At 36.9% G+C, this 50,000-nt stretch carries 50 protein-coding genes, 2 tRNA genes and 3 rRNA genes (2 of these 55 running past the window's edge); 1 reads left to right on the top strand and 54 read right to left on the bottom strand.

Translation table 11 applies throughout. The annotated features are described in order from the left end of the window. From ACHZK0_RS00435 to metG, 43 genes are all read right to left on the bottom strand, one after another. Positions 1–423, bottom strand: a 16S ribosomal RNA gene (locus ACHZK0_RS00435) (it extends 1,129 nt beyond the left edge of the window). A gap of 373 nt (positions 424–796) precedes the next feature. Next, positions 797–2,296, bottom strand: a complete 1,500-nt coding sequence (lysS, locus tag ACHZK0_RS00430) for a lysine--tRNA ligase (RefSeq protein WP_000369672.1) — start codon at positions 2,294–2,296, stop codon at positions 797–799. A 159-nt stretch (positions 2,297–2,455) separates the two neighbouring features. Beyond that, positions 2,456–3,454 carry a tRNA dihydrouridine synthase DusB gene (dusB, locus tag ACHZK0_RS00425; RefSeq protein ID WP_000912237.1) on the bottom strand — a complete coding sequence of 333 codons (999 nt, stop codon included), beginning with the start codon at positions 3,452–3,454 and terminating at the stop codon, positions 2,456–2,458. A 23-nt stretch (positions 3,455–3,477) separates the two neighbouring features. Next, positions 3,478–3,681: a helix-turn-helix domain-containing protein gene (locus ACHZK0_RS00420; RefSeq protein WP_000387029.1), complete on the bottom strand. Its 204-nt coding sequence runs from the start codon at positions 3,679–3,681 to the stop codon at positions 3,478–3,480. Continuing rightward, positions 3,633–4,148, bottom strand: coding sequence for a 2-amino-4-hydroxy-6-hydroxymethyldihydropteridine diphosphokinase (gene folK / locus ACHZK0_RS00415; protein ID WP_063262637.1), 516 nt, complete (start codon positions 4,146–4,148; stop codon positions 3,633–3,635). The genes ACHZK0_RS00420 and folK overlap by 49 nt, the downstream gene beginning before the upstream one ends. Continuing rightward, positions 4,145–4,507: a dihydroneopterin aldolase gene (gene folB / locus ACHZK0_RS00410; RefSeq protein WP_262742126.1), complete on the bottom strand. Its 363-nt coding sequence runs from the start codon at positions 4,505–4,507 to the stop codon at positions 4,145–4,147. Before folB ends, folK begins: the two co-directional genes overlap by 4 nt. Then, on the bottom strand, positions 4,508–5,368 hold the full coding sequence (folP, locus tag ACHZK0_RS00405; RefSeq protein WP_270343685.1) for a dihydropteroate synthase: 861 nt from the start codon (positions 5,366–5,368) through the stop codon (positions 4,508–4,510). Continuing rightward, a complete protein-coding gene (pabC, locus tag ACHZK0_RS00400; RefSeq protein ID WP_395761066.1) occupies positions 5,358–6,215 on the bottom strand; it encodes an aminodeoxychorismate lyase in 858 nt (285 codons plus the stop codon). Before pabC ends, folP begins: the two co-directional genes overlap by 11 nt. Next, on the bottom strand, positions 6,209–6,796 hold the full coding sequence (gene pabA / locus ACHZK0_RS00395; protein WP_262742129.1) for an aminodeoxychorismate/anthranilate synthase component II: 588 nt from the start codon (positions 6,794–6,796) through the stop codon (positions 6,209–6,211). Before pabA ends, pabC begins: the two co-directional genes overlap by 7 nt. 5 nt (positions 6,797–6,801) lie before the next feature. Next, a complete protein-coding gene (pabB, locus tag ACHZK0_RS00390; protein WP_262742130.1) occupies positions 6,802–8,199 on the bottom strand; it encodes an aminodeoxychorismate synthase component I in 1,398 nt (465 codons plus the stop codon). 220 nt (positions 8,200–8,419) lie between these two features. Continuing rightward, positions 8,420–9,343: a cysteine synthase A gene (gene cysK / locus ACHZK0_RS00385; RefSeq protein ID WP_001261702.1), complete on the bottom strand. Its 924-nt coding sequence runs from the start codon at positions 9,341–9,343 to the stop codon at positions 8,420–8,422. A 113-nt stretch (positions 9,344–9,456) separates the two neighbouring features. After that, positions 9,457–10,332 carry a redox-regulated molecular chaperone HslO gene (hslO, locus tag ACHZK0_RS00380; protein WP_262742131.1) on the bottom strand — a complete coding sequence of 292 codons (876 nt, stop codon included), beginning with the start codon at positions 10,330–10,332 and terminating at the stop codon, positions 9,457–9,459. Positions 10,333–10,338: 6 nt separating this feature from the next. Further along, entirely contained in the window at positions 10,339–11,127 is a 789-nt protein-coding gene (locus tag ACHZK0_RS00375; RefSeq protein ID WP_000578367.1) for a type III pantothenate kinase, read from the bottom strand. A 224-nt stretch (positions 11,128–11,351) separates the two neighbouring features. After that, complete coding sequence (gene ftsH / locus ACHZK0_RS00370; protein WP_001079662.1) at positions 11,352–13,253, bottom strand: ATP-dependent zinc metalloprotease FtsH; 1,902 nt, start codon at positions 13,251–13,253, stop codon at positions 11,352–11,354. Between the two features lie 85 nt (positions 13,254–13,338). Further along, positions 13,339–13,881, bottom strand: coding sequence for a hypoxanthine phosphoribosyltransferase (gene hpt, locus ACHZK0_RS00365; RefSeq protein WP_000981838.1), 543 nt, complete (start codon positions 13,879–13,881; stop codon positions 13,339–13,341). Then, a complete protein-coding gene (gene tilS, locus ACHZK0_RS00360) occupies positions 13,878–15,308 on the bottom strand; it encodes a tRNA lysidine(34) synthetase TilS (protein ID WP_000655439.1) in 1,431 nt (476 codons plus the stop codon). Before tilS ends, hpt begins: the two co-directional genes overlap by 4 nt. Before the next feature lie 225 nt (positions 15,309–15,533). Continuing rightward, complete coding sequence (gene spoIIE / locus ACHZK0_RS00355; RefSeq protein WP_270343689.1) at positions 15,534–18,005, bottom strand: stage II sporulation protein E; 2,472 nt, start codon at positions 18,003–18,005, stop codon at positions 15,534–15,536. 260 nt (positions 18,006–18,265) lie between these two features. Continuing rightward, a tRNA-Glu gene (locus ACHZK0_RS00350) sits at positions 18,266–18,337 on the bottom strand. A gap of 13 nt (positions 18,338–18,350) precedes the next feature. Beyond that, positions 18,351–18,424 (bottom strand) — tRNA-Met (locus tag ACHZK0_RS00345). A gap of 160 nt (positions 18,425–18,584) precedes the next feature. Further along, positions 18,585–19,073 carry a S1 domain-containing RNA-binding protein gene (locus ACHZK0_RS00340; protein ID WP_061678909.1) on the bottom strand — a complete coding sequence of 163 codons (489 nt, stop codon included), beginning with the start codon at positions 19,071–19,073 and terminating at the stop codon, positions 18,585–18,587. Between the two features lie 87 nt (positions 19,074–19,160). After that, positions 19,161–19,520 (bottom strand): cell division protein DivIC, encoded by a 360-nt coding sequence (gene divIC, locus ACHZK0_RS00335; protein ID WP_001208737.1) that lies wholly within the window; start codon positions 19,518–19,520, stop codon positions 19,161–19,163. Beyond that, entirely contained in the window at positions 19,517–20,170 is a 654-nt protein-coding gene (gene yabQ, locus ACHZK0_RS00330; RefSeq protein WP_395761065.1) for a spore cortex biosynthesis protein YabQ, read from the bottom strand. The genes divIC and yabQ overlap by 4 nt, the downstream gene beginning before the upstream one ends. After that, positions 20,167–20,475, bottom strand: coding sequence for a sporulation protein YabP (gene yabP, locus ACHZK0_RS00325; protein ID WP_163072745.1), 309 nt, complete (start codon positions 20,473–20,475; stop codon positions 20,167–20,169). Before yabP ends, yabQ begins: the two co-directional genes overlap by 4 nt. Before the next feature lie 58 nt (positions 20,476–20,533). Beyond that, positions 20,534–20,809 carry an RNA-binding S4 domain-containing protein gene (locus ACHZK0_RS00320; protein ID WP_001234875.1) on the bottom strand — a complete coding sequence of 92 codons (276 nt, stop codon included), beginning with the start codon at positions 20,807–20,809 and terminating at the stop codon, positions 20,534–20,536. Between the two features lie 14 nt (positions 20,810–20,823). Further along, positions 20,824–22,284, bottom strand: coding sequence for a nucleoside triphosphate pyrophosphohydrolase (gene mazG, locus ACHZK0_RS00315; protein ID WP_395761064.1), 1,461 nt, complete (start codon positions 22,282–22,284; stop codon positions 20,824–20,826). Positions 22,285–22,296: 12 nt separating this feature from the next. Beyond that, on the bottom strand, positions 22,297–23,898 hold the full coding sequence (locus ACHZK0_RS00310) for a putative polysaccharide biosynthesis protein (protein WP_262742138.1): 1,602 nt from the start codon (positions 23,896–23,898) through the stop codon (positions 22,297–22,299). Positions 23,899–24,130: 232 nt separating this feature from the next. After that, positions 24,131–24,667, bottom strand: coding sequence for a stage V sporulation protein T (gene spoVT / locus ACHZK0_RS00305; protein ID WP_000648309.1), 537 nt, complete (start codon positions 24,665–24,667; stop codon positions 24,131–24,133). Between the two features lie 136 nt (positions 24,668–24,803). Next, positions 24,804–28,334, bottom strand: a complete 3,531-nt coding sequence (gene mfd, locus ACHZK0_RS00300) for a transcription-repair coupling factor (RefSeq protein WP_262742139.1) — start codon at positions 28,332–28,334, stop codon at positions 24,804–24,806. 105 nt (positions 28,335–28,439) lie between these two features. Continuing rightward, a complete protein-coding gene (locus tag ACHZK0_RS00295; protein ID WP_262742140.1) occupies positions 28,440–28,664 on the bottom strand; it encodes an anti-sigma-F factor Fin family protein in 225 nt (74 codons plus the stop codon). Between the two features lie 70 nt (positions 28,665–28,734). After that, on the bottom strand, positions 28,735–29,295 hold the full coding sequence (pth, locus tag ACHZK0_RS00290) for an aminoacyl-tRNA hydrolase (protein WP_080000234.1): 561 nt from the start codon (positions 29,293–29,295) through the stop codon (positions 28,735–28,737). 72 nt (positions 29,296–29,367) lie between these two features. Then, entirely contained in the window at positions 29,368–30,321 is a 954-nt protein-coding gene (locus tag ACHZK0_RS00285) for a ribose-phosphate diphosphokinase (RefSeq protein WP_002174555.1), read from the bottom strand. Between the two features lie 18 nt (positions 30,322–30,339). Further along, entirely contained in the window at positions 30,340–31,719 is a 1,380-nt protein-coding gene (glmU, locus tag ACHZK0_RS00280) for a bifunctional UDP-N-acetylglucosamine diphosphorylase/glucosamine-1-phosphate N-acetyltransferase GlmU (RefSeq protein WP_061678915.1), read from the bottom strand. Positions 31,720–32,043: 324 nt separating this feature from the next. Continuing rightward, on the bottom strand, positions 32,044–32,337 hold the full coding sequence (gene spoVG, locus ACHZK0_RS00275; protein ID WP_000454041.1) for a septation regulator SpoVG: 294 nt from the start codon (positions 32,335–32,337) through the stop codon (positions 32,044–32,046). A 152-nt stretch (positions 32,338–32,489) separates the two neighbouring features. Continuing rightward, positions 32,490–32,864: a RidA family protein gene (locus ACHZK0_RS00270; protein WP_048542187.1), complete on the bottom strand. Its 375-nt coding sequence runs from the start codon at positions 32,862–32,864 to the stop codon at positions 32,490–32,492. Between the two features lie 124 nt (positions 32,865–32,988). Further along, a complete protein-coding gene (gene purR / locus ACHZK0_RS00265) occupies positions 32,989–33,837 on the bottom strand; it encodes a pur operon repressor (RefSeq protein WP_061678916.1) in 849 nt (282 codons plus the stop codon). Between the two features lie 54 nt (positions 33,838–33,891). Then, positions 33,892–34,761: a 4-(cytidine 5'-diphospho)-2-C-methyl-D-erythritol kinase gene (gene ispE / locus ACHZK0_RS00260; protein WP_000772099.1), complete on the bottom strand. Its 870-nt coding sequence runs from the start codon at positions 34,759–34,761 to the stop codon at positions 33,892–33,894. 196 nt (positions 34,762–34,957) lie between these two features. Then, positions 34,958–35,137 carry an acid-soluble spore protein SspF gene (gene sspF / locus ACHZK0_RS00255; RefSeq protein WP_001985066.1) on the bottom strand — a complete coding sequence of 60 codons (180 nt, stop codon included), beginning with the start codon at positions 35,135–35,137 and terminating at the stop codon, positions 34,958–34,960. A 91-nt stretch (positions 35,138–35,228) separates the two neighbouring features. After that, positions 35,229–35,489 carry a biofilm formation stimulator Veg gene (gene veg / locus ACHZK0_RS00250; protein ID WP_061678917.1) on the bottom strand — a complete coding sequence of 87 codons (261 nt, stop codon included), beginning with the start codon at positions 35,487–35,489 and terminating at the stop codon, positions 35,229–35,231. Positions 35,490–35,727: 238 nt separating this feature from the next. Then, positions 35,728–36,591, bottom strand: coding sequence for a sporulation peptidase YabG (yabG, locus tag ACHZK0_RS00245; protein ID WP_061678918.1), 864 nt, complete (start codon positions 36,589–36,591; stop codon positions 35,728–35,730). A gap of 110 nt (positions 36,592–36,701) precedes the next feature. Then, positions 36,702–37,580: a 16S rRNA (adenine(1518)-N(6)/adenine(1519)-N(6))-dimethyltransferase RsmA gene (gene rsmA, locus ACHZK0_RS00240; protein ID WP_000651555.1), complete on the bottom strand. Its 879-nt coding sequence runs from the start codon at positions 37,578–37,580 to the stop codon at positions 36,702–36,704. Further along, positions 37,577–38,134, bottom strand: coding sequence for a ribonuclease M5 (rnmV, locus tag ACHZK0_RS00235; protein ID WP_048562636.1), 558 nt, complete (start codon positions 38,132–38,134; stop codon positions 37,577–37,579). Before rnmV ends, rsmA begins: the two co-directional genes overlap by 4 nt. A 195-nt stretch (positions 38,135–38,329) precedes the next feature. Next, positions 38,330–39,097, bottom strand: a complete 768-nt coding sequence (locus ACHZK0_RS00230; protein WP_262742148.1) for a TatD family hydrolase — start codon at positions 39,095–39,097, stop codon at positions 38,330–38,332. A 166-nt stretch (positions 39,098–39,263) separates the two neighbouring features. Beyond that, positions 39,264–41,246, bottom strand: a complete 1,983-nt coding sequence (gene metG, locus ACHZK0_RS00225; RefSeq protein WP_000134145.1) for a methionine--tRNA ligase — start codon at positions 41,244–41,246, stop codon at positions 39,264–39,266. 518 nt (positions 41,247–41,764) lie between these two features. Here metG and ACHZK0_RS00220 point away from each other — a divergent pair. After that, a complete protein-coding gene (locus ACHZK0_RS00220) occupies positions 41,765–42,049 on the top strand; it encodes an AbrB/MazE/SpoVT family DNA-binding domain-containing protein (protein WP_000843036.1) in 285 nt (94 codons plus the stop codon). Between the two features lie 20 nt (positions 42,050–42,069). Here the strand turns inward: ACHZK0_RS00220 and rsmI are convergent, their stop codons facing one another. From rsmI to ACHZK0_RS00165, 11 genes are all read right to left on the bottom strand, one after another. Continuing rightward, positions 42,070–42,945: a 16S rRNA (cytidine(1402)-2'-O)-methyltransferase gene (gene rsmI / locus ACHZK0_RS00215; protein ID WP_262742142.1), complete on the bottom strand. Its 876-nt coding sequence runs from the start codon at positions 42,943–42,945 to the stop codon at positions 42,070–42,072. Further along, on the bottom strand, positions 42,914–43,204 hold the full coding sequence (locus ACHZK0_RS00210) for a GIY-YIG nuclease family protein (protein ID WP_000414343.1): 291 nt from the start codon (positions 43,202–43,204) through the stop codon (positions 42,914–42,916). Before ACHZK0_RS00210 ends, rsmI begins: the two co-directional genes overlap by 32 nt. Further along, entirely contained in the window at positions 43,191–43,931 is a 741-nt protein-coding gene (locus ACHZK0_RS00205; RefSeq protein WP_262742143.1) for a tRNA1(Val) (adenine(37)-N6)-methyltransferase, read from the bottom strand. The genes ACHZK0_RS00210 and ACHZK0_RS00205 overlap by 14 nt, the downstream gene beginning before the upstream one ends. A 120-nt stretch (positions 43,932–44,051) precedes the next feature. Beyond that, on the bottom strand, positions 44,052–44,405 hold the full coding sequence (gene yabA / locus ACHZK0_RS00200) for a DNA replication initiation control protein YabA (protein ID WP_262742144.1): 354 nt from the start codon (positions 44,403–44,405) through the stop codon (positions 44,052–44,054). 14 nt (positions 44,406–44,419) lie between these two features. Further along, on the bottom strand, positions 44,420–45,247 hold the full coding sequence (locus ACHZK0_RS00195) for a PSP1 domain-containing protein (RefSeq protein ID WP_000272429.1): 828 nt from the start codon (positions 45,245–45,247) through the stop codon (positions 44,420–44,422). A 5-nt stretch (positions 45,248–45,252) separates the two neighbouring features. Next, positions 45,253–46,236: a DNA polymerase III subunit delta' gene (gene holB, locus ACHZK0_RS00190; protein WP_262742145.1), complete on the bottom strand. Its 984-nt coding sequence runs from the start codon at positions 46,234–46,236 to the stop codon at positions 45,253–45,255. Positions 46,237–46,271: 35 nt separating this feature from the next. Continuing rightward, entirely contained in the window at positions 46,272–46,898 is a 627-nt protein-coding gene (gene tmk / locus ACHZK0_RS00185; RefSeq protein ID WP_097819353.1) for a dTMP kinase, read from the bottom strand. Position 46,899: 1 nt separating this feature from the next. Beyond that, positions 46,900–48,321 (bottom strand): aminotransferase class I/II-fold pyridoxal phosphate-dependent enzyme, encoded by a 1,422-nt coding sequence (locus tag ACHZK0_RS00180; protein ID WP_395761063.1) that lies wholly within the window; start codon positions 48,319–48,321, stop codon positions 46,900–46,902. A 72-nt stretch (positions 48,322–48,393) separates the two neighbouring features. Then, positions 48,394–48,573, bottom strand: coding sequence for a sigma factor G inhibitor Gin (locus tag ACHZK0_RS00175; RefSeq protein ID WP_061678926.1), 180 nt, complete (start codon positions 48,571–48,573; stop codon positions 48,394–48,396). 190 nt (positions 48,574–48,763) lie between these two features. Further along, a 5S ribosomal RNA gene (gene rrf / locus ACHZK0_RS00170) occupies positions 48,764–48,879 on the bottom strand. A 48-nt stretch (positions 48,880–48,927) separates the two neighbouring features. Further along, positions 48,928–50,000 (bottom strand): 23S ribosomal RNA (locus ACHZK0_RS00165) (it continues 1,849 nt past the right edge of the window).

Below are 50,000 nucleotides of genomic sequence, written 5' to 3'. Positions count from 1 at the left end.
TTCATCACTCACGCGGCGTTGCTCCGTCAGACTTTCGTCCATTGCGGAAGATTCCCTACTGCTGCCTCCCGTAGGAGTCTGGGCCGTGTCTCAGTCCCAGTGTGGCCGATCACCCTCTCAGGTCGGCTACGCATCGTTGCCTTGGTGAGCCGTTACCTCACCAACTAGCTAATGCGACGCGGGTCCATCCATAAGTGACAGCCGAAGCCGCCTTTCAATTCCGAACCATGCAGTTCAAAATGTTATCCGGTATTAGCCCCGGTTTCCCGGAGTTATCCCAGTCTTATGGGCAGGTTACCCACGTGTTACTCACCCGTCCGCCGCTAACTTCTTGAGAGCAAGCTCTCAATCCATTCGCTCGACTTGCATGTATTAGGCACGCCGCCAGCGTTCATCCTGAGCCAGGATCAAACTCTCCAATAAAGTTAGTTTGTCTAGCATCTAAAAATAAAAATTGACGTTTCACGTTGTTTGTTTCGTTCAGTTTTCAAAGAACTTGTCTGCCGCTCAGAAGCGACTTTATTAATATAACATTTTGTTATATTTTCGTCAACAACTTTTTTCAATAAGTTGTTTTTCGTTTGTTTTGCTTGTTACCTTTCGTGGCAACGAATATAAATATACCAGTTTGATTATTAAAATGCAATAGTTTTTCTAATAAAATTTTTAACTTAGTAAAAAAGTATAAAAACAGCACATTTCTTCTATATAAATATAATTTCTTGCACCCTCAAGAACTACTATCCCCACGTAACTCTTACTCCAATAAAAAAAGCTTTGGAGAAATCTCCAAAGCTTAGTCTTGTTTATGACGCATAGCAGGGAATAGTAATACATCACGAATAGATGGTGCATTCGTTAATAGCATAACAAGACGATCAATACCAATTCCTAGTCCACCTGTAGGAGGCATACCGTACTCAAGAGCTTCAATATAATCATCATCCATCATGTGAGCTTCATCATTACCTTGCTCGCGCTCTTTTAGTTGCGCTTCAAAACGTTCTTTTTGATCAATCGGATCATTTAGCTCAGTGAATGCATTTGCATGTTCACGTGCAACGATAAATAATTCGAAACGATCTGTGAATCGTGGATCTTCGTCATTCTTTTTCGCAAGTGGCGAAATTTCTACCGGATGACCGTAAATAAACGTTGGTTGGATTAATTTATCTTCTACTTTTTGTTCGAAGAATTCATTTATAATATGACCAACTTCCATCGTATCCTTAATACCTACATTATGTTCTTTTGCAAGTTCACGCGCTTCTTCTACACTCATCGGATTCCAGAAATCCGCTCCAGAGTGTTCTTTAATCGCATCTACCATATGAAGACGTGTCCATTCTGGCTCTAGATTAATTTCATAATCACCATATTGGATTGTTGTTGTACCTAGTACTTGCTTCGCAATATGAGCAACCATATTTTCTGTTAGTTTCATAATATCTTTATAATCAGCATACGCCTCATATAATTCAATCATTGTAAACTCTGGGTTATGGCGAGTTGACACACCCTCATTACGGAATACACGACCGATTTCATAAACTTTTTCTAATCCACCCACAATAAGGCGTTTTAAATGAAGTTCAATTGCGATACGCATGTATAATTCCATATCTAACGCATTATGGTGCGTAATGAAAGGACGCGCAGAAGCTCCACCTGCAATTGCATGCATCATAGGTGTTTCCACTTCAAGGTAACCATTGTCATCTAAGTATCTTCTCATTTCACGAATGATCTTACTACGAGTAACGAATGTTTCACGGCTTTCCATACTTGTAATTAAATCTAAGTAACGTTGACGATAGCGTTGTTCAACATCTTTTAACCCATGATATTTATCCGGTAATGGACGAAGAGATTTCGTTAATAGCGTAAAGCCCGTTGCTTTCACTGAAAGTTCTCCAACGTTTGTTTTGAATACTTTACCTTCAATACCTACTAAGTCACCTAAATCTGCTGTTTTAAATAATTCGTACTCTTCATCTCCAACAGCATCTTTACGAACATAAATTTGAACTTGTCCATGTAAATCTTGAATATGCGCAAATCCAGCTTTTCCTTTACCGCGTTTTGTCATAATACGACCAGCGATAGAAACAGAGATTTCTTTCTCTTCTAATTCTTCTTTAGAGAACTCTCCATATAAGCTTAATAAGTCATTTGTTGCATTTGTACGTTCAAATCGTTTACCGAACGGATCGATTCCTTGCTCACGTAAGTTATGTAACTTTTCACGACGAACAAGCAATTGGTCGTTTAATTCTTCGTGGTTCATGTTATCCATGGTATTGATATCACTCCAGCTCTATTAATTTTTACAATATATACAGTATAGCATTTTCTACTCAACTAGAAAAACTGCCAGCAACCAGCTGGCAGTTCTTCTTTCTTTCACGTAATTATAGGAAGTGTATAGAAGAATGTCAATCTTCCCTATCTATTATTAACCAACGTGAATTGTTTGTTGTTTCGCTTCTACTTCTTCTACAAATGCACCTAATACATTCGCAAGGTCTTCACGCGTATTACAAGCATTGATTCCATTACGTACAGTTGCATTACCACGAACACCCTTTAAATACCAAGCTGCATGCTTTCTCATCTCTCTTACAGCGACATTTTCATTCTTTAAATCGATAAGACGATCTAGATGCAACATACATACGTCAATTTTCTCGCGCACTGTTGGCTCCGGCATTAATTCACCCGTTTCCAAATACTTTACCGTACGATAAATCATCCACGGGTCCCCAAGGGCAGCGCGACCAATCATAACACCATCTACACCAATTTCATCAAGCATACGCTTTGCATCTTGTGGTGTTTCGACATCACCATTTCCGATAACCGGGATATTTACAGCTTGCTTTACTTGTTTAATAATATCCCAATCTGCTTTCCCTTCATACATTTGTACTCGTGTACGCCCATGAACCGCTACCGCTTGTCCGCCAGCACGCTCAACAGCTTTCGCATTCTCAATTGCAAAAATATGATCTGCATCCCAACCAATACGCATCTTAACTGTAACCGGCTTTTCAACAGCATCTACAACTGCCGCTACCATTTCATATATTTTATTCGGGTCTAAAAGCCACTTCGCTCCCGCATCACACTTTATGATTTTCGGTACTGGGCACCCCATATTAATATCAATAATGTCTGCTGTCGTATATTTATCTACATATTTCGCAGCATCTACAAGAGTTTCTTTCTCTCCGCCGAAAATTTGTAAACTTAATGGTTTTTCTCTTTCATCAATATATAACATATCTAATGTTCTTTTGTTATTAAGCAATATCGCTTTATCACTTACCATTTCAGCACAAACTAGGCCTGCACCAAATTCTTTTACTGTCAAACGGAATGCAGAATTACACACTCCCGCCATCGGTGCTAATACAACCGGGTTTTTCATCTCAATATTTGCGATCTTTAACACTCGACTTACTCCTTCCTTCATAGTCACTTAGGCATTAATTCCTCCACCGAAACCTTCAGTGCCTTAGCAACTTCCACTACAAAATCTTGGGAAGGCGATCGATTCCCTCTCTCAACTTCACCTAAAACAGATACAGATACCCCTAACTCTTTCGCAAAACCTTCTTGCGTGTAGCCTTTTAGCTTTCGAAAAGCACGAATGCGTCTTCCCCATTTTTCTGCTTCCATACCGTTACTCCCTCTCGCCTTTTCATTTCTTCTACTTGTGAACGTGAAATGTTTTGTTTAATATCTTGATTAATCTCTAACAACGGAACGATAACAAAAGCTCTTTCGAACATCCGCGGATGCGGAACAATAAGATTCTCTGCTTCAATATTTTCTTGATTATATAGCAAAATGTCAAGGTCGATGGTCCTCGGACCCCACCTAATTTCCCTTTTTCTTCCTAAATCATTCTCTACTCTTTGCGTAACTTTCAATAACTCTTGCGGTGATAAATTGGTAGAAATTTTTACAACTAAATTTAAAAAGCAACTTTGGTCAGTATAGCCAACTGGTTCTGTTTCATATACAGATGAAACATCGTTAACTTGGATATACGGGTTTTTATTTAAAAACTGAATCGCTTCAGTTAAATACGTGTGACGTTCTCCGATATTTGAGCCTAATGCAATGTAAGCTATATTATTCATGGACGTTCTCTCGTAATTTCCACTGCTACAGCACGATAATGCCCAGGTATCGGCGGATCTGGTTTAATTACTTTAATTGTACAACGGCAAATACTCTCATATTGTTTCAATATATCTGCAGCAATATTTTCAGCGATACTCTCCACAAGCTTATACGTTCTATCTTCAACAACTTTTCTACATACTTCGAAAAGTTCTCCATAATTGACAGAATGCTCTAAGTCATCACTTTCTCCCGCCTGCTTCAAATCCAATTCCACCGTTAAGTCCACTTTAAATCTCTGGCCCAATTTATTTTCCTCTGGGAATACACCATGATAACCGTAAAACTCCATATCATGAACATAGATTTTATCCAATTACTTTACCCCCTTACCAATCATCGCATCCATCATCTTAGCCATACGTGACATTTCCTTCACATCATGAACACGAACAAACTCACAGCCTTTTTCAATACCGAGACAAACGGTAGCTCCCGTTCCCTCAAGACGTTCCTCTACCGGTAAATCTAGCACATGCCCAATAAAGGACTTTCTTGAAGTACCTAACAGCACTGGGTAACCTAGTACGTTTAACTGTTCTAAATTACGCATCGCTTCTAAATTTTGTTCAGGCGTTTTAGCAAAACCGATGCCTGGGTCTAAAATGATATTCTCATCTCGCACACCAGCATCTTTAGCAATTTTAATACTGTCATATAAATCAGCAACCATATCAGCCATTAAATTTCGGTAATTCATGTTATCGCGATTATGCATTAAAATAATAGGTACATCGTAATGAGCTGCAACTTCAGCGATTTTTGGTTCCGCCTTCGCTCCCCAAATATCATTAATAATATGAGCACCCGCCTCTATTGCCTGTTTTGCAACTTCTGCTTTATACGTGTCGATAGAGATAGGCAATTTCACTTCTTTTGAAACAGCTTGAATCATCGGAACGACTCGCTTGATTTCTTCTTCCACTGATACTTTAGCAAAACCCGGGCGAGTAGATTCACCGCCGATATCAATAATATGAGCACCTTCATCCCGCATTTCTTTCGCATGGCGAACCGCAGCCTCTATCTCGTTGTAACTCCCACCATCAGAAAACGAATCTGGTGTTACATTTAAAATCCCCATAATTAAGGTTTTTTCATTTAAGTTCAATGTATATTCGCCGCAGCGCAAATCATAATCCCACTTCAAACTACACATCTCCTCTTCACAATTCATTTCTGCTCCACAATTTCTCTCTCTGCATTTCATAAAGACTCATAAACCTTTTTGTAACCATACCTACTTTACCCGGGAAATCTCGTCCCTCTATATGATAAAGTGGAACAATTTCTTGAATCGAGTTTGTTATGAAAACTTCATCAGCTGAAAGTAATTCATCTTTTGTAAAGAAACCTTCCTTTACTTCTACCCCTAACTCTTCAGCAACCTTTATAATAAACGCACGAGTGATACCATTTAAAATCCCCGTTTTTAACGAAGGTGTATATAAAATACTACCTTTTACGAAAAAGAGATTCGAAACAATACCCTCTGCAACATAACCTGTTTCAGTAAGGAAAATACCTTCCTTATTCACAACGTTTCCAAGTTCACGTTTCCCTAAAATATTATTTAAATAATGATGAGACTTCAAGCGGGATGCACCTTCTGGTGTATTTCGCACTTGCTTTAAAACAACCCCTTCTTTTTCCACTACATCTCCCGGGGCTGCTAAAGGTTTTATAAAAACAATAACAGACGGCTCTTCATACATTTCCGTTTGCAATCCAATTTCATCTATACCCGCCGAGACATTAAAACGGACATACGCATGCTCTAATTCATTCTTAACGAGTAGGTTCTTCAAAATAAGCAACACTTCATCTTTCGTCATTGTCCATTTAATTTGCAATGTATTCAACGCATCTATTAAACGATCATAATGATCATCCAATAAGAAAGAATGACCATTATAAATACGAAATGTCTCAAAAACTCCAAGGCCATATAAATAACCATGGTCATAAGGAGAAATTCTTGCTTCATTCGCTTCTACATACTCACCATTTACGTAAATTAACATGATGTCACACTTGGACTGTATTTACGAATGAAATTCTGTAACAACTCTTTCCCGTGGGAAGTCATAATCGATTCCGGATGGAACTGTACACCTTCAATCGGTAACGTTTTATGACGGAGCGCCATAATTTCCCCTTCTTCCGTCCAAGATGTTACCTCTAAGCAATCAGGTAACGTCTCTTTCTTAACGATAAGGGAATGATAGCGCGTCGCAGTAAACGGATTAGGAATATCCGAAAAAATCGTCTTTCCGTCATGATGCATAAGCGACGTTTTCCCATGCATTAAGCGCTCAGCACGAACAACCTCTCCACCAAACACTTGTGCAATGGATTGGTGCCCAAGACAAACTCCAAAAATCGGAATCTTTCCAGCAAAGTATTGAATAACCTCCATACTAATACCTGCTTCATTCGGACTACACGGACCTGGTGAAATCATTAAAAAGTCTGGTTTCATATTCTCAATATCTGAAATGGTCACTTCATCGTTACGTTTAACAACAAGCTCTTGTCCAAGTTCTCCTAGAAACTGCACTAAATTAAATGTAAAAGAATCATAATTATCAATCATTAATATCATTTCTCTCACCTAACCGTTTCTTCACTACGTTCTTTTGCACGCCATAAAGCAATCGCCTTTTTTAACGACTCTTTATATTCATTTTCCGGATTTGAATCAATTACAATTCCTGCTCCCGCTTGTACATGAGCCTTTCCATCTTTAGCAAGAAGTGTTCTAATTACAATATTCAATTCTGTATCTCCAGAATAACCGATCCAACCGATTGAACCTGTATAAATCCCTCTGCGAACAGGTTCTAATTCTTCAATAATTTCCATCGTACGTATTTTCGGGGCACCAGTAATTGTTCCCCCAGGGAATACAGCCTTCACTAAATCAAAAGCATCTTTATCTTCATCTACCTCACCACGAACATTAGAAACAATATGCATTACATGTGAGTATTTCTCGATTACCATAAACTCATCTACTTCTACAGTGCCATATTTACAAACACGCCCTAAATCATTTCGTTCTAAATCCACAAGCATGACGTGCTCTGCTCTTTCTTTTTCGTTCTCAATTAATTCTCTGGCTAATGCTTCATCCTCTTGTTCATTCGCCCCTCTAGATCTCGTTCCAGCAATTGGCCTTGTACTCACTTCGGTTCCTTGTTTCTTAATTAACAACTCTGGCGATCCACTAACAATTTGAAAATCTCCAAGCTCCAAGTAACCCATATATGGAGATGGATTAATTTCACGAAGACTTGTATAAATTTCTAGCGGGTGTGTTTGTAACGTTCTTTCTTGTCTCGTCGACAAGTTTACTTGGAACACATCACCAGCACCAATATATTCTTGAATACATTCAACCGCCTTCATAAAGCTTTCTTCTGTAAAAGCAACTGCTTCACTTTTCTTTTCAGGGCATGCAAATGGTATAGTCACTTCCGGCGCTTCTGTCACCCAAAGAACCTTCCACTCATTTAATCGCTCTTTTGCCTCTTCATGCTTATCTACATAATGTGTAATAATCCATAATACTTTCTCTTCTTGATCATACACAAACACATCATCAAATAATAAAAAGAATATATCAGGTATATTAATGTCATCCTCCGCAAGAGAAGGAAGTTTTTCAATATAACGGATGCAATCATAACTAAAGTAACCAATCGCACCACCTTGAAATGGCGGGTATTCCGGATTATAGTCCGTTTCCCATCGCTCCATATATTCCTGCATTAAATCTAATGGGTTTCCTTGCTTTATTGTTTCCTTACCACTTTCGCTTATATGTAACGTCTCGCCCTTCCCTCGGATTACCGCTACTGGGTTCAACCCCACAATGTTATAACGACCGCCACGTCCACTTTCTAACAAAATATGTTGCGGTTTATCCTTAGAAAGAAATTTATATTGCTTAAAGAAATCTAACTGATATGGAATAGAAAGCGCTAAAGATTTTCTTCGTTGCATATCAACACCCCGTCTTCTTTTATCCCACCCTCTTAAAGTAACCACCAGAAACTACATTCATTATGTATATAGAACGGTTATACTCGAAGGCTAGTGAAAATAAATTAATTATACTACCTCTTATTTTACATGAAGTTTTCTAGTCATTCACTCTTTTCCTATTTCCAATCCAAAAAGAAAAAGCATCCTTTTTCAAGGATGCTTTTTCAATCACATATAATTAAGACTCAAATTGATAAAGTGGTGTACTTAAATAACGTTCACCGTTACTTGGGATAATAACAAGTACCTTTTTCCCTTTACCTAACTTTTTCGCAATTTCTGTTGCCGCATAAATAACCGCTCCAGAAGAGATACCAACTAAAATACCTTCCTCTTTAGCCACTCTTCTTGCATATTCAAATGCTTGCTCCGTTTTCACTTGAACAATTTCATCATATACTTCTACATCCAATGTCTCCGGGATGAATCCCGCTCCAATTCCTTGGATTTTATGTGGACCTGGTTTCCCACCAGATAATACTGGTGAATCCGCAGGTTCTACTGCATAAATTTTAATATCTTTATACGCTTCCTTCAGTACTTCACCAGCACCAGTAATCGTTCCACCTGTACCAATACCTGCAATAAACGCATCTAATTGATCGCCCATCTGTTCAACAATTTCTGGCCCTGTTGTTAAACGATGAATTTCTGGATTCGATTGATTTTTGAATTGTTGCGGTATAAAGTAACCATGCTCTTTTGCTAATTCAGTCGCTTGACGAATTGCTCCACCCATTCCTTCAGGCCCTGGAGTCAATACTAATTCCGCACCGTAAGCACGTAATAAATTACGACGCTCAATACTCATTGTTTCTGGCATTACTAAAATTGCCTTATATCCTTTAGCGGCCGCTACCATCGCTAAACCAATTCCTGTGTTACCACTTGTCGGTTCAATGATTGTATCGCCTTCTTTTAATAATCCTTTTTTCTCAGCATCTTCAATCATAGCTAATGCAATACGATCTTTAACGCTGCTCCCCGGATTCATAAATTCTAATTTTAAGTATATATCTGCGCTGTCTGATTCTACGATGCGGTTCAACTTAACGATCGGCGTTTTCCCGATTAATTCTGAAACTGATTGTGCCACTCGCATTCCTGTCACTCCTAACACCGAGTATTTTTATTGGTTTTATCTATATTTAGATTTTGTCAGAAAATTCCCTGTTTGTCAATCTATTTAGGGGGTGAATCCCCTTAATTCCCTTATTACAAACTCTCAATTAAATTTGTAATATCTTCTTTAGAGAACTTGTATCGCTCATTACAGAAATGACAATGAACTTCTGTCTCTTCTTCTTCTGCACGAACTTGCTCTAACTCTGATTTACCTAAACTAATTAATACACTCTCAATACGTTCGCGTGAGCATGTGCAATTAAATTGAACATCCATCGTTTCTAATACTTTTACTTTATCTTCTCCAAGAACTGCATACAGTAACTCTTCTGGAGAAAGCCCTTGTTCGATTAACGTTGATACAGGAGGGATATTCTGTAAACGATCTTCAATGAATGAAATTGTTTCTTCCTGTGCACCTGGCATAATTTGAAGGATAAATCCACCTGCCGCTAATACGCTGTCATCTCCATTTACAAGAACGCCAACTCCTACAGAAGAAGGTGTTTGCTCAGAAACTGCAAAATAATACGTGAAGTCTTCCCCTAATTCTCCTGAAACAATTGGAGATTGACCAATAAACGGCTCACGCATACCAATATCTTTAATTACTGTTACAAATCCTTCAGTGCCTACCGCTTGATATACACGTAATTTCCCTTGTTCCGTTCCTTCAAAATCAACATGTGGATTCGTCACATAACCACGTACATCCCCATTTGCATGAGCATCTACTAAGATGGGACCAATCGGACCATTACCTTCTACCTTAATCGTTAACTTTTGGTCACCTTTTAACATTGCGCCCATCATTGTACCTGCAGTTAAAGAACGACCAAGTGCCGCCGAAGCTGTTCTCCATGTATCATGACGTCTTTGCGCCTCACTTACTGTGTTTGTAGTACGTACACTATATGCACGGACTTCTCCATCAAACGCTAACGCTTTTACTAAATAATCTTTCATACTCATTTATTCACCTTTCTCATGCTGTAAATTTGCATTACGCTCGTATAACATATACAAACCTTTTAATGTTAAAAATGGATCTACAACATCAATTACATTCGATTCTTCTGAAATTAATTTCGCCAATCCACCTGTTGCAATAACTTTCGGTTCTTGTTTAGCTTCCTCTTTCATACGCTTAACAATACCTTCCACTTGTCCAACATAACCATAAAGAATACCCGATTGCATCGCACTTACCGTATTCTTTCCAACAACACTGCTTGGTTTTGTAATTTCAATACGAGGAAGTTTTGCCGCTCTACTATATAAAGCCTCTGCTGAAATCATAATTCCCGGCGTAATAACTCCACCCATATAATGCTTTTCTTCGTTAATATAACAATATGTAGTAGCCGTACCGAAATCGACAATAATAAGCGGACTTCCATATAAGTGGATTCCTGCTACCGCATTTACAATTCGGTCCGCGCCTACTTCACGTGGATTTTCATATTTAATATTTAGCCCTGTTTTTATTCCAGGACCTACTACAAGCGGTTTAATTTTAAAATATTTTTCACACATGCGCTCTAAAGCAAACATAATTGGTGGTACGACTGAAGACACGATAATACCTTTCACATCTTCAAACGAAAGACCTTCATGCTCAAGCAACTGCTTTACAAGCATTCCATATTCATCTTCTGTCTTATGACGATCTGTTTCCATGCGCCAATGTTGACGAAGTTCCCCCTCTTCAAACACGCCTAGCACAGCATTTGTGTTCCCTACATCCAATACAAAAATCATATTCTCACCACTTATCTTATTTAATCTATATTTGTTCAGTATGTATAAAACTTATAAAAACATCATATCACACATACTTATATAATCAGCTTTTCTATCCTCATCATTTTACAAAAAGATTACGCTCTATTTCAATTTTTAATACCAAATTTATTTAAATTCTTTTTCTACTTCATTTCGTTTCACAAATAAAAAAGGAGTGACTATCGTCACTCCTTCATCTCTTACTTATCTTCTGATTCTTCATCGTCCTTCTTCATGTTGATGTTTACTTTCACATCAGCTGAAGACGTTGGACGTTCTGGCAATCTGCCGTAATCACATAAATGATTGATTTGCTCTGCATCTAACGTTTCTACTTCAAGTAGCGTTTTCGCAATAAGATCTAGTTTATCACGATTTTCAGTAAGAATTTCTTTCGCACGAGCATAACAGTCTTTCATAATCGTTTGCATTTCCACATCGATTTCATGTGCAATTGCATCACTGTAGTTTTGTTCTGAATGGAAGTCTCTTCCTAAGAACACTTGACCACCTTGTGAGCTACCAAATTGCATCGGTCCAAGCTTATCACTCATACCGAATTCCGTAACCATACGTCTTGCAATGCCAGTCGCACGTTGGAAGTCGTTGTGAGCACCTGTACTCACTTCACCAAATACAATCTCCTCAGCTACTCGACCACCAAGTAAACCAGTGATTTTATCAAGTAACTCTGGCTTTGTCATGAAGTAACGATCTTCTTTCGGAAGCATTACTGCATATCCACCAGCTTGACCACGAGGGACAATTGTTACTTTATGAACGACATCAGCTTCATCAAGAACAACACCAATTACAGTGTGGCCCGCTTCATGGAAAGCAACGATATTACGTTCTTTTTCAGAGATAACACGACTCTTCTTAGCCGGACCTGCAATAACACGATCCGTTGCTTCATCAATGTCACTCATATCAATTTTCTTCTTATCTTGACGCGCAGCCACTAAAGCAGCTTCGTTTAATAAGTTTTCAAGATCGGCACCAGAGAATCCTGGTGTACGAGTTGCAATTGCTCTTAAGTTGATATTCTCATCAAGCGGTTTATTACGAGCATGTACTTTCAGTACAGCTTCACGGCCATTTACATCTGGACGATCTACTGTAATTTGACGGTCAAAACGACCTGGACGTAATAACGCTGGGTCAAGAATATCAGGACGGTTTGTCGCAGCGATGATAATAATACCTTCGTTTGCACCGAATCCATCCATTTCAACAAGTAATTGGTTCAACGTTTGCTCACGCTCATCATGGCCACCACCAAGACCTGCGCCACGTTGACGTCCTACCGCATCAATTTCATCAATGAAAATGATACAAGGAGCATTTTTCTTTGCGTTTTCGAATAAATCACGTACACGTGATGCACCGACACCGACGAACATCTCTACGAAATCAGAACCACTGATAGAGAAGAATGGAACGCCTGCCTCACCTGCAACGGCACGTGCTAGTAAAGTTTTACCTGTACCTGGAGGTCCTACTAATAGAACACCCTTCGGAATACGGGCACCAACTTCAGCGAACTTACGAGGGTCTTTCAAGAATTCAACTACCTCAACAAGCTCTTGTTTCTCTTCATCCGCTCCAGCAACATCTCTGAAACGAACTTTTTTCTTTTCGTCATTATATAACTTCGCCTTACTTTTCCCGAAGTTCATAACACGGCTACCGCCGCCCTGAGCTTGGTTTAATAAGAAGAAGAATAAAATGAAGATAATAACAAACGGAATGATAGAAGTAAAGAATGTTACCCAAGCACTTGTTTCTTCTGCTGGTTGATACTTAACTTCAGCACCTTGCGCTTTGTCATTAATTTTCTTTTGTAATTCCTCAGTATTTGGTGCATAAGTAACAAATTGTTCTCCTTGGCTAGAGTTGTTAAATTGTCCCTTTACCTCAAATACACCATTTTTCGGTTGAAGTTGCACATTACGCACTTCACCTTTTTCTAGTTTAGTAATGAATTTATCGTAGCTAACTGATGTCGTTTTTTGTGTCGAACCATTAAAATAGCTCACGATCCCAATTACTACTAGGAATATCAGTAAATAAAAGATGGTATTACGGAAGATACGATTCATTCCTAACCTCCTCTCACGGCATAAACACTATAGTAAATCGTAACATAGAAAAAATTTCCTATACAATTGTGACGCCTGTATTTAATTAATTTGAGTAAACGCTTGGTTTTAATACTCCTACATAAGGAAGATTACGGTACTGCTCTTTATAATCTAATCCATACCCTACAACAAATTCATGCGGTACAGTAAATCCAACATAATCCGCTTTCAAATCTACTTTGCGGCCTGTTGGCTTATCTAATAACGTAACAATTTTTACAGATTTCGCTTTACGATATTTAAATAGGTCTACTAAGTAGCTTAGCGTAAGACCGCTATCAATAATATCTTCAACGATTAAAATATCGCGACCTTCTACAGAAGTATCAAGGTCTTTTAAAATTTTCACTTCGCCTGTTGAAACAGTAGAGTGACCATAACTAGATACAGCCATAAAGTCCATTTCAAGATATGTATCTGTTCTCTTTAATAAATCTGCCATGAATGGCATTGCACCCTTTAATACACCGATTGCAAGAGGTACTGTGTTTTTATAATCCTCTGCAATAATTGCGCCTAATTCGAGCACCTTTTCTTGTATTTGTTCTTCAGAAATTAATACTTTTTCGATATCTTGATTCATCATTTCATTATCCTCCCGGAAGACTCCTTGCTTTTGTAGTGAATAATCATATATTTATCCTTCTTTGCCGTCTCTTTCGAGATAGCAAATGCAGATCGCTTCAACAAGGGTATCCAAATAATATTCCCACTTGCATCACAAACGACCGGCCATTCTTCTCTTTTTTCTCTTGGTACTTTTGCTTCGATAAAAATAGTTTTTATCTTTTTTGTGCCATTCATACCTTGTATTGACATACGATCTCCATTTTCTCTAGAACGAATACGGAGTGGATATGATATATCATTATACTTAGCAACAAATACTGTTTCATTCATGTTACTTGGTATATCTTCGCTCACCTCTGCTACAAGCTTATCCCCGTTCGATAGCGTAATTGTCCCGGGCACTGATAAATCTTGTAAAAAAGGAGAAACGATTTCTTGTTTAAATCCAAAGCTGCACTCCTCGTATGCGCGAACAATTTTTAAATCACCTGGGAAATCAAGTGAACCCGAAGGTTGTGTCCGCTTAAAAAACTCAATCACTTTGTCAATATGTATAGAGGAAAGAGAAGATGGAATCTTATATTCATAAAGATAGTTTAATATTAGTTGAATCCCTCTTCTTTGTAAAGGCATAGACATGGATTCAAAGGCAGGAATTGATAAGCTAATTTGTTTATCACTTTTTTTTGTAATTACTTTATTCATTTTCTCAAAAGCTAATTCCTGCAAATACGCCTCATCCTCTTGCATCTGCATGCTAAATTTTTGGAATTTCTCATGCACTTGTGAATTTTCTTCTTTCAAATGCGGAAGGACATATTTACGTAATCGATTCCTTGTATATACTTCCTTTTTATTACTTGGATCTATACGAGGAATTATTTTTAGCTTATTACAGTAATCAACAATTTCTTCCTTCGTTACTCCAAGTAACGGCCTAATTAAATATCCATTATGAAAAGGACGCTTCACTGCAATGCCTGCATATCCTTTCGGAGTACTCCCTCGCACAAGGCGCATTAAAATAGTCTCTACTTGGTCATCACCATGATGTCCAAGAGCTACATATCTCGCATCATATTTCTTCATTATTCTTTCCAAAAATGCATATCTGCATTCTCTAGCAGCAACTTGTGCATTCATCCCGTATTGCTGTTGATATTGCGACACATTAATCCTTATCGTTTCGCAAATAACTCCCAGTCCCTTACAAAGGTCCTGCACAAACTGTAGGTCCTCATGAGATTCATCACCTCTAAACATATGATCCACATGTGCCACTACAATTTCAAACTGTTTTGCTGCTCTTTTTTCTAACAAATAATATAGAAGAGCCAAAGAGTCAGGACCACCAGAAACCCCTACAACAATTGTTGAATGTTCCTTTAATACATCATGCTGCTTTACAAAGTCATCTACCTTTTCAACAAATGTATCTTTCAACCTCGTAATCACCTTTCATTAAACAAGAACAGCAACGTTAGTTACCTTGTTTATAATGGTACAACTTTTACAAACATTGTGCAAAAAAAAGATATACAAAAATTACATTTTTATCTTACATCATCCGTACATATTCACAAAAATAATACCATTATCTTTTAAAGCAAAAAAACCTAGGCATTCACCTAGGTTTTTAGAACGAAACATCATACTTAAAGTTTCACTTTATTGTGCCTGCATTCCTACAATTGGAATCGTAGCCCACTTCGGCATATTTTTCTTCACTTTCGCCACAACAATAGTCATATCGTCATTTATATAACCATCACCAGAGCGAATCACCTCTTCCATAATGATATCAGCAATTTCTTGTGGATCTTCGGTTTGTAATTCTTTAATTTTTCGTTTCATCCATAGTTCATGATTCTCCACATGTTGCGCTCCCTCAAAAATCCCATCACTCATCATAATAAGAATATCTCCCGTTTTTAATTGTTCACCTACTACATCAACTTCAACATCCTCAATAATCCCCATCGGCAAATTACTTGCCTCAATTTTCAAAATATTATTTGCGCGTTTAACAAAACTCGGTGTCGATCCAATCTTTAAAAACTTCGCACTCGCATCTCGCAAATCTACCATAGCTAAATCTAACGTCGTAAACATCTCTTCTGTTGTTCTTAAAGAAAGAATAGAATTGATAGACTTAATCGCTATTTCCTCATCAATGCCTGATTGAAGTATTTTTTGTAATAACTTCACTGTTTCTTTACTCTCCATATGAGCTCTTTGCCCATTTCCCATACCATCACTAATTGCAAGCGCATATTTACCGACGCTTAGATCCATCATCGCGTAAGAATCACCTGAAACAAACCCACCGCCTTTTGCAGCTGTGGCCAATCCAGTATCAAGAGAATACGTCTTTGCTGAACCAAATGATATTAAGCTATGACCATTTGGATAAGAAGACTTTTCTTCATGTTTAACAACTATATTTTCCTTTAGAATATCAGAAAGCATCGGCGCAACTAATTTTTCACACTCTCCATGTTCATTAGATACAACCGGAATCAGCATTTCAATATCAATACTTCCTCTATCTAAACAATAAATATCAACGTGCTCTATTTCTACGCCAAAATCACGAAACGCTTGCAAAATCTGTTCTTCTTGTACTTGATGATTTTCTCGTTCTCTTTGTATCTCCTTAGCAAAATCCTCCATAACTTTTGATACACCTAATAGTTGCTCCGCTACTATTCTACGATTTTCTTTCATTTGTTTTCGTAATTTCTGCCCCTCATAGAAATGATCTAATTCACCAGCTACTAAATCCGTCACTTTCTTCCCTCTCACACAATGCTTGTCCCATTCACGAACTAACTTCCGATTATGCTGCAACGTCCCTTCTTCCGTTTCACTCATTATTTGTTTCATATAATCGTACGTTTTATCGAAATTAACTACCCAGCATTGGTCCTTTTTAAAACATGTTTGACATGTTTTTGCAGTAATTGTACTTAAGAATAAATCTGCCTCTGTCTCTTTATCTTCCTCCTCCACATATCCATATACAGAAAAGCTATTAGATAAAGCAGCAAATACATTGGCAAATTGATTAATTTTATTCGCTGTAACATCACGCATCCTTCTTAAATACTGTTGTTGATCTTGCGAATGTTCCTGTGTGCCTGGCATGAATTTAGCAATACGATCCATAACAAGTTTCGGTGTTAATAAGAAGAACGCAATCGCCACACCCGATTCAATTAAAGTTGTCACTATGTTTGTTTGCTTGTCTACATATAGCGTAATCAAGCTCGTCCCAATTAATAAACCTAAACTAACACCTAAACGCTTCCCTTCTTTTAACAAACCACCAAGCAACCCAGAAAAAGCAAGCAGACTAAGTTGAGACAAACTGGAGACATTCGCTAAACTTAATATTAATCCAGTGACGACCCCCACTGTAGATCCTGTAGCCGCCCCCGCAATAAATGCAAACACGAGCACTAAATACCTAGTAAAAATATGTTGAATAGAAGCGTCATATACAAACCAATCTGTTGTACCTGTTAAAACAGATGCTAGTAATATAATTAAACAAACAATTTCTTCTGTCTCTAGCGCTTGTTGTTTACCTTTTCGTTCCACTAAGAGCGGAACACTTTGTAAAAATATCATAGTTAATACGAAGCTAAGCCCTGCCTCAATCGTACTAACGAGTAAATCGTACATGGTAACAGTTTGTTGCGCAAAATATACGACAACCAAATGTGCGGTTAATGCGGAGATAAATACTTGGAATGGAACAAGTCCGACAGTTTTACGTGTAAACCGACTAAAGAAGATATTATAAATGAAGAAAGTAAAAATAGATGCAAAGGTAAAGAATAAATTATCTATCGAAACTGAAAGTGCGCCCCCCATTAGGGCCAAGAACGCGAGCGGCATTTTATCCCGCTTCATAACATAAACAGCAGCAAAAAATGGCAGTGCAAACGGTAAAATGTTTGTTAATATATATGCTCTTCCCAAAAGAAAACCAATAACAACAATAATAAATCCCCATCTAAAGAAAACTTGTTCAAACTTCATTCGCAACTTACTTGTCCACTTTCCTGCTCCAAGCTGACTCTCATTCATTGCCAATGCACTTGTATTCATAGTATTCCTTCCTGCTTTAGGCATATTTTTAACACCACCTGCATAGTTTAATTACTGTCATTATAAAAGATGATTATTGGGATTTTTGTCAAAACAACAGTTTTCACTTTTATAATCGTTCGACTTTTTATTCGAAATAACTCTACATATATACACGGTATGTAATGTATTCCCAATATTTTAATCGAACATTCAGAAAATATAGGGTAATTTTGTAGAAGTGTTGTACGTCTTAATTTATTTAACAAAAAAAGATCATGCAAATTTGCATGATCTTTTTAGGATGACCCGTACGGGATTCGAACCCGTGTTACCGCCGTGAAAGGGCGGTGTCTTAACCACTTGACCAACGGGCCGTTAAATTAAATATAGCGGCGGAGGGGATCGAACCCCCGACCTCACGGGTATGAACCGTACGCTCTAGCCAGCTGAGCTACACCGCCATGTCGTCTTATTTAACGGACAATTAGTATCTTACCTCAGATATGATTTAAAGTCAACACATCTCAAAAACTTTTTTAAAAATATATTTTCACATATAAAAAAGCACCCTGAGCAATCGCCCCGGGTACCTCTCTATATGCTAAGAATTAAACGTTCTTATTATCCGCGACGTGCGCCACGGCCACCACGTTTAGATTCTGTGTTACGCTTTAAAGAAGTTAAACGATCTTCACTATCCTTTAAGAAACGTGCCATCTTTTGCTCGAATGTTTCTTTTGGAGCTCGTTCGTTACCGCCGCCACGGTTATCTCTGTTGAAAGAACGATTATTACGTTGTGGACGTCCAGAACGTTGTTGATCGCCGCCACCGCGTTGGTATTCACCACGTGGACGATCTCCTTCTGTTTTTTCACGCTCTTTCGCTTTTTTAATAGATAGACCGATCTTGCCATCTTTTTCAACGTTAATAACTTTTACTTCTACTTGGTCGCCCACTTTTAAGTGATCGTTAATATCTTTCACATAATTATCAGCAACTTCACTAATATGAACAAGACCCGTTAAGCCTTCTGGCAGCTCCACAAAAGCCCCAAAATTTGTAATACCTGTTACTTTACCCTGTAACTTGCTGCCTACCTCGATTGACATAAAAAAAATGCTCCTCCTTAGTGGTTAAAAAGTCAAATTTTACTTTATTATATATAATCCTAAAATATAGTGTCAATAAGACATACTCTACTTAGAAACAGGAAAAATTATCTCCCCTTTTCCAGAGAAGAAATAATCCCTTCTAGCAATCTTTAATACGTACTCTTCATCATTTAACTTTTGAACTTCGTCTTTTAGACTTTTTTCTTTATTCGTTAATGAATCCAGTTCTTTTTTCATGTCCTTAACTTTTGCTTCTTTTGCTCTAATGGAACTGTTTTGTTGATAAAACGTTACACTAATACTCGCAATAATTGTAAAAGCAAAGACAAGAAAAACCGCTAAACGGCGATAAAGTCGCTTCCTGTTCTCATCCGTTTGTATTATATGCTCTTTAACAGGATTTGGACTCTGTTTTTCGATTGTTCTTTGTCTCAGTTCCCTCATTTCCGAGGTCCCCCTAACTTCTTTTTTATACGCTCCCATAATTGGAAGATATGTCCCTTTAATTTTGCTATATATTGCAGGAACCCTACATGTTTCATTATAAAAAGTTTAACACGATTAGGGAGAAGTTTCCATATGAGCGAAGCAATAAATCGAACAGGCCAGAAAAAAACTTTCCATATGAAAAGTAATATCCAAATCACCATTTTCCATAACACATGTCCAATTGAAAGCAGTATACGAAATAAGAATAATATAAATGCAATAAATAGCTGCGCTATAATAATAACAGGTTTTATCATGAGTAGCTTTATAATTTGAACAAAAAAGTGTGTTGTTTGCATAAAAATATAGATGAGAAAATTTAACAATCTCATGTATATTACTTTCAATAAGCTTTGATACGCCGCAAAACCACATAATAATGCCAAAAATACATATATACGTAGTTCAGCTTCATTTACAAGAAGCAATACGTAAAAAACGAATAACGCTTGGACAATCCAAAATAGTATATCATATATAAATACAAGCCAACGTTTACGTTCCTGACGATTTAAAAATCGTTGGTATGTATCTAAAGATGCCCCAACCCAAGCACCCATTCCGATCATTGAGAGCATCGTATACAACTGAATTGTTAGGCTCATTTAAACAACTTACTAAAGAATCCTTTAGTTTTCTCCCCTTGATTCTCATCAATATACAGCATCTCATGAACTTTCCCTTTAATCGATACAACACCTTTTTCCACATCTAAATTTTTCATTTGCAAATTTTGACCACGAATTGTTAAAAAGCCCATTACAGTCTCAAGCAAAAACTCTTCGCTATCAAAACTCTCTACCTGCTTTACACCGGTAATATCAATTATACGCCTGCCACGCATAATAATATCATGCTCTACAGAAACATTTTGTTGATTAGAAGACATAGGTGAGTAACCATTATTCACGTAAATCCCCCCATACATTTATACTAGCTAATAGTAATGTATGAAGGGATAATTAATTTTAGAACAAGCCTTCTTCAGCCTTTACTTTTTCTTCGCGAACTAGGCTATACATATTTGCTGCATCTTCTTTTTTAGTCGTTTCTTTCAATTCGTTTATTTTTACAGTTACTATTTTTTGACCAAAACGAATTGTTAATTCATCAGCTACCTTCACATCCGAACTCGCTTTTGCCACTTGACCATTAATTGCTATTCTTCCTTGATCAGCTACTTCTTTCGCTAATGTTCTTCTTTTAATTAAACGTGATACTTTTAAAAACTTATCTAGACGCATATCAAATCCCCCTATTAACGCTCTGTTTGTTTTGCCTCTTCCCATAAAACATCTAACTGCTCTAATGATAAATCTTGCATCTCTTTATTCATTTCAGCTACTTTTGCTTCCATGTATAAGAAACGACCGACGAATTTCTCATTCGTTGCATGTAACGCTTCTTCGGGATCTATTTTATAATGACGAGCAATATTTACGAATGCAAATAGTAAATCGCCGAATTCACCTAACATCTTCGCCTCATCCATGTTTGTAACTTCTTGTTGGAACTCTTGCCATTCTTCTAAAGCTTTTTCTATCATCGGTTGTACATCAACCCAATCAAAACCAACCTTGCCAGCTTTTTTCTGAATTTCATAAGCGCGTAGTAACTGTGGCAAACTTTTTGGAACTCCATTTAAAACAGATTCTTTCACGAATCCTTTTTCTTGTTTTTTAATTTCTTCCCAATTAGCAAGTACTTCATCGGCACTATTTACATCTGTATTCCCAAATACATGCGGATGACGACGAACCATTTTCTCAGATAAAGTTCGAATAATATCATCTATAGAGAACCAACCTTCGTCCTCTCCGATTTGGGCATGTAGCATAACTTGTAATAATACATCACCCAGTTCTTCTACTAAGTGGTCATCATCCTCTTCATCAATTGCTTCTAACACTTCATAAGCTTCCTCAATTAAATACTTCTTTAAAGATTGATGTGTTTGCTTTTTATCCCACGGACAACCATTTGGTCCACGAAGGTCTGCAATAATTTCTCTAAGCACATCAAACTGTTGATACAAGGACGCACGTTCCTGAACTGGTGGTACATATACACTCGTTAAATTATTTAATTCCGTTTCATGATCTAACATGTACAACGGCACCTTTTTAACTTGTTCAAATGAAGTCCCTGCAGCTGTTACGATATACACTTCATAATCATCTGGCAGCATCTCCATTAATGTTAATTTCACATCAGATGCAACGAATGCGTCATATACTTGGCAAAAGATTAAATGTTGACGTAATTCTAATTGCCCTCTTTCAAATGATGTAGCATCAATTAATTGGAATCCTTCAATCGGATCAATCTTTAGACTTGCAAACATAGGATCAAGGAAACTTTGTCCACCTTCAATGCGCACTTCAACATTCGCTACTTCGCCTTTTTCCAATAGTAGCTGAACTGTCCTTTCCGCTACAAGCGGATGCCCTGGCACGGCATAGATGATTTCTGTGCCTTCAGCTTGTTCTAACAATGTATTCGCAATTGTTTCATATACAATTTCAAATGTATCATGTGCTTCATATACACTGTCAAAGGCTGTATATTGTATACCTTCTTTCTCCAACTCTTCTATAACGGGATGTTCCTTCGTTCTAACAAACATATGATCTGCTTCTTTTATTTTTCGATATACACCCATCGTTAACTGATCTAACTCACCAGCACCTAATCCTAAAATAGTAATGATTCCACTCACAACCTGCCACCTCTATCCACTCTTCTTCAATGAACCTTCTTTTTTCTCTTTTTTCATCACGGTTCCTATTTCCGCTTTTGTAAATACACGTAATTTTAAAATTAAAAACATATATGCCAATCCACCGATAGCTACACCTAACAATGCCTCAATTGTCGCGATTCCTCTATGTTCCGTATCAATTACTAATCCAGACATTTGCATCACACGCATAAACATTATTAATACAAATCCCATACCGATACCACTAATAACTACACCTAACATATTACGTTTATCGATGAGCGATTCAGACACGGCTTGCATAAGTAATGCACTATTTAACACAGAAATTACAATTAACGCAACTAGCGTTGCGATTGCAGCTCCCTTCACACCAAAATACGGCATTAATATATAATTTAAAGCTAACTTTAAACAACCCCCAAATATAACGAATATTGCTGGTTTTAATGTTTGTCCTAGCCCTTGCAAAATAGAAGCAGTTGTAATCGACAATGAACTAAATAAAATAGATAAAGATAAAATGGATAAAACATCTGACCCATCACTATTTTCAAACAGCATAATATTCGTAGGCTGAATAATACAAGTTAATCCAATGGCCGCTGCAAATCCAATAACAAATGTTATTTTCATTGCTAACTTTACCTTTTCTCGAATAAAGGAAAGATCTCCTCTTTCCTTCGCCGCTGTAATGATTGGAATAAGCGACAACGAGAAAGAAGTTGTCACGACAGTCCCTAATTGCATAAGCGGGATACTTCTGTCATACACACCTTTTAATACCTTTGCACTTTCAGCTGGCTCTCCTGCCCCAATAAGTAAGGAATAGAAGGAAACAGAATCAGCCATTTGTATAAAAATAAGTACTAAGTTACTAACACAAATCGCCAATCCCTGCCAAAACAGAATTTTAATGATCCTCTTTTTGCCCTTAATCCTCTTTATACTTTTAAAGAATATAGAACGAAAGTCATGACGCATATAAAGTACAAGTACGATAATCCCAATCAGTCCGCCTGCGATTGAACCTAACATAGCACCTGCACCGACTGTATATAAATCAAATCCGTGAGCAATTAGGAATAGAGATAAAAATACAATAATAGAAACACGAATCGTTTGTTCTATCACTTGCGAAACAGCTGTTGGCATCATATTATTGAACCCCTGAAAATATCCTCTTGCTACAGATAGAAACGGCATCAATATGAATGAAAATGAAATAACACGTAATAACTTATCTAAGTGTATATCGCCCATAGCTGTTGCAATTGCTTCGGCACCAAAAAACAATGTAAAAAAGCCTATGAAACCAATTCCTAATAAAAACCAAAAAGATACACAAATAATTTCTTCTGCTTCTTTTTGTTTCCCTCGCTCTAATCGTTCCGCAACCATTTTTGAAATTATAATGGGGAATCCATAAGTAGCTAAAATTAAACAAAATCCATAAAACGGATAAATTTGTTGGTAAATATAAAAACCAATATCACCCGCTATATTTTGATATGGAATACGGTAAAAAGCGCTTAATACTTTTGTAACAAAACTTGCGATTGTTAATATAATAGCCCCACGCCAAAAGGCTTGATACTTCTTCGATTCCATACAAGAAAACTCCTTTTTCTATTCTCACCCCTCGTATTATATCATAAAGAAAAGGACAAGCTTCCTTACCTACACGAGTAATAATACATTCGTGCAACGCTAGAAATGTTCAACGAAAAAAGGTAGCAAAGCGCTACCTTTTTTCAATATACATATATCTCCAAATAATTGATTTCTCCAGAAGAAATATCATAATTAGGAAAGATTGCTACTTCTAAAATTCGATATGGCCTTACTGCTCCATTTGTTTCGCTAAAAAGCTCGCAGCTGTATTTACTGACTTATGCTCTACTTCACTTATAATGGCCTCTTTAGAGAAGATAATAACAGCTCCAATTGGATCCCCATTCGCAACAATCGGGCCAATTGTATAGGAACTAACTTTTTCTGTTACTCCATCAATAATTGAAATTTCGCTTTCATCCGTCATAATTACAGACTTACGATCTTCCATTGTCTTCTCAATTAAATCGCCAACGCTTTTATTTAAGTATTCTTTTTTAGATATGCCTGCTACCGCGATAATAGAATCACGATCGCATACAAGCACATTATGTCCTAAGCTATCGTATAAAGCTTCCGTATATTCTTTTGCAAAATCACCTAGTTCACTAATCGGAGAATATTTCTTCAAAATCACTTCTCCATCGCGATCAACAAATATTTCTAATGGGTCTCCTTCTCGAATACGTAAAGTTCTACGAATTTCCTTCGGGATTACTACCCTACCTAAATCATCAATTCGACGTACGATTCCAGTTGCTTTCATTCTAATGCTGCCTCACTTTCTACTGATGATGAAAGTGGTGAATTTACCTGTTCATGTAAAAATCACCAACTGTTAGACATAGTATTTTACACATTAGTTCTTCTATGCACGCCGAATTGTATTTTTTTATCTAATATTAGGCATTTATGACTTCTTTTTTTACATCTGGTAGGCCTTTTAATAAATTTTCAGCAATTGTTAACCACTTCGATGTCTCTAAGCCATTTGTTTTCATAACGATTTTCAATTGTGATCCTTCCATCCCTAAACCAATCATACGTCCAAAACTATTTCCAAGCATGAATAATTTTCCGCCATCAATATTTTGACTTGCTTGTTCTGAGAACAGAATCGTTACTTCAAATTTATTTTGCTTAATTAACTCAATTTGTTCTTTCATTGCCAATACTTTAATATTTGCAATTTGTAATAAATAACCAACTTCTTGCGGGTAATCACCAAATCTATCTATCATCTCTTCCTGCAACTCTTCAATATCCTCCATTGCAGAAACACCTCTAAACTGTTTATACATCATAATTTTTTGTTTACTATCTGAAATATAAGCATCTGGTAAATATGCATCTACTTCTAAATCAATTTCAACATTAACTGTATTTTCAACCCCATCTGTTCCTCTACGCTGTTCAATTGCATCTTTTAACATTTGAGAATATAGATCAAATCCGACAGAATCAATAAATCCATGCTGTTCGGCACCTAACAAGTTACCTGCACCACGAATAGATAAGTCTCTCATCGCAATCTTGAAACCTGATCCAAGCTCTGTGAACTCTTTAATGGCTTGTAGGCGCCTCTCTGCAACTTCTGATAACACTTTATCTCGTTTGTATGCAAAGTATGCATATGCAACACGATTAGAACGTCCGACACGCCCACGAAGCTGATACAGCTGCGATAATCCCATACGATCTGCATCAAATACAATTAACGTATTTACATTCGGAATATCTACACCCGTCTCAATAATTGTTGTACTTACAAGAACATCATGCTGTCCCTCTAAAAACGATAGCATAACAGACTCTAATTCACTTTCGTTCATTTTCCCATGTGCATAAGTTACACGTGCATCTGGAACTAACATCGAAATTTCATCTGCTTTTCTTTCGATATCCTCCACACGATTATATAGGAAGTAAATTTGCCCACCTCTTGCAAGCTCTCGTTCTATCGCTTCTCGCATTAACGCTGGATTATACTCTACTACATACGTTTGAACTGGGAAACGATTTTCTGGTGGTGTCTCAATAACAGATAAGTCACGCACACCAAGCATAGACATATGGAGTGTACGCGGAATCGGAGTTGCCGTTAATGTTAATACGTCAACATTTGCTTTTAATTGTTTAATTTTTTCTTTATGCGTTACACCAAACCTTTGTTCTTCATCAATAATAAGAAGACCTAAATCTTTATAAGTAACATCTTTAGATAAAATACGATGCGTTCCAATTACGATATCTACCGTGCCATCTTTCAAGCCTTTAATTGTTTCATTTTGCTGTTTTCTCGTACGGAATCTACTTAATAATCCTATATTGATTGGATAATCTTGAAAACGCTCTCGAATTGTTTCATAGTGTTGTTGTGCAAGGATCGTTGTCGGCACTAAAATGGCAACTTGTTTTTCATCCATAATTGCCTTAAATGCCGCACGGATAGCTACTTCCGTTTTTCCATAACCTACATCACCACAAAGAAGCCTATCCATCGGACGTCCACGTTCCATATCTTTCTTAATCTCTTCAATAGAACGTAATTGATCCTCTGTCTCTTGATACGGGAAAGAAGATTCAAATTCTTGTTGTTCTGCCGTATCTGGTGTATATGCATAACCCTTTGAAGCTTCGCGTTCAGCATATAATTTAATTAGGTCATCCGCAATGTCTTGTACAGATTTTTCAACTTTCGTTTTGACCTTTTTCCAGTCATTTCCGCCCAATTTATAAACTTTAGGATCCTTACCTTCAGACCCTACATATTTTTGCACTTGGTCAATTTGTTCAATTGGAACGTATAACTTATCATTACCTTGATATTTAATATTCAAGTAATCTTTATGAACGCCATTAATCTCTAACGTCTCGATACCTAAGAATTTACCTATACCATGATTAACATGAACTACATAATCTCCAACTTTTAATTCCGAATAACTTTTAATACGTTCAGCATTAGATAACTTTTGCTTACGTTGTGATTTTTTAACTTTCTTATGAAAAAGCTCTTTTTCAGTAATAACAACAAGCTTTTGCATCGGCATTTCAAATCCCGCATGTAAATCACCTACAGCAATTTGTAACCTTCCAGGCAATAATATATCTGTGCCCTCTACGATATCTGCCTCAATATCATAATCACTTAAAATATGTTGTAATTTTTTCACACGTTCATCATCAGTTCCGAGCACAACAGTCGTAAAATGCCCTTCGTTCCATCTATCAATTTCAGTTTTTAACAACTGCATCTGCCCATGGAAATCTTGCATTGTTTTACATGTCACATTCACAATATTTTGCGGATGTGTATGTGCTATATGACGTAAGAATAACGTTAAATATACAAAACTTCTTTTTTTATGATGAAGAAATTCCTCAAACGAGTGTGAGAAAGATAAATCTTGAATAATTGTTCCCTCACCAAGAAGTGAGATATACCATTCCGCCTCTTCCGTTTCAAGATGTGATGCTGTTTCTTGAATACGGGAAATCTCATCTAAAACCACAATACCATCTTCTGGTAAATAATCTATCAGACTAGCAGGTTCGTTATAGAAAATAGATAAATATTTAAACATCTGTTCTATACTTTGCCCGTTTTTTAACATCTCAATTTCATGACTTACCGTCTCAAGCACTGTAGTCTTCAATTTATCATCGGAAAGTTTTTGCATCGTCTTAGTCAAGCCTTCCTCAAGACGCTTAATTCCCGACTTCAATTCTTCCTGTGAAAATAAAAACTCTGTTGCTGGACCAAATCTAACACTTTCTTTTTTATCTTGAGAGCGCTGTTCATCCACATCAAATAATCGAATAGAATCAACTTCTGTGTCGAAAAATTCAATACGAAATGGTAATTCTTCAGTTAACGGATAAATATCTAATATTCCCCCGCGCAAGCTGAATTCCCCAGGAGCCTCTACCATCGACTTACGCTCATAACCAATATGATGTAAAGTATGCAAGAATGTATCTAAATCAATCTCTTGCCCTAGATTAATTTCGATTTGCCTTTGCTTCCACAATTCTTTCATTGGCAAAAATCTGCGTAGTCCTGCAACCGGTGCTACAATAATCCCATTCTCTCCTGCAGCTAAACGATTCAATACTTCAATACGTTGCGCCTTCAATTCTGGGCTTGCAACACCAATTTCTGATGCTATCAATTCATTTACTGGGTATAACCACACATCTTTTTCACCAAGTAACGCCACTAAATCTTCATGTACTTTTTGCGCTTGATATAAATTATGCGTCACAATAAGTTGTGATTTTTTTGTTTTTTTATATAAGGCCGCCATTAATAACGAACGAGAAGAGGTTGCCATACCTGATACAAGCTGTTCTTTTAAACCATCTTCTAATCCATTAATAACCGATTGGATCTCTTCATTTTTATAAAATTGCTCTAATAAACCTATCATTTTCAAAACCCCTCTCAACATAAAGAGCAAGCCACTATATTTTATGCAAATATTTCGGAAAAAGAAAACAGAAAAATGCTTTGGACATGCCAAAGCGACAACATTTTATTGCAGAAATTTTTCATATTCATAATACTCAGGATAAGATGCGAGCGTTTCTTGACACGATTCACAAATCGTTTGTATATATATATTTCCATTCTCATGAAAATGAATCATCTCTACTACTTCTTGCTCTGTTAGTTGAAGTAAAACGTCGCTATATACTTTTTCTGCAGTAACGGAGCCTACATTACTCCCGCAATGTCTGCAATGATAATAACCTTCCATACTAGCCTCCTAAAAATCCAATTACTACTAGTATGGGTAAAAATGAAACAAAATATTCCCAATCATACCCTTAACTATTGAAGGTATTCATGATTTGAAGAAAAGGTTTATTTAACCATTCTTCACATGCATCCGCTGCTTTTTCAATAGAATGACCCACATCAGGAATTTCTTCTGATGTAAAACGTCCTAATACGTAATCTACTACCTTCATACCATTTTTCGGACGATCAATTCCCATGCGGATGCGTTGAAACTCTTGTGTTCCTAAATGTGAAATTGTTGATTTCACACCATTGTGTCCACCAGCACTACCTTTCATACGGAGGCGTAATTTACCTACAGGAATGTCTAAATCATCGTACAGAACAACGAAGTCCTCAACATCAATTTTATAGTAATCCATGAGCGGACGAATACTTTCCCCAGATAAATTCATATATGTAAGTGGCTTTAATAAGATTACTTTTTCCCCATTAACAAATCCTGCACCAAATACTCCTTTAAATTTTTGTTCATTCAAAGAAATATTCCAACGCTTTGCAAGTTCATCAATTGCCATAAATCCAATATTATGCCTTGTTAATTCATATTCTCTACCCGGGTTCCCAAGTCCTACTATCAATTTCATTCTTGTACCACTACTTTCTTTTTTCGATACGAAAAGACGTAACCAATCTTGGTTACGTCTCATTCTATCCAATTAATTGAATAATACACTTACAGATTCTTCTTCGTATACACGAATGATTGCTTCTCCAATTAATGGAGCAACTGAAAGTTCATGTACTTTGTCGATTTTCTTATCTTCCGGTAATACGATAGAGTTCGTTACAACTAACTCTTTAATATTTGAGTTTTGGATACGCTCAATTGCTGGACCAGATAATACTGGGTGTGTACAGCAAGCATATACTTCAGAAGCACCGTTCTCAACAAGAGCGTTTGCTGCTAATGTAATTGTACCAGCTGTATCAATGATGTCATCAATTAAAATTGCTGTCTTACCTTCAATATTACCGATAATGTTCATTACCTCTGATACGTTCGGACGAGGACGACGCTTATCAATAATAGCGATTGGTGCTTTTAGGCGATCCGCCATTTTTCTAGCACGAGTTACCCCACCATGGTCAGGTGACACGATTACGATATCTTTAAGACCTTTTGTTTCAAAGTAATCTGAAAGAATCGGTACACCCATTAAGTGGTCGATTGGGATATCAAAGAACCCTTGAATTTGTGGAGCATGTAAATCTAGAGTGATTACACGAGTTGCACCTGCTGTTTCAAGCAAGTTTGCTACAAGTTTCGATGTAATTGGTTCACGAGAACGCGCTTTACGGTCTTGACGCGCATAACCATAGTAAGGAATAACAATATTAATTGTTTTTGCAGATGCACGCTTTAATGCATCGATCATAATAAGTAATTCCATGATATGTTCGTTTACTGGGAAGCTTGTAGATTGAATAATGAATACATCGCAACCACGGATACTTTCTTCAATGTTAATTTGAACTTCTCCATCACTAAAACGATCAACAGAACATTTTCCTAGTCCTACTCCAATGTGCTTTGCAATTTGCTCAGCAAGTTCCTTATTAGAGTTTAAAGAGAATACTTTCAAATTAGAATTTAGATATTGAGTCGACATCTAGATTAACCCTCCACATTATGATTTTTTCTTATTCAGCAATTGATCAACATAGTCTTCTTTGTTAACTTGACGTGCACGTGCTACAGATAATGCTTTTGATGGAACATTCTCTGTAATTGTAGAGCCTGCTGCCACATAAGCACCATCTTCAACTGTTACAGGAGCAACAAGGTTTGAATTACATCCAATAAATACCCCGTTACCAATCACAGTTTTGAATTTATTCTTACCGTCATAGTTCACCGTAATTGAACCACAACCAAGATTCACGTCTTCTCCAACTTGTGCATCCCCGATATAACTTAAGTGTGAAGCTTTACTTCTATTACCAAAAACAGTTTTTTTGATTTCCACGAAGTTTCCAACGCGTACTTCATCTCCAATAACTGAATCTGGACGAATATGTGCAAATGGACCAACCGATACTTCTGTACCAAGTTTACTATCATGTACAGTAGATTGACGAATTGTCGTACGATCTCCAATTTCACTATCGCGAATTACTGTATGCGGTCCAATTTCACAATCAGAACCGATTACAGTGTTCCCCTCAATAATTGTTCCTGGATGAAGAACTGTATCACTACCGATAATTGCATCAGCAGAAATATACGTGTTACTTGGATCAATAATCGTAACACCATTTACCATGTTCTTTCGGTTGATACGGTTTTTCATAATAATTTCCGCTTGCGATAGAGCGACTCTGTCGTTAACACCTAACGTTTCATCGAAGTGCTCTGTTTGATAAGCCGATACAATGTGACCTTCATTTTTTAAAATCTCAATAACATCTGGCAGGTAATATTCACCTTGTACGTTATCATTTGAAACTTTAGAAAGCGAAGCGAATAAAGCTTTATTATCAAAACAATACGTACCTGTATTGATTTCTTTAATAGCTAATTCTTTCTCATTTGCATCCTTATGCTCAACAATCTTTTCAACATGACCATTCTCGTTACGAACGATACGACCATATCCAGCAGGCTCTTCTATGTAAGCTGTTAGCACCGTTGCCATTGCCCCTGCTTCTTTATGTTGCTGAAGCAATGATTCCATCGTTTCAGCAGTTATTAGCGGCGTATCACCACAAATAACTAAAGTTGTTCCTTCTTCATTTGCAAGTACACTTGCAGCTTGATCTACAGCATGCGCTGTACCAAGTTGTTCTGCTTGTAATGCAAACTCACTTACGTTTCCTAGCTGTTCTTGTACCATTTCAGCACCATGTCCTACGACTGTTACAAGTTTCTGCAATCCTAATTGAGATACTTGATCGACAACATGTTGTACCATAGGTTTTCCACATACAGGATGAAGCACTTTGTATAGCTTAGACTTCATACGTGTGCCTTTACCTGCAGCTAGAATCACTGCAAATCTGTTTGACATATAGACCCTCCATCGCAACCTATTTATCCATTAACGATATTATCCTAAATCATCATATATTTCAAGAAACACATTTTAACTATTAAATTTTACCATAATTCTCATACGATGTTTTACTCTTTAGTATCTTTTTTAAGAAATAAGCTATACTATTTAAATTGATTTTGAAAAAATTAGAAGTTTTCTTCTTCATTTTAATGGATTCTGAATTTTCGGAACGTAAAATGTATAAAACTCCAAAAAAAAACAAACCCCTGTAAATGCTTACAGGAGTTTGTTGCAAAATTATAGGGATTTCTTTAAAAAGCCCTTTTCATTCGAATTTTACGAAGCACCCGCTTCTTCAAACTCAACCTCTTCTAACTCGCCTAAACGATGATACTCTGTTAAAACCGCATCTTGAATTTTAGAGCGTGTACCAGAATTAATTGGATGTGCAATGTCACGGAATTCTCCATCTGGAGTACGTTTGCTTGGCATTGCTACAAATAATCCATTATTACCATCAATTACACGAATATCATGAACAACAAATTCATGGTCTAGAGTAATAGAGGCAATTGCTCTCATGCGGCCTTCTGTGTTTACGCGGCGTAATCTTACGTCAGTCACTTCCATCTTGTGTTCACCACCCTTTTCTAAATAAGCGATATATTTGTATAAATTCCACAAATTTTCTATTTTCCCTTTAATTTTTTAAAAATTTTTAAGATAAAAATTTTTAATGTAATTGAATATAGAGATTAGTGGAGGTTATCGCTTACAAAGAACTACTTAACTAGGGCAATTACTTCGATTTCAACTGAAACATCTTTCGGTAATTTTGCTACTTGTACACAAGAACGAGCTGGCTTATGAGTAGAGAAATAAGAGCCGTATACGTCATTAACAGCATTAAAATCATCCATATCTTTTAAGAATACTGTTGTTTTTACTACTGAATCAAATGAAGCACCTGCTTCTTCTAATACCGCTTGTAAATTTTGAAATACTTGCTCTGTTTGTACTGTCACGTCTCCTGCTACAAGCTCTCCACTTGCAGTTAATGGAATTTGTCCTGAACTGTAAAACATATTATTTACAATAATCCCTTGTGAATATGGTCCAATTGCTTGTGGTGCATTACTTGTTTGAACAACTTTCATATTTTTTCACCCTTTTATTATTTATTTTTACTCTTTAAAAATAGTGCACGAAAAGCAGTTTGTCCATCTATTTTATAATTCATAAATAGAATAAAAAAAAGATAAAGCGATCTGCTTTACCTTTTTACTCAGCTTCTACAAGCCCTTCATCAAATGGTGCCAGTGAATAATTTCCCTTTTCCACTTGAATCGCTTTTTCTTTCACATCAACTTCTGATAGACGAATTAATGATACAAAATTATTAATTAGTCTTTCTTCAATATCCGTGGATTCTACTAATACACCAATACCAACAACATTAGCCTTAAACTCTTCTAACATACTCATCATACCTTGAATTGTCCCGCCAGCTTTCATGAAGTCATCAATAATTAAAACATTTGATCCTTCTGGAAGGCTACGCTTTGCTAACGTCATTGTTTGAATTCGCTTAGAAGAACCTGATACATAGTTAATACTAACAGTTGGGCCTTCTGTTACCTTATTATCTTTTCTTGCAATTACTACCGGTACATCTAAGTAATTTGCCACCGCATAAGCAAGTGGAATCCCCTTCGTTGCCACCGTCATAACCGCATCAATTGGTTGCCTAGCAAAAACAGAAGCAAACAAACGACCTGCGCCATTAATATGACGAGGATTACTTAAAAGATCTGTCATATATAAGTAACCACCGGGTAAAATACGACCTGGATTTTCAAATAGGCTACAAAGCTCTCCAATAATGAGATCTGCCTCTTCCGCACTTATATATGGTATATATTTCACTCCTCCTGCTGCTCCTGGTATCGTTTGCAATGTGCCGACCCCTTGTTGTTCAAACGTTTGCTTAATAATAACTAAATCTTCACTAATGGAAGACTTAGCTGATTGATACCTTTCAGCAAAAAAAGTGAGAGAAACTAGCTGACGAGGATTTTGTAACAAGTAATACGTCATATCGACTAATCTTGTACTTCGTCTAATTTTCATACTCTCACCTCAAATCACGAATATTCTAAACAAATCATACCGTATTATACGTCTTTATTCAAGCGTTTCTCGCTCTCCCAATAAACGTACTGCATATACTTGTTCACAAAATCCTTTTAATCCGTTATATATACGATGCATTCGCGAATCGTGGTGCACAAGGCCAAATACAGTTGGGCCACTTCCACTCATTAATACGGCATCCGCCCCAAATCGCTTCATCTGTGCCTTAATACGTGCAACTTCAGGATGCATCGCAAACGTTACATCTTCTAAAACGTTACCAACAGTATCACAAATGCCTTTGTAATCCCCGGCATTTATGACATCAACCATTTTATCTACATTTGGATGTGTAACTCGATTTAACTTTAAATTTCCATACACATCAGCAGTAGATACACCAATATGGGGTTTTGCTAAAATAACCCAACAAGAAGGTGGAGTTTTTATGTGCTCAATTTGCTCTCCTCTTCCAGTGGCAATTGCTGTCCCACCATATACGCAAAACGATACATCTGATCCGATTTCTGCGCCCAGCTCTGCTAACTGGTCAATTGTAAGCCCTAAATTCCATAATTTATTAAGGCCACGTAATGTCGCTGCTGCATCACTACTTCCACCTGCTAATCCAGCTGCTACTGGAATCGTTTTTTCAATAGTAATAGATACGCCTTTTTTTACATTAAACTTCTCTTTTAATAATCTCGCTGCTTGATAAGCTAAATTTCTTTGGTCGTCTGGGACATACCGATTATGGGATAAAATTTCAATACGGTCTTCTGCTAATTCCATTAGTTCTAAACGATCCGCTAAATCAATTGTTGTCATAATCATTTTCACTTCATGATATCCGTCTTGTCTTTTTCCCAGTACATCTAACGACAGATTAATCTTTGCTGGTGCTTTCACTAGTAGCTTCAATCTATTCACCCACTCTATGTACTCAATCTTTTATCGTTTATTTTACCATAAATTTATAGTAAGACGATGACACTTCCCTAATTATAACGAAAAGCATTCAGAATGAAACTACTTATGTAAAATGATGGCACCTTTTAGAGTACAAAAAGCCGAGGAATCACTCCTCGGCTACCGTAGCATAGAAAGTATCTTACAACTACTGGTTTTGTTTCATTAATTGCTGTTCTGCAATTTCTATAGCACGTTTCACCATGTTACCAGCATCTTTCGCACGAATTCCGCCCCATCCTTCTTTCTGAACAACATCATAAAAGCCTAGCTCTTTTGCAAGCTCTTCTTTAAATTGATTTGACATGACACCTCTTCGTCTACTCAATGCAGAGTCCCTCCTTATTTTGCTACGGTATAATTAGTATGCAAAATAATATAGCTTTTCATTTGTGGGAATATATGTAACGATACATCAATTATAAAATCACTTCATTATGAGGTTCACCATAAAATGTTAACTCTACTGTCTCTGTTAAAACATCCGCATAGCTATACGATACACGTTGTAACGCATCTTCTTGCTGATCCAATTGTACAACAAAAACAGAACGGTACGTTTCTGCAAGTACACCTGATTGCTCTACTGTTTTTCTTCTCCCACTATTTGCCTTTAACATCAGTCTCTCTCCAAGATGGTGATCTAATTCGCTTTTAATTTCATCTAAACGTTTTGACATATACTTCGTTACACCTCGCTGTAATTTAGATTGAACACTTAAAACACGATATATCTATCCCAATTATTAACCGCAACTCACAGACAATATCATTATAAAAGCATTATGCGTTCGAATAGATAGAAGAAATACTATATTGTAAAAGTATCATTATGTAGTCTGTGCGTTCTTCTCTCTTTTTATCCAAGCTGATTTAAATCCTTCCCATACAAAAAAGCAAGATACATATGTACCTTGCTTATTCTTCATAATGTTGAAAGGGTAATCCAGTTCGTAAAATCCCCCTCGTCTCAATCCCGCCAAGTCCCTTCTCGCCAGTAATCGTATTACGTACAACATCCCATACATTGACTCTCTCCATAAAGGACGTAAAACTAATTTTACCCACCACATATACAGGATCTAGTGCGTGAATATTAATTCTAGATGGTGAACTAGCAAAATTAGCACCAGCTCGAATTAACGCTTCAAAGTGTGATTGGCATGCCCCGGCAAAAATAACGAGTTGATCCAATGATGGATATTTTTTTCTCACTTCTCGAACAGCCTGTACAAAATGCCTTGAATGTCTATATGCTGCTAAATCTCCCTTTACCCCTTTTGATTTTGTATATGCATCGTGCCCTGTAATAACTAAAATGTCCGGGCGAAAATGATCTATTAAATCTACTACCTTTTCATGCATCTCTGTTTCTTTACAATGAATACCTTGTACAGGAACACCAATTTTATTATATAAGTCTAAGCACTTGCGCAAATATAACGGGTCTCCATCTATATGCAATACACGTCCTGGCATTTGAAAATAATTCACCTCACTTGTGTATCCACCCGTTGAAGTGTGTTCATGCCTTTGTTTCATTAATACATAATCTTGTTGAAACAAACGATACGTACGCTCCATCGTTTCTTTCTCACGCTTCGCTCTTTTTTTATGTTCTCGTTGATCTATACTAACTAAATCTTCAAGTGGCGCATCTGCCACCAGTCTAATTTCCTCTCCAAATAATATAGCTATCTCGCCTTTTATTTCTATAATACGAAAAAGAATATCCCTCTTATGAGAATATCGTTCCACTAATTCTCCAACATGTAAAGCCATTCTCCTACCTCCAAACTCGTTAGGCCATCTTACCTGTTTTTAAAGTATGAATGTAGGAGAGGAAAGGTGACAAAAGGGACAGTTCAAGTTGAACTGTCCCTTTTGTATTCTTATGACAATTTATGAAGAACTAATGCATTACTTAATGTTGCAAACTCCTCGATAGATAGCGTTTCGCCTCTTCGTTTCGGATCAATTCCTACTTCTGTTAAAATTCGATCCAACAGCTCTTTATCTTTCGGGAAACCATTTAAATTATTTGATAAATTATTCATTAAAGTTTTACGACGCTGTGCAAAACTTGCTCGTACTACTTCAAAGAAGAATGTCTCATCTGTTACTTCTACAACTGGTTTCGGACGCTTCAGAAGACGAATAATCGCAGAATCAACATTTGGTTGTGGCACAAACACTGTACGCGGTACAGTCATAACCGTTTCTACCTCTGTATAATACTGAATAGCAATGGATAAAGAACCATACTCTTTCGTTCCAGGCTTAGCAGCTAAACGATCTCCCACTTCTTTTTGCATCATAACAACAAATCCACGAACTGGTAATTTCTCTTCCAGCAATTTAAATAAAATTGGCGTTGTAATATAGTATGGTAAGTTAGCTACTACCATTACATCTTGCCCTTCCTCAAATTGCTCACTAAACACCTCATGTACATCTGCCTTTAGTACATCTTTATTGATAACTGTAACGTTGCTATATGGAGCTAACGTCTCATCTAAAATCGGTAATAGTCTCTGATCAATTTCAAAAGCCACTACTTTTTTAGCACGCTTCGCTAATTGTTCTGTTAATGCACCGATACCTGGTCCAATTTCAATTGCACCACTTTCTGAACCAATTTCAGCGTGATCAACGATACGATTTAATACATTCGTATCAATTAAAAAATTTTGTCCTAAACTTTTTTTGAATGAAAATCCGTACTTTTCAACAATATCTTTCGTACGATTTGGCGTTGCGATATCCTTCATTTTCTTTCCTCCTGTATGACTTGCTTATAAGCTTCTGCAAATGCTTCTTTTGAAACTTGAAACATTTGTAAACGTTTATGTAACTGTTTTGCGTTTGTATAACCAATCTTTAATAGCTTACCCATTCTTTCTCTGCGACTCTTTGCCATTTCTCCGCCCACTAAGCCTGCATCGACTAGATCGCTCCAACTAATTTCACTTGTGTAAGCTTCCATTTCTTCATGTATATTCTCTAAAGCACGGCGAATTGATTCATTAGAAGCATGCTCAATTCCGACACCTTTTTTCCTTTTAGCAAGTGCTTCTTCCTTCGGTAAAAAAGCATGTTTACATCCAGGAACCTTATCAGAAATAATTTTTCGAATACGCTCTCCAGGATAATCCGGATCTGTAAAAATAATAACGCCTCGTTTTTGCAGCGCTAATTTAACTTGCTCAATAACATGATCACCGATTGCTGAACCGTTCGTTTCAATTGTATCCGCATCAACAGCACGCTTAATCGCAACTGTATCATCTTTACCTTCTACAACGATAATCTCTTTAATTTTCATGCTTGCCTCCACACTCGTTTCGTCTCTACTTAGTAAAACAAAAAAATGACGACTTTTCCATTATTATTTTCCCCATTCTTACATTTTAAAAAATAGAATGTCCAAAACTTTGTTCTCTCTCCTTATTGTAACACTTCCTCATTCGCCATTCTTTTTTCACAAAAATAAAAAAAGAATGGGTTCTCCCACTCCTTTTTATTCAACACCAAATAAAGCTTTTGCATTTTTTGTTGTTACTTCTGCTACTTCCTCATAAGAAATTCCTTTTAAGTTCGCAATTTCTTCTGCTACGAGTTTTACATAACTCGGTTCATTTCGTTTCCCTCGAAATGGATGTGGTGTTAAATATGGACAGTCCGTCTCTATTAACAATTTCTCTAACGGAATCTCCGCAGCAACCTCTTTCGGTTTCTTAGCATTTTTAAATGTAACTGGTCCGCCTAACGAAATTAAAAAGTTCATATCAACACATCGCTCTGCTACTTCTACACTGCCACTAAAGCAATGCATAATGCCTCCCACTTCAGCCGCATTCTCTTCTTCTAGAATATCAACAATATCTTGAGTTGCATCGCGGTTATGTATAATAATCGGCAATTTCACCTTTTTGGCTAATGCAATTTGTTTACGGAATACTTCCTTCTGTATTTCTTTTGGAGACTTATCCCAGTGATAATCTAAGCCCATTTCTCCAAGTGCAACAACTTTAGGATGGGAAGCGAGTTCTTCTAACCAAGCTAAATGTTCTTCCGTCATGTCGATTGCATCAACTGGATGCCATCCAACTGCAGCGTAAATAAAATCATAGGTTTCAGCTAATTCAATCGCCTTTTTTATCGTTACTTCATCAAAACCAACAACAACTGTATAAGTAACTCCCACTTCTTTCATTCGTGCAATAACTTCTTGCAAATCTTCTTCAAATTGCTCTGCATTCAAATGTGAATGTGTATCAAACAACATCATACATAACTCCTTTTATATTGAAATCAAGTTTATTCTACACAAATAAGCTCTTTACTAACTTAACGATAACAATACTACAATTTTAATGCAAAAATTGAGAATGTAAAAAGAAAAAAGACGCTTCACACATGTTACACGTGAAACATCTCTTTTCTTGTCTTAATTACTTAATTTTTGTACCATTTGGTAGATTTTGATCAATTGTTGCTAATGACAATACGCCATTCTCTTCACCCGCTAAAATCATACCTTGTGATAATTCACCGCGTAATTTTACAGGTTTTAAGTTTGTTACACAAATAACCTTTTTACCTTTTAGGTCTTCTGGTGAATAGAATTTTGCAATTCCAGAAACAACTTGACGCTTTTCTGTACCTAAATCTAGCTGGATTTTTAACAACTTATCTGCTTTTTTCACAGGCTCAGCAGATAGTACTTCAGCTACGCGTAATTCTACTTTAAAGAAATCATCAATTGTAATTTCTTCTGCCTTCGGTTCTTCTTCTTTTTTCTCTTCTACTTTAGGAGCAGAGGCTTTCATTTGTTCTTTAATGTACTCTACCTCTACTTCCATTTCTAAACGTGGGAAAATTGGTTGTCCCTTTTCTACTTTTGTTCCAGCTGGAATACAGCCAACTGTAGATAGACTTTCCCAAGACTTATGCGCTTCATCAGTAAGGCCAAGCTGAGCAAACATCTTGCTTGGTGCTACTGTTAAGAATGGCATAAGCATAATACCTGTTTGACGAAGTACTTCTGCTAAATGGGCCATTACAGAAGCTAACTTTTCACGATCATTCTCATCTTTTGCTAATACCCAAGGTTGTGTTTCATCAATATATTTATTCGTACGGCTAACCAATTGCCAAATTGAGCTTAACGCTACAGAAAATTCCATATTCTCCATTGCTTCTTCTACTTTTTTCAATGTATCCTGTGCAAACGTTACTAACGTTTCATCGAATTCCGTTACATTTGCTTTAAATGCAGGGATTTCTCCGTTAAAGTACTTATCAATCATCGCTACTGTACGATTCAATAAGTTACCTAAGTCATTTGCTAAATCGAAATTAATACGCTCCACGAATCCTTCTGGTGTGAATACGCCATCAGATCCGAATGGAACTTCACGAAGTAAGTAATAACGTAATGCATCTAATCCGTAACGATCGATTAATGTAACTGGATCTACTACGTTTCCTTTTGACTTACTCATCTTTCCATCCTTCATTAAAATCCAACCATGAGCAAAGACTTTTTTCGGAAGAGGTAAATCTAATGCCATTAAAATGATTGGCCAATAAATTGTATGGAAACGAACGATTTCTTTTCCAACTAAGTGCACATCAGCCGGCCAGAACTTCTTATACATCTCTTCATTCTCTGTTCCATAACCTAATGCTGTAATGTAGTTAGATAATGCGTCAACCCATACGTAAATAACGTGTTTTGGGTTGCCTGGAACACGAACTCCCCAGTCAAATGAAGTACGAGAAACAGCTAAATCTTCTAAGCCTGGTTTGATAAAGTTATTAATCATTTCATTCTTGCGAGACTCTGGCTGAATGAAATGTGGATTATCTTCATAGAATTTTAATAGTCTGTCGACATATTTACCCATTCTAAAGAAATACGATTCTTCACGAACAAGTTCTACATCATGACCACTATCTGGGCTTTTTCCTCCAACTACTTTGTCACCTTCCATAATTGGATCTACTAATTGATGTGCTGTATAGAATGTCTCATCTTGTACAGAATACCAACCTTCATATTCATCAAGATAAATATCACCTTGATCTACTAGTTGCTTGAAGATTTTTTCAACAACATCTTTATGACGATCTTCAGTTGTACGAATAAAATCATCATAAGAGATATCCATCTTCTCCCAAAGTTCTTTAATTCCTGCAACGATGTTATCCACATATGCTTGTGGTGTAACGTTTAATTCTTCTGCTTTTTTTTGGATCTTCTGTCCATGCTCATCAGTTCCTGTTAAATAATGAACATTATATCCTTGCATACGCTTATATCGTGCCATCGCATCTCCTGCTACTGTCGTATAAGCATGTCCAATGTGTAATTTTCCACTTGGATAATAAATTGGGGTAGTAATATAAAAGGACTTGTTTTCCTCTGTCATTGTTTTGGACCTCCCGGATAACCTCATATGTATTTATAAACAGTATATCAAAAACTTATATATAAAGTGAAACTTTAATCAGTAGGGTTTTGTTCACTCCCGCGGATTATTAGCCCGCACCAATTGGGCTTTTACGAGCAGCCCGATCCTCACTTGACTTCTTTCCTCCAACCGAGGTTTGAAATGGGAATCTTACCGCTCGTTAACTCGGGATAAAAAACGAGTTAATATCTAGTACCTTTATCATCTATTACTCATATTTCGAGAAAATATACAATCTCCACTTAAATTTATAAACTTTTCTGAAAATAAAGTGAAATAATAGTAGAAATTACTCACATTCTATTATATATAAGAAGTAAGAAATCTATAAATCTTTTTAAAAAATATAGAATTTAAGAATTGACGGAAATGTAAATGATTGGTATCATATGTCCATAGGGTATTTTGTCGAAAAATGACGAATCTAGAAAATAGACTCGAAACTTATAAACTATTTCTTTAGGAGGAAAAGAATTATGAAATCTACTGGTATCGTTCGTAAAGTTGATGAATTAGGTCGTGTAGTAATTCCAATCGAATTACGCCGTACTTTAGGTATTGCAGAAAAGGATGCTCTTGAAATCTACGTTGATGACGAGAAAATCATCTTAAAAAAATATAAGCCAAACATGACTTGCCAAGTAACTGGCGAAGTATCTGATGGTAACCTATCTTTAGCTGAAGGTAAAATTATCTTAAGCAAAGAAGGCGCTGAGCAAATCTTAAACGAACTTCAAGATTATATCGAAACAGCAAAATAAGCTTCTCAATTATGAGAAGCTTATTTTTTATCGACATGATAGGTTTGATATACATCGCGTTTCGACAAATCTCGATCTTTAGCGACTGTTTTTATCGCCTCTTTTGAATTCATACCTTTTTCATTTATATAATGTTCAATATGATCATATACCGAAATAGATTCCCACCATTGTTCTTCTGGGGCAGGTTCTTCCGTTGAACCAGCTACTAAAATACAAAACTCGCCACGAACTTCATTTTGTTTCGTCCACTCAATGGCTTCCTCGACTGTTCCACGAATAAATTCCTCGAATTTTTTCGTTAACTCTCGACATAATACAATTTCTCTATTTCCCAGCACTTCTTGCATCGAGATTAAAGTATCATCTAAACGATGAGGCGCTTCATAAAACATCATTGTAGTTTGTACATAACGAAGCTTTTCTAGCTCCATTTTTCTTTCTTTTTTATTTCTTTGTAAAAATCCATAGAAATAAAATTGTTTTGTTTCAAGACCTGACGCTATTAACGCTGTAAGGGCTGCATTTGCCCCAGGAAGCGGGATAACATGATAGTGTTCCGCTACAGCCTCTACAACAATATCGTAACCTGGATCTGAAATACAAGGCATACCAGCATCACTAACAAGTGCTACTGTCTTTCCTTCGTCTAACTTATCTAATATTTTCTTCCCACTTACTTCCTTATTATGCTCATGGTAACTCATAACAGGTGTTTCAATTTCGAAGTAATTACAAAGTTTTTTCGTTTGTCTCGTATCTTCAGCAGCAATTAAATCAGCTTCTTTTAAAATTCGGATTGCACGAAATGTCATATCTTCTAAATTTCCAATAGGAGTTGGTACTAAATATAAAACTCCCTTTTCATTTTGTTGAAAGCTTTTTTGTTGCCACATAGCGTTCTCCTTTTTGCATATATTCTTCTTTTTGTTTTCTATTTAATTGCTTAAAATAGTACTCTGCTTGCATAGCTGTACGCTTATCTTCATGAAATTCTATATATTTTAAAACAACTGGAAGTCTAGCACGCGTATACCTAGCTCCCTTTCCGCTATTATGTGTCTGAATCCGCTTCTCTATATGATTTGTATATCCAGCATAATAGCTTCCGTCAGAGCACTCTACTACATAAAAACAATGCTTATTCTTCTCCATATAAAATTGAACGAATCTCCTTTGTATATTCATTATTTTCTTCATATACAAAAAGAGGTGGCAATATTTTCAAATCCGCGTTTCCGTCCTTAATTCCTTCAATTAACAACGTATTCGCTTCTTTCCCTGCCTTTGGATAAACAAACCGTACACGCTTTGGTTCAATTTTGTATTTACGCATTAATGTAACAATATCTAGCAAACGGCCTGGACGATGTACAAATGCTACTTTCCCGCCTTGCTTTACTAGCTGACTACTTGCAGATACAACATCCTCTAATGTACACATAATTTCATGGCGAGCTATCGCTAAATGTTCATTCATATTTTTCTCAGACGTTGCAGGTGTTTGAAAATAAGGCGGATTACATGTGACAACATCATATTGATGACGTCCAAGTTTCTCCGGCATATCTTTCAAATCCCCGTGTATTAAGTGAATTCTTTCTTCTAACTTATTGTATTGAACGCTTCTGATTCCCATATCATATAAACGTTCTTGAATTTCCACACCTGTAATATTCCCTTTCGTTTTTGTACTTAATAGAAGAGGCACAACTGCATTACCTGTACACAAATCAAGTAAATTACCTTTTTGAATTGGCACCCAAGCAAAGTCTGCAAGTAAAACAGCATCTAACGAAAAATTAAATACTGATGGGCTTTGTACGATCTTCATATCTTGCGCTAATAAGTAATCTAAACGTTCATCTTCATATAAATTCATATGTTACTCCTTTTCTTACACTTAACCTACCCTATTTCATCTTCTACTAATAAAAAACATATTTCATTCTACTCTCATGTATAAAAAATTACCTTTCCAATTATCATTGGAAAGGTAATTTCACTTTTTATTTAAAAATGACAGGCAGAATAAACAATCTCCCTCTTTACGTACACTTCCATAATGCAGATTACAAATATGAAAACCTTCTTGATATAGTCTTGCTAAATTATCGTAGCCTTCACCAATATCAGCTGTCTTCGGCTTCACTTCTTTACGTTTTTGAGTTTTTTGTTTTTCTTTAATCTGCACTTCTTCAAAACGGCGTCGCAAATTTTCATTTTCCATTTTTATATGTTGGTTTTCTTCCAACAACTCTGCAAGATGTTGTTTTAATTCTCCCAACTGTTTGTATAAATGTCCAATTTGCTCTTCCATACTAGAAACCGATGCAAAAATATCTTTTTTCTCCACAAGCACCCACCTCATTAATCTGTGGTTTGACTCGAAACGACCCCTTTATTCACTAACTCATCTAACGTATATTCTACTATCCGTTCCTTGTCTACTAGTTCCACTTGAATTAATCTTTCTAAAATATTTAATCCGATAACACGGCCAGTACCATGCGGGGTTTGTATACGTTGATCTAAATCAGGAAGTTGTTCCTTTGCTGCCTCATATTCATCATTCTCATATTTTAAGCAACACATTAAACGACCACATAAACCAGAGATTTTTGCAGGATTTAATGATAAATTTTGATCCTTTGCCATCTTAATAGATACAGGTTCAAAATCACCTAAAAAAGTAGAACAACAAAGCATACGACCACACGGACCAATACCACCAAGCATCTTCGCTTCATCACGAACACCAATTTGTCTTAGTTCAATTCTTGTCCTAAAAATTGCTGCTAAGTCCTTCACCAGTTCTCGGAAATCAATCCGACCATCCGCAGTAAAGTAGAAAATAATCTTATTACGATCGAACGTATACTCTACATCTACAAGTTTCATATCAAGATTATGCTCTACTACCTTTTGCTGACAAACTTGATATGCTTCTTTCGCAGCATGTTTGTTCTCTTCAACAATGGTACGATCATTTTCATTTGCAATACGAATAACCTTTTTTAGCGGTAATACAACGTCGTTTTCATCAACTTGCTTTTTGGTAATAACTACTTTTCCGTATTCAATACCTCTTACCGTTTCTACAATTACAAACTCATTTTCAGAGATATCGAACTGGTTCGGATCAAAATAGTACACCTTTCCGGCCTTCTTAAAGCGAACACCTACTACATCATACAAAACGGTCATCCCTCCTGCAACCGCAACACTAACTGTTCGAACACAAGCTGCGCATTTACATTAGCGTTGATTCTATTTTTTGCCTCTAATATATTAAAGAGAGCTGATACAATGCGCTTCTGAGCATAGGAGAAAGATTCAAACATCTCTTTCTGCTCATGAAAAACAAGACGATCTTCTTCTCCAAGTTGAACATATAATAAATCCTTATAAATAAGGAGTAACATATCTAAACCTTGCTGTAATTGTTCTTTCTCTCCAAAGTGTTTTCCCCATTTTTCTTGTACAAAAAAAATAGAGGCTTTATCCTTTTCGAGCGCTTCACATAATTTTATCACTAAAGCTCGTGCTTGTGCAAACCATTCATCACTACATAAAGCTAAAGCTTCATCAAAACTATTCGTGAGTTGTGCAGCAAGTGTTGATAAAGATGCCGTAATACCTTCATCCTGTAATCTTCTAATTAAAGATTCCGTAGGTAATGGTCTAAATGTAACAACTTGACAGCGAGATAAAATCGTATTTAAAATTTGATGACTTTGTTCAGTAAGTAAAATAGCTGTTGTATCACTGCTCGGTTCTTCTAAAAATTTCAAGAGTGTATTCGCTGCATTTGCTGTCATGCGGTCTGCGTGCTCAATAATATATACTTTTTTATTTGCCTCTAATCCTGTTTTTGAAAACTCTTCTTGTAAATCATGAATTTGTTGCTTCTTAATAGATAATCCGTCTGGTTTTACAATATGTAAGTTCGGGTGGTTACCTGAATCAATTCGCTTACAATTTGTACATACATGACAAGGCTCTACCCCATTCCGCTGAGAACAGAGGAAACTCTTTGCCATTTGAATTGCCGTCGCAAACTTTCCTGTCCCTTTCCCTCCCTCTAACAAGTAAGCGTGGGATATACGCCCTTTTGCAATGCTATTCATCAACATTTTTACACCGATGGGTTGTATAGCAGAAAGCTGCTCCCACGTCTTTGTCATAATGCATACCTCACTTATTTCATTCTTTCCTTCTATTATAACAATTTATCTTCTATAATCTGAACAACTTCTTCTATAAGTTTTTCCATTGGTTGATCAGCATTTACTAATACAATACGATCTGAGAAACGTTCTACAACTTGTAAATATCCTTCACGCACACGTTTATGGAAAGAGATATCTTCCATATCTAATCGATTCACTTCACGTCCTGCATCTTTTTCAATTCGGGCTAAACCAATCTCTGGTTCAATGTCTAAGTAAATCGTTAGACTAGGCATACAGTCCTCAGTTGCGAAACGATTGATTTCAAATACTTTATCCATACCTAATCCTCTTGCATATCCTTGATACGCTAAAGAGCTATCTATAAAACGATCGCATAATACAAGGTAGTCCTCGTTAAGCGCTGGCATAACCTTTTCCACCAAATGTTGTCTACGTGCAGCAGCATACAGAAGCGCCTCTGTACGTGCTTCCATCATCGTATATTCTTTTTTATGTAAAATCGTTCTAATATCCTCAGAAATTGCAATACCACCTGGTTCTCTCGTCGCCATTACCTTCTGTTCCTTTTGTTCAAAGTATGGCAATAAACTTTGAATTAACGTTGTCTTACCAGAACCTTCTGGACCTTCAATTGTTACAAATAATCCCTTCATCCTAAAACCCACTTTCTATATCATACACTTTCATATATTTCGCACTGCCTTGAAAACGAGCGCCTGCTTTCTCTAAATACATAATTTGCTCTTTATGTTCTGAAGTAATTCTTTCTCCATACATAATCAATGGAATTCCAGGTGGATATGGAATCACCATCTCTGCCGCTATCATCCCAACTGCTTCTTCTACAGATACTACTTTTGTTTCATATCCTTCCAGTTGTTTATATGTATACGGTAAAGGAGAAATTTCTCCTTTATAAGTATAACGAATAGATTCCTTCTTGTCTTTCACCTCATAATATTGCAATGCCTCTCGGATCATCTCTATAGCCTTCATATACTCCTTATTTACTTGCAAGGGCAAAATAAATAGGACATTATATGGATCCGCCATTTCTGTATATATACCGACCTTTTCAAATACAGACTGTAATTCGTATCCTGATAACTGACAACGTGTCTGTACGGTTACCTTTAACTCGTCTTGTAATGGATATTGTAAAATAGCTATTTGTGGAATAGAACACAATTTTTCTTTAAATCCCCGTAAAAACTCGACAATTTCATCATGGCCCTTTTCTTTTATACGCGCTATTGTAAAGCGTGCAATATCAAGAGAAGTCATAATTGGATACGATGGACTACTAGATTGTAGCATACTTAAATAAGTAGAAACTTTTTCTTCTTTCACTAGGCGACTATTTATATGTAAATAGGATCCCATCGTCATGGCGGGTAATGTTTTATGTGCAGAATGAACTACAATATCTGCACCATATGCTAATGCTGACTTTGGAAATGCTCCCCCTAAACAAAAATGAGCTCCATGTGCTTCATCTACTAAAACGGGGATTTTATGTGCATGTGCATAAGCGATGCTTGTCTCTAGATCCATCCCCATACCATAATAATTAGGATGCGTTAAAATAAGTGCTTTAGCATTTGGATATTTTTCAATTGCTTCCTTAATAATTTCATCATGAATTCCCACTGGTACGTTATAAGCTTCATCAATCCATGGATCTAAAAAAATTGGATTTGCTCCCGCTAATTTTAAACCATTAATAATCGATTTATGACAATTTCTTTGTACAAGAACAATATCGTGTTCCCCGCAACAAGACAAAATCATTGCTAAGTTCCCCACTGTTGAACCATTAATTAAAAAATAACTTTTTTCCACTTCATATACATCAGCTAATAATTGTTGTGCCTCATCTATACATTCAAACGGGCTATGTAAATCATCTAACCCTGACAACTCAGTTACATCGATAGATAGTATATCTTTAAACTCCTCTACTGCCTCCTGAGGGAAGTTTAAACCATTTTTATGACCTGGAACATGAAAGGACAACGGCCCTCTTTCTTTAAACTCTATTAATGCCTCATATAAAGGTATGCGATTTTGATTCATCTATATCTCTTCCTTATTATTTCATTCTTTCTCTATTATACAGAACAAAAAAAATAATAGGCATATGCCTATTTAAAAATATGATACTTCTAATTTCCGAAGCTGTTTTAAATAATATATATACTTCGGATCATTTGTCTCCGTATTCACCATATCTTTTTCACATTCATAACATATTAAATTATTATAAACATATATCCCTTCTTTTCTTTCTGTCTCACATACAATACAAACTTCATTTTTTGATTTCATATCCTTCCCTCCCTATTTAAATGGACATATTTTATACTCCTATTCCTTAACAATTTACAGAAAAATATACATCAATCTCTTATATAATATGATTAATCCTTGGGCAACGTGTTTGTATTATCATTACTTCTTTTTACGTACCGTTTAAAAACACAAAAAAACACAAGTCAAAAGACTTGTGTTTTTAGTTGCTTGGCGACGTCCTACTCTCACAGGGACAAGGTCCCAACTACCATCGGCGCTAGAGAGCTTAACTTCCGTGTTCGGTATGGGAACGGGTGTGACCTCTCTGCCATCATCACCAAACTATGAAGGCATATTCCTTCAAAACTAGATAACATTGCTACATATTATATGGTTAAGTCCTCGATCTATTAGTATTCGTCAGCTCCACATGTCACCATGCTTCCACCTCGAACCTATCAACCTGATCATCTTTCAGGGATCTTACTAGCTTACGCTATGGGAAATCTCATCTTGAGGGGGGCTTCATGCTTAGATGCTTTCAGCACTTATCCCTTCCGCACATAGCTACCCAGCTATGCCCTTGGCAGAACAACTGGTACACCAGCGGTGCGTCCATCCCGGTCCTCTCGTACTAAGGACAGCTCCTCTCAAATTTCCTACGCCCACGACGGATAGGGACCGAACTGTCTCACGACGTTCTGAACCCAGCTCGCGTACCGCTTTAATGGGCGAACAGCCCAACCCTTGGGACCGACTACAGCCCCAGGATGCGATGAGCCGACATCGAGGTGCCAAACCTCCCCGTCGATGTGGACTCTTGGGGGAGATAAGCCTGTTATCCCCGGGGTAGCTTTTATCCGTTGAGCGATGGCCCTTCCATGCGGAACCACCGGATCACTAAGCCCGACTTTCGTCCCTGCTCGACTTGTAGGTCTCGCAGTCAAGCTCCCTTATGCCTTTGCACTCTACGAATGATTTCCAACCATTCTGAGGGAACCTTTGGGCGCCTCCGTTACACTTTAGGAGGCGACCGCCCCAGTCAAACTGCCCACCTGACACTGTCTCCCGGGTCGATAAGACCCGTAGGTTAGAATTTCAATACAGTCAGGGCGGTATCCCACCAGCGCCTCCACCGAAGCTAGCGCTCCGGTTTCAATGGCTCCCGCCTATCCTGTACAAACTGTACCAAAATTCAATATCAGGCTACAGTAAAGCTCCACGGGGTCTTTCCGTCCTGTCGCGGGTAACCTGCATCTTCACAGGTACTATAATTTCACCGAGTCTCTGGTTGAGACAGTGCCCAAATCGTTACACCTTTCGTGCGGGTCGGAACTTACCCGACAAGGAATTTCGCTACCTTAGGACCGTTATAGTTACGGCCGCCGTTTACTGGGGCTTCAGTTCAGAGCTTCGCTTACGCTAACCCCTCTCCTTAACCTTCCAGCACCGGGCAGGTGTCA

This window comes from Bacillus sp. 3G2 (assembly GCF_044324725.1).
Taxonomy (GTDB): domain Bacteria; phylum Bacillota; class Bacilli; order Bacillales; family Bacillaceae_G; genus Bacillus_A; species Bacillus_A mobilis.
Note: the sequence above shows the minus strand (reverse complement) of the source record. Positions and strands in the feature narration are given on the sequence as shown.

Excerpts from the sequence above, each read along its gene's own strand:
- ACHZK0_RS00420 (WP_000387029.1), bottom strand. The coding sequence starts at position 3,681 with ATGGAAGCAGAAAAATGGGGAAGACGCATTCGTGCTTTTCGAAAGCTA.
- hslO (WP_262742131.1), bottom strand. The coding sequence starts at position 10,332 with ATGAAAGATTATTTAGTAAAAGCGTTAGCGTTTGATGGAGAAGTCCGT.
- folK (WP_063262637.1), bottom strand. The coding sequence starts at position 4,148 with ATGAATAATATAGCTTACATTGCATTAGGCTCAAATATCGGAGAACGT.
- ACHZK0_RS00340 (WP_061678909.1), bottom strand. The coding sequence starts at position 19,073 with ATGTCAATCGAGGTAGGCAGCAAGTTACAGGGTAAAGTAACAGGTATT.
- ACHZK0_RS00180 (WP_395761063.1), bottom strand. The coding sequence starts at position 48,321 with ATGAATCAAAATCGCATACCTTTATATGAGGCATTAATAGAGTTTAAA.
- ACHZK0_RS00270 (WP_048542187.1), bottom strand. The coding sequence starts at position 32,864 with ATGAAAGTTGTTCAAACAAGTAATGCACCACAAGCAATTGGACCATAT.
- rnmV (WP_048562636.1), bottom strand. The coding sequence starts at position 38,134 with ATGAAAATTAAAGAGATTATCGTTGTAGAAGGTAAAGATGATACAGTT.
- spoVT (WP_000648309.1), bottom strand. The coding sequence starts at position 24,667 with ATGAAAGCAACTGGAATCGTACGTCGAATTGATGATTTAGGTAGGGTA.
- mfd (WP_262742139.1), bottom strand. The coding sequence starts at position 28,334 with ATGATAGGTTTATTAGAGCAATTTTATAAAAATGAAGAGATCCAATCG.
- lysS (WP_000369672.1), bottom strand. The coding sequence starts at position 2,296 with ATGGATAACATGAACCACGAAGAATTAAACGACCAATTGCTTGTTCGT.
- pabC (WP_395761066.1), bottom strand. The coding sequence starts at position 6,215 with ATGTTAATTTACGTAAATGGTGAGTATGTAGAAGCGAATGAAGCAAGA.
- tmk (WP_097819353.1), bottom strand. The coding sequence starts at position 46,898 with ATGAAGGGATTATTTGTAACAATTGAAGGTCCAGAAGGTTCTGGTAAG.
- glmU (WP_061678915.1), bottom strand. The coding sequence starts at position 31,719 with ATGTCAAACAGATTTGCAGTGATTCTAGCTGCAGGTAAAGGCACACGT.
- folP (WP_270343685.1), bottom strand. The coding sequence starts at position 5,368 with ATGAATTGTGAAGAGGAGATGTGTAGTTTGAAGTGGGATTATGATTTG.
- ACHZK0_RS00210 (WP_000414343.1), bottom strand. The coding sequence starts at position 43,204 with ATGGAGAAGAATAAGCATTGTTTTTATGTAGTAGAGTGCTCTGACGGA.
- ACHZK0_RS00175 (WP_061678926.1), bottom strand. The coding sequence starts at position 48,573 with ATGAAATCAAAAAATGAAGTTTGTATTGTATGTGAGACAGAAAGAAAA.
- divIC (WP_001208737.1), bottom strand. The coding sequence starts at position 19,520 with ATGAGGGAACTGAGACAAAGAACAATCGAAAAACAGAGTCCAAATCCT.
- metG (WP_000134145.1), bottom strand. The coding sequence starts at position 41,246 with ATGACAGAGGAAAACAAGTCCTTTTATATTACTACCCCAATTTATTAT.
- rsmI (WP_262742142.1), bottom strand. The coding sequence starts at position 42,945 with ATGTGGCAACAAAAAAGCTTTCAACAAAATGAAAAGGGAGTTTTATAT.
- spoVG (WP_000454041.1), bottom strand. The coding sequence starts at position 32,337 with ATGGAAGTGACTGACGTAAGATTACGCCGCGTAAACACAGAAGGCCGC.
- purR (WP_061678916.1), bottom strand. The coding sequence starts at position 33,837 with ATGAAAATTAGACGAAGTACAAGATTAGTCGATATGACGTATTACTTG.
- pabB (WP_262742130.1), bottom strand. The coding sequence starts at position 8,199 with ATGCAACGAAGAAAATCTTTAGCGCTTTCTATTCCATATCAGTTAGAT.
- pth (WP_080000234.1), bottom strand. The coding sequence starts at position 29,295 with ATGAAATTGATAGTAGGACTTGGGAACCCGGGTAGAGAATATGAATTA.
- holB (WP_262742145.1), bottom strand. The coding sequence starts at position 46,236 with ATGACAAAGACGTGGGAGCAGCTTTCTGCTATACAACCCATCGGTGTA.
- ACHZK0_RS00220 (WP_000843036.1), top strand. The coding sequence starts at position 41,765 with ATGAAATCTACTGGTATCGTTCGTAAAGTTGATGAATTAGGTCGTGTA.
- spoIIE (WP_270343689.1), bottom strand. The coding sequence starts at position 18,005 with ATGCCTAAAGCAGGAAGGAATACTATGAATACAAGTGCATTGGCAATG.
- ACHZK0_RS00285 (WP_002174555.1), bottom strand. The coding sequence starts at position 30,321 with ATGTCGACTCAATATCTAAATTCTAATTTGAAAGTATTCTCTTTAAAC.
- ACHZK0_RS00230 (WP_262742148.1), bottom strand. The coding sequence starts at position 39,097 with ATGTTGTTTGATACACATTCACATTTGAATGCAGAGCAATTTGAAGAA.
- yabG (WP_061678918.1), bottom strand. The coding sequence starts at position 36,591 with ATGGCTTTACATGTTGGAGAATTAGTGGAACGATATTCTCATAAGAGG.
- ACHZK0_RS00375 (WP_000578367.1), bottom strand. The coding sequence starts at position 11,127 with ATGATTTTTGTATTGGATGTAGGGAACACAAATGCTGTGCTAGGCGTG.
- cysK (WP_001261702.1), bottom strand. The coding sequence starts at position 9,343 with ATGCGAGTGGCACAATCAGTTTCAGAATTAATCGGGAAAACGCCGATC.
- yabQ (WP_395761065.1), bottom strand. The coding sequence starts at position 20,170 with ATGAGCCTAACAATTCAGTTGTATACGATGCTCTCAATGATCGGAATG.
- ACHZK0_RS00205 (WP_262742143.1), bottom strand. The coding sequence starts at position 43,931 with ATGAATTTATATGAAGATGAACGTTTAGATTACTTATTAGCGCAAGAT.
- ACHZK0_RS00310 (WP_262742138.1), bottom strand. The coding sequence starts at position 23,898 with ATGGAATCGAAGAAGTATCAAGCCTTTTGGCGTGGGGCTATTATATTA.
- hpt (WP_000981838.1), bottom strand. The coding sequence starts at position 13,881 with ATGATGAATCAAGATATCGAAAAAGTATTAATTTCTGAAGAACAAATA.
- ftsH (WP_001079662.1), bottom strand. The coding sequence starts at position 13,253 with ATGAATCGTATCTTCCGTAATACCATCTTTTATTTACTGATATTCCTA.
- rsmA (WP_000651555.1), bottom strand. The coding sequence starts at position 37,580 with ATGAAGGATATCGCAACGCCAAATCGTACGAAAGATATTGTTGAAAAG.
- ACHZK0_RS00320 (WP_001234875.1), bottom strand. The coding sequence starts at position 20,809 with ATGCGTCTAGATAAGTTTTTAAAAGTATCACGTTTAATTAAAAGAAGA.
- ACHZK0_RS00295 (WP_262742140.1), bottom strand. The coding sequence starts at position 28,664 with ATGGAAGGTTATTATCATTGCAGACATTGCGGGAGTAATGTAGGCTCC.
- pabA (WP_262742129.1), bottom strand. The coding sequence starts at position 6,796 with ATGATATTAATGATTGATAATTATGATTCTTTTACATTTAATTTAGTG.
- veg (WP_061678917.1), bottom strand. The coding sequence starts at position 35,489 with ATGTCAAAACGTTTAGATGAAATTAAAAGCGAATTAGATCACCATCTT.